Raw genomic sequence first — 47,012 nt, forward strand, 5'->3', positions numbered from 1 at the left:
CGAAACGCCCCATCTGCGCCCCCCATCATCGCAATGGAGATTAGCACATCAGCACGTTTTTACACAGTCTGGACCCAGAGCCGGACGTAGCTGCTCCCCTCCCTGAAAGGGAGGGGCTGGGGGTGGGTAGGCGCGCTTAGCGCGCCTCGCTATTCTGGCTGGATGCGTCGTATCCCGGCCCATATGACCACCAATGCCCGTGCGCTGCGCAACGGTCAGACGCTTGCGGAGCGGCGGCTGTGGCACCGCTTGTCGTGCTATCGGCCGCGATTTACACGGCAGTTGGTGGTTGGACCTTATATCATTGATATCGCATGCCGGACCGCGAAGCTGGCGATCGAGCTCGATGGCAGCCAGCATGTCGAGGCGGCCGGTCATGATGCCAACCGGACCGCCTTTCTGGAGGAGCATGGTTGGGTCGTGCTGCGCTTCTGGAATGGCGAGGTGCTTGAGAACCCCGAGGGCGTTGTCGAGGCGATCGTCAACAAGACCGCCGAGTGCCTCGGCGGAACCCACCCCCAACCCCTCCCTTCCAGGGAGGGGAGAAGGAAGGCTTGAACGTCCGCTCTCACTCCATAGCCGTCATTCGACCACATGGCGGTCACGCGCTCTGGCCTTCGCATCGGCCTTGCGCTAGTGCCCCGCGCGCAATGTCCGATCCCGCAACCATCCGTCGCCTCTATGGCCGCGCCAAGGGGCACAAGCTGCGTCAGGGCCAGGCGCAGCTGCTTGAAACGCTGCTGCCGCAGATCAGCGTCCCCGACGAAGGCCCCGTCACCGCCGAGGGGCTGTTCGGCCATGACCGGCCGCTGCATTTCGAGATCGGTTTCGGATCGGGCGAGCACCTTGCCTATCGCGCGGACCTGTTGCCCGACCACGGCTTCATTGGCTGCGAGCCCTTCGTCAACGGCGTGGTCGGCGCGCTACTCCATGTCCGCGACAGGCACCTGCCCAATGTCCGCCTCCACAATGGCGACGCACTGGACGTGCTCGAACGCCTGCCCGACCAGTCGCTGCGCTTCGTCTATCTGCTGCATCCCGATCCCTGGCCCAAGGCGCGCCATGCCAAGCGCCGCATGGTCAATCATGGGCCACTGGACCTGATCGCAAGGAAGCTGCAGATCGGCGGAGAGTTCCGGCTCGGCACCGACGACCCCACCTATTGCCGCTGGTCGATGATGATCATGAACCAGCGCCGCGACTTCCGCTGGCTCGCCGAGAGCCCCAAGGATTTCCTCACCCGCCCCGGCGGCTGGCCCGAAACGCGCTATGAGCGCAAGGCCCGGCAAAAGGGCCACGAGGTATGGTACTTCCGATATCAGCGCGTGACCGCCGAGTAGACAAAGGCGCCGCAGCGCTACGCTCTAGGCCGCTTCCCAAGGGAAACGGTCTGGTGGGCGGTGTGCCGGAACAGCAGCGACGTTAGCCGAATATGACGGCGTTGCCTGTTCCGAACACGCCGCCCACCACTTCCCGTCCCCGCTTGCCCGATCGCACGCGATTGCGCGATAATGCGCCATGCTCACGCTGCTCTACCGTCCGCTGGAATGGGATCGCGCAGCGCTTGTCGCGTTGGCGATCGCGCTGAGCGTCGCGCTCTACTGCCTTGCCTACAACCTGCTCGCGGGCGTGTCCGAATCCCTGCTCGATGGACTTGTCTGGGCGGGGGTGAACGTCGTTCCCTTCTACCTCGCATTCGAGCTGCTCAAGCGTGCGACGCGCGCGCATGAACGCATGCTCGCGCTTGCCGGTGCGATCGCGATATCGCTCGCGTTGCAGGGTGCAGCACACGGGCTTGATGCGCCCGGATTCGAACTCGTGCGTCGCCTGCCCGCCGCGCTCCTCGTCCTGACGCTGGCGCTGCTCGGGCCCGCGCTCGCGCTGCGGCTCGAACAGCACGCCCGGCCCGCCAGCGATCCCGACGCGCTGCCGCTGATGCCGCGCCAGATCGACTGGATCGCGGCGGCGGGCAACTATGTCGAGCTGCACGGCGCGGGGCGTATCATCCTCCACCGCGCCTCGCTCGCCTCGATCGAGCAGCGGCTGGCGCCGCACGGCTTCGTGCGTATCCATCGTGGCCGGCTGGTGGCCCGCCATGCGATCGCACGCTGCCGTCCCAACGATATCGTGCTGCGCGACGGTACGCTGCTCAGGACCGGCGCACGCTATCGCGCGACCTTGTCCGCCGGGCTTTAGAAGTTTCGTCCCTTCGTCCCATCACGCTGGCCCGCTTCCGGCCTGCGTCGCATCTGAGCCTTTCCCACTGTTGAGACAGGGAGATGAGGTCAATGCTCCGTGCAAGGTATCTGCAATCATTGATACTGACCGCGCTTACATGCGCTCTCACGCTGCCCGCCGCCGCCCGCGAAGCGGTGATGACGGGCGACCTGCCGCGCAAGCAGCCCGCACCGCTCGAGAACACGCCCGGGCTCGAAACCGAATATGGCGTCGTCACCATGCCCGATGGCGTGCGGCTGCGCAGCATCGTCACGCGGCCCGAGGGGACACAGGCGCCACTGCCAGCGCTGTTCCTCGCGCAATGGGTGTCGTGCGGCAGCATCGAATTCCGCCCCGATCGCCCCGATACGCTGCGTGACCTCGCACAGCGTTCGGGCCTTGCGTTGATCCGCGTCGAGCGCGCGGGGACCGGCGACAGCGAGGGACCAGCCTGTTCAGCGCTCGATTATGATACCGAGGTCGCACATTACCGCGCGGCGCTCGACCAGCTCGCGCGCCACCGCTGGATCGATCCCGGCCGCATCGTGATCTACGGCTCGAGCCTCGGCTCGACCACCGCTCCGCTGATCGCACAGGGCCGCCGTGTCGCCGGGATACTGGTGCAGGGCGGCGGTGCGCTCACCTATCTCGAACGCATGATCCAGTTCGACCGGATCAACCTCGAACGCAGCGGCAACGTGCTGCCCGAGCGGATACATCCGGAGATGGTGAAGCGCATCGCCTTCCAGCAGCATTATCTGATCGGTCGCAAGACACCCGCAGTCATCGCCGCCCAGCACCCCGAGTTCGCGGGCGTCTGGGAGAGCCTGTTGGGGACCGAGCCGGGTTCGCACTATGGCCGCCCCTTCGCCTGGCACTGGCAGGCGGCGCAGAAGAACTTTCTCGGCGCGTGGACACGCATCGAGGCGCCGGCGATGGTCGTCTATGGCGAGCATGACCAGTATGAGACACGGCACGGCCACCGGCTGATCGTCGACACGCTCAATTCGCTCAGGCCCGGCAGCGCGACCTGGCTCGAGATCGCGGGCGGCAGCCACGATCTCGAAATCTTCCCCGACGCGATTGCGGCCTATCGTGATGAGGGCGGCCGCCGCGCGCCCGAGCTGTTCACCGAGCCCGTGATCGCGTGGCTCAAGCGCGTGACGGCAGCGCGATAGCGGTCAGGGCAGCGCCGCGATGGCGCGCGAGCCGGGTTCGCAAAGCGCCCTGTCCGCCGTCGTGGCGGAGCGCGCAGGTGGGGCATAGGCCGGGACCTCGAACGGCTGTCCCAGCGCCTTCGCCGCGAACAGCCCCGGCGCATAGCCCGCGCAGCGCGCATAGAGGTCGAGCAGCCGCGGCGGCGTGTCATAGCCTTCGTAGGAGAGGCGGAAGGTGCCCCAGTGGATCGGGAGTCCGTAAGACGCGCCGAGCCCGGTGAAGACATTCACGGCCTGCTCGGGCCCGATATGGCTTCCCGTCCCCATCTGCCCGGGCTCGAAGCGGAAGGCGCCGATCGGCAGGATCGCGAGCCGCACCGGGCCCAGCTTTGCCGCCTCCGCGGGCCAGCGCATGTCACCCGGTCCCGTGTCGCCCGCGAAGAAGATATTGCCGCCCGATGTGGTGACCGTGAAGCTCGACCACAGCGCGCGGTTGCGGTCGGTGCCCCAGCGCGATCCCCAGTGATGGTTGCGCGTCACGACGACATCGATCCCGGGCTTGACGGGTACCCGCGTACCCCAGTCGACCGCCTTCGCCACCGCGCCGCCCTGGGCGATCACGCTGTCATTGCCGAGGCTGGTGACGATGAGCGGCTTGTCGCGCTCCCAGAGCCTCCGGAGCGTCGGCAGGTCCATGTGATCGTAATGATTGTGGCTGACCACGACGACATCGATCTTCGGCAAATCGTCGAAGCGGATGCCGGGCGCGGCCACGCGCCGCGGCCCCGCGATATTGAAGGGGCCCGCGACGTCGCTCCACACGGGGTCGGTCAGGATATTGAGCCCCTGCGTCTGCACGAGCACCGTCGCATGGCCGACCCAGGTCGCCACCATGCGATCACCCTCGACGCGTGCAGCGGGCTTCGATGGCGTGACCGCTACCTTGGCGGGCCATTCGGGCCGGCCGTCATTGCCGAGGATCCAGCCCGCGATAAATGCCCCACGGCTGCCGCCTCCCGAAACGCGGTCCGTGTCCTCCCCGTCGGGATTGAAGAAGCGGTGGCCGTCATAGTGGTCGCTCTCGGGGCCCCGGTAATAGATCCGGTCGGTAAACCGCGGAACCAGCACGATCGCCAGGCACAGCGCGACCAGGACGAAGAGCAGGGTGACGCTGATCCATTTGAGCGGTCTTGATACGATACGCGGCATCCCGCCCCCTGCTGGCCAGTTTTCCGGAGAGATAGGTAATCCCGCCGCGATCGCAACCGCTTGCGCGATGCGGTTTGACAGGCCGTGCGCCGATTGCTTCAGAGACCGGATGAGTGACATCTTCCGCGCCCTCGCCGACGAGAGCCGCCGCCAGCTGCTCGACAAACTGTGCGACCGCAACGGCCAGACCCTCACCCAGCTCTGCGACGGGCTCGCCATGTCACGCCAGGCGGTGTCCAAGCACCTGACGATCCTGCAGGACGCAAACCTCATCGCGGTGCGCCGCAGCGGCCGCGAAAAGCTGCATTTCCTCAACCCGGTGCCGCTGGCGCAGATCGTCCGCCGCTGGATCGGCAAGTTCGAGGATGTCCGGCTGCTCGAGCTCGCCGATCATCCCGCCGTGCGCCGCCGGCCCCCGGCCTCCGCCGAGGCCGTGACCCCATAAGCCGACGGCTCAGCTGACCGCCGGCGCCGGCTCGTCCGTGACCAGCGTGAAGCCGGGCACCGCGCGCGTCTCGCGGTACTGGCCATGATACATGTCCATATAGACCTCGACCGCAGCGGCCTCTCCGCAGCGAACGACGTAGATGTCGACGATGTTGCGGAATACGCCCATTCCCGCATTGCCCGCGCGTTCGAATTTGGGCGCATTGCCATCGCTGCAGCGCAGCCGTGCCAGATACGCGTGCTCGCCCGGCGGGCCATTGACACGCACCGGGTTCTCCTTCGAGCCGAGCGGATGCGCGTCGGCTTTCTCTACGGCCTTGGCGAGCTTCTTGCCGGACAGGCCGCCCATGCCCATCGCACGCATCATTGCGCCGTAATCGGGCTCGTCGCTCTGCGCCGCAACGGCCGGCTGAACCACCAGCACCAGCGCCCCGAACCCCGCTAGGAGAAATCTGCCTGCCCCCATTTAACCCCCTCCAACACCCCGTGTTTTCCGGATCCTATACCGCCTGACGAGCCGCGCAAGGCAGCTTTATCTCAGCCATGTGCGGCCTGCCCCTGGCCCTTCGGCGCATCGATCAGCAGCAGCGCGCACAGACCCGCCGCCACGCCCGACACACCTGCCGCCAGCGCCGCCCCATGAAACGCGCTCATCGACACCGCCGCGCCGCCATCGGTCAGCACCAGCCCGATCAGGGCGGTGGCGACGAGCCCGCCGACGCGCGCCGTGGCATTGTTCACTCCCGACGCCGCGCCCGCATGATCCGCATCGACCGCGGCCATCACCGTGGTGGTGAGCGGTGCGACGCTCACCGTCATGCCGATCCCGACCAGCGCCATCGCGGGGAGGATGTGGCGCCAGTAATCGATCTCCCCGACGGGCAGCAGCGCGAGCAGCGCAAAGCCCAGCCCGGCAATGACCGGCCCGGTCACGAGCGGCAATTTTGCACCGATTTTCTCGGCGATCCGCCCCATCGGCCGTGAGCCGAGCCCCATCGCGATCGGCAGCGGCAGGATCGCCGCGCCCGCGGCGGTCGCAGGCCAGCCGCGCGCGATGAGCAGATAGGGCACGAGCAGCATGACGCCGCTCAGCCCCGCATAAAGCAGGAAGGTCAGCAGCGTGACGCCGGTGAAGGTGCGCGTGCCGAAGAGCGCGAGCGGCATCATCGCGGTCTTGCCGCGCCTGGCCTCGACGACGAGGAACAGGATCGATGCCGCCATGCCCACGGCCAGCGCGGGCCATGCGCTCGCGTTGCCGCCCTGCGAGAGGCCGGTCAGTCCCCAGGTGAGCCCCGCCAGCCCTGTGGTCGCGAGCGCTGCCCCGGCCCAGTCGGGAGCGCCGGCGCGCGCGGTGTCGTCTCCGCCTTCATGGATATGCCGGAGCCCAAGCCAGAACGCCGCCGCGCCGAAGGGGAGGATCAGCAAGAAGATGGCGCGCCAGCCGACCGCGTCGACGAGCCAGCCGCCGATGACTGGCCCGAGCGCCCCCGTCGCTGCACCCGCGGCTGCCCATGTTCCGATCGCACGCCCGCGCGCCTCTCCCGCAAAGCTCGCGCCGAGGATCGCAAGACTTGCGGGCACGAGCAATGCGGCGCCGATGCCCTGCGCCGCGCGGGCGGCGACGAGCGTCGCGATGTCGGGCGCGACCATGCAGCCGATCGAGGCGAGCATGAACACCACCAGTCCCGCGAGGAACACGCGCCGCCGCCCAAGCCGGTCGGCCAGCGCCCCGCCCAGTAGCACCAGCGCTGCGAGCGGCAGCATGTAGCCGTTGACGATCCACTGGACCCCCGCCGAGCCGCCCCCGAGATCGGCCGCCATCGCGGGCAGCGCCACCGTCACCACAGATCCGTCGATAAAGGCCAGGCTCGATCCCAGCACCGTGGCCCAGAGCGTTCCTGCCCCGGCGGTTTCCGCCGCCCGTTCGGCACAAGGTCGCGCCTCGATCGCGGCGATGTCGCACGGTCCCTGCGCGGCGTTCGTGGCACCGCGGCGATGATGTTGCGGCGATGCGCGATCGGCCTGCATGCCCAAAGGCTAGATGCCCAAGTGCCGCGCGGCAAGCCGCGTCAGCGCTCCCACCATTCCCAATCGGCGGAGTGCCGAACTCACACGCCCTCGAGCAGCTTTTCCCTGCGGATCTTTTCCTGCCAGACGAGCGGCGCGAGGTGGTGGACGCTCTGCCCCTCGGCATCGACCGCGACGGTGACGGGCATGTCCTGCACCTCGAACTCGTAGATCGCCTCCATGCCGAGGTCCTCGAAGCCGACGACCTTCGATCCCTTGATCGCCTTGGCGACGAGATAGGCGGCGCCACCCACGGCCATCAGATAGGCGCTCTTGTGATCCTTGATCGCCTCGATCGCCATGGGGCCGCGCTCGGCCTTGCCGACCATCGCGAGCAGCCCCTGTTCGAGCATCATGCGCGTGAACTTGTCCATGCGCGTCGCGGTCGTCGGGCCGGCGGGGCCGACCACTTCCTCGCCCACCGGATCGACGGGGCCGACATAATAGATCACGCGGCCGCGGAACTCGACGGGGAGCTGTTCGCCCGCCTCGAGCATGTCCTTGATCCGCTTGTGCGCGGCGTCGCGGCCGGTGAGCATCTTGCCGTTGAGGAGCAGGCGGTCGCCATGTTTCCAGCTCTGCACCACTTCCGGCGTCAGCGTGTCGAGATCGACGCGGATCGCGGCCTTGTCGGGGGTCCAGTTGACGTCGGGCCATTCGGACAGGTTGGGCTGCTCCAGATAAGCAGGGCCGCTGCCGTCCAGCGTGAAATGCGCGTGGCGCGTCGCGGCGCAATTGGGGATCATCGCGACGGGCTTGCCCGCGGCATGGCAGGGCGCGTCGAGGATCTTGACGTCGAGGATGGTCGAAAGTCCGCCCAGCCCCTGCGCGCCGATGCCGAGCGCGTTGACCTTGTCGAAGATCTCGATGCGCATCGCCTCGATATCGTTCTGCGGTCCGCGCTGCTTCAATTGCCCCATGTCGATCGGGTCCATCAGTGCCTTCTTGGCCAGCAGCACGCAATGTTCCGCGGTGCCGCCGATGCCGATGCCGAGCATGCCGGGCGGGCACCAGCCCGCGCCCATTTGCGGGATCATCTCGAGCACCCAGTCGACGATCGAATCGCTGGGGTTCATCATCTTGAACTTGGACTTGTTCTCGCTGCCGCCGCCCTTGGCCGCGACATCGATGCTGACCTTCGATCCCGGCACCATTTCGACGTGCAGGACGCTGGGGGTATTGTCCCTGGTGTTGCGGCGGGTGAAGGCGGGATCGGCGAGGACCGAGGCGCGCAGCTTGTTCTCCGGGTGGAGATAGGCGCGGCGCACGCCTTCATCGACGATCGCCTGAAGCGACCGGTCGGTGTTGTCGAGCCGGCAGTCCATGCCCCATTTGACGAAGACGTTGATGATGCCGGTGTCCTGGCAGATCGGGCGGTGCCCCTCGGCGCACATCCGGCTGTTGGTCAGGATCTGCGCGATCGCATCCTTGGCCGCCGGGCTCTTCTCGGCCTTATAGGCCTCGCCCAGCGCGCGGATATAATCCATCGGGTGATAGTAGCTGATGAACTGGAGCGCGTCGGCCACGCTCTCGATAAGGTCGGCTTCCCGGATGATCGTCGTCACTATTTGGCGTCCCGCTTGGTCGGAGTCGCGCGCGGCCTTAAACCACTTTCGGCGCAAGCGGGAGGGGGTCAGCGGGCTATCGCGCGGCGGCGTTCAAGGCTTTCGGGCGGCCAGACGGCCTTAAGGTCGTAATATTCCTCGAATTGGGGAACATCCTCGGGAAGCCTGACCCATGGCTGTTTCGAGCGCGTATAGATGTGCACGTCGGGCGAAAGCGCAGACGGATCGTCGAGCGTCCCCACCCGCACGAAACGCAGCCAGCCGCGCCGGCCATAGTCGCTCCACAGCGCGGTCTGGCAGGCCGGACAACGATAGATATCATGCGGGCGTCCGCTGTCGGTCGGCACCTCGACCGGCTCAGGCGCACCCGACAGCAGCGTCATCCGGTCGCCCTCGATCAGCGCGTTAAGCACGAACGCGCTCCCCGTCTGCCGCTGGCAGTCGAGGCAGTGGCAGCAATGCACGATCAGCGGCGCACTCTCGATGCGGTAACGTACCGCGCCGCACGCGCAGCCGCCCTCGCTCATGCCACCGCTTTCAGATTGCGTGCGAATGCCGCTATCCCCGCCTCCATCAGCGGCTCGACCATCGCGGCAGCATGGTCGGGCAGGACATCGCAGGTCCAGATCATCACGCCGCCTCCATCGCCGTTGTCGCGTATCTGGAAGCTCGCATTGTGATGCGCGAAGGGTCCGTCGACGACCGCATAGGCGATGCGCCGCCGCCCCTCGTCTATGCCCACCAGACGCTCGCGCACGACCATGCCATTCGCGAAGGTCACCGTCCGCACATCCTCGTCGAGCACGCAATCGGTCAGCACCCCCGCAAAGGCGCGGTGCGCATTTTCGAAGTCGCACGCCGCCTGCCATGCGGCCCAGCCGTCGGGCACATGCACTTCCCTCGTGATCGAAGCCATTCTCGCCTCCTCTTGTTGCAATCGCGCACGCCTGCGCGCACCTCATGGATCTAGCCCAGGCGGGTTCACCCGCGCTTGGGGAAAAGGGCAGGCCGATGCCAGTCAACGCTTCCTCGCTGCATTCCGTCCCGCGCACGCGGACGCTTGCGGCCGGCCCAGGCTGGATCGTCGACGACGTGGTCTGCACCGCCGGCCCCGGCGACCGGGCGTTCGAGGAACGCCATGGCTGGACGAGCATCGCCGCGGTCGTCGATGGCCAGTTCCTCTACCGCGCCGCGCAGGGCAGCGCGCTGATGGCGCCGGGGGCACTGCTGCTCGGCAATCACGGCACCTGCTTCGAATGCGGTCATCAGCACTCTGCGGGCGATCGCTGCATCGCCTTTCGCTTCGCGCCCGAACTGGTCGAGGAGGTCGTCGCCGACATGGCGGATGTCCGGGCGACGCACTTCGCGCGAGCCGCCATCCCGCCGGTCGACCAGCTCGTCCCGCTGTTCCACGCGCTTCATGATCTCACAGGCGCGCCCGATCCGCTCCACGCAGAACAGGCCGCGCTGACCGTTCTCTCCACCGCAATCGCGCTCGACACAGACACGCGGGACCCCGCGCCCGATGCCCGCGATATCGCGGCCGCTGCCGAAGCGGCGCGCATCATCCGCACCGACTTCGTCGAGCCCCTGTCTATCGCGGCGCTTGCCGAGGCGACGGGGACGACGCGCCGCCGCCTTTCGCGCGCCTTTCGCCGTGCGATCGGCGTCACGCCGTATCACTATATACTCAACCGCCGGCTCGATGCCGCAGCGGCGCGCCTGCGCGATACCGATGCCAATGTGCTCGACATCGCGCTCGATACGGGTTTCGGCGATCTCTCCGAATTCACCCGCCGCTTCCGCGCGCGCTTCGGCCTGCCGCCCGCCGCGTGGCGCAAGCGGGTACGTCGCTAGGGCTCAATCGGCGAAGGGAAACATATGCCAATAGGGCCGCGCCTCGGCACGTACGCGCGCAATCGTCGGCCGCCCCTCCAGTCGCGCGAGATAGGTCGCGACCTTGGGGAAGCGTCCCGCCAGCGGATGCACCTTGTTCGCGTAGAACAGCGAGGGTGACGCCGCGCAATCGGCCAGCGTGAAATCCGCGCCCGCCGCCCATTGATCGCCGATCTCGCCCTCCAGCCAGCCATAGGCCTTGTCGAGCTTCTGCCGCGCCTGCTCGACAGTGAAATCGTCGTGCCCGCCGTCGGGACGGATGCGATCGAACACGATCGCCTGCATCGGCGTCATCACGAAATTGTCGAAGAAGCGGTCGAGAAAGCGAACATTGAGCGCCGCGTCGGGATCGGCGGGGATCAGCCCGCCGCCATTCTGCCGGTCGACATATTCGATGACGATGCTGGATTCGCGCACCACCCGGTCGCCGTCGGTCAGCACGGGCATGTGCTCCATCGGCCAGAGTTTCGCGAATTCCTCGCCTGTCGCCGGGTCATCGAACGCAACCACGCGCCAGCCAAAGTCCACCTCATGCTCGTAGAGCGCGATCAGCGCCTTCTGGCAGTAGGACGAAAGCGGGTGCCCGTAGAATGTCTTCGTCACGATTGGCCTCTCCCTTGTTGCGGCTTCGCGGGCGTCTCCCCCGGCGCGAGCCCGAAGAACACTTCGACCGAACGGATCATGCCGTCCGCGAAGGTGAAATACTCGGTGTTGCGGAAAGCATTGCCCGCCCTCGAGCGCCCTTCATAGAAAACGAAGCATCCGGCGCTCGCCGGCTGCACCTCGATCAGGTCGAGCCGTTCAAAGGTCCCCGCATTGGGCCAGCAACGCTCGAAATATGTCATGCGGTCGATGTGATCATCATAGGGGCTCGTGAAGGTGAAATCGGGATGCAGCAGCGCCTCGATCCTCGCGCGGTCCGCGGTCATGTAGCATTCGAAGCTCGCGCGGACCTTCGCCGCCATGTCTTCCGGCCGCATCACGCCTCTCCTCAACGCCTGCGCGCATAACGCATCATCATCGCGCCGGTATCGAACTGGCGGCTCCCGATCAGTTCGAGTTCCTGCCGCGCGTGCTTCAGCTCGAACATGCGGCGCCCCCCACCCCATAGCACGGGCAGGATCATGATCATGATCTCGTCGACGACCTCTGCCGCAATCAGCGCGCTCGACAGATTGGCGCCACCGAATGCGAAGATATCGCCGTCGACGTCCTGCTTCAGCTTCGCGATCGTCGACGGGATATCGCGCGCGATCATGCCGTTCCAGCCCGGATCGCCCATCGCCGTGCGCGAGAACATAGTCTTGGGCAGCGCGTTCATCGTGCCGGCATAGGATATGCCCGCCGCCGGGCTCCCGGGATCGGTCTCCGCCGCGCTCCAGAAGTCGCGGTTGAACTCGAAATTGACGCGCCCATAGACGAGGTGGCGCGCGCGTTCGAGCGCATGCCCCGACCAGTTCCTGTCCAGATCGTCGGACCATGCCGGCCCCTCGAAGCCGCTTTCGGGCTCGATATAGCCGTCAAGGCTGGTGAACACCGAAACGACAAGCTTTCCCATGAAACCTCTCCTCGTTCATAACCGCTTGCGATTCACAACCAGTTGCGGAGTAACCAGACTGATTTTATATTGCAAGCAGTTTTGGGCGCGGAGACGATTTTGAGCGATGATCTGCGGTCGGGGTGCCCGATCAATCTGACGCTGGAGGTGCTGGGCGACCGCTGGAGCCTGATCATCATCCGCGACCTGATGTTCGGCAATCGCCGCCATTTCCGCGAACTGCTGGGTCGTTCGGAGGAAGGCATCGCCTCCAACATCCTCGCCGATCGGCTGAAGAAGCTGGTCGACAAGGGGCTCGTTACGCGCGCGGACGATCCCAGCCACAAGCAAAAGGCGATCTACAGCCTCAGCGAAAAGGCGATCCAGCTCGTCCCCCTGATCGCGCATATGGGCGCTTGGGGCCGTCGCCATATGCCCGTGACCGAGGAACTCTCGATCCGCGCGCAACTGCTCGAGGAAGGCGGGCCAGCACTGTGGGACGCCTTCATGGACGAGCTCCGCGCGATCCATCTCGGCGCGCCAAGACCCGAACGCTCGGTCTTTGCCGAACTTCAGGCCGCCTATGAGGCAGCCTGCGCCCGCTAGCGCAACCGGAAGGCTGGCGGCCGCCAGTCCGTCATGCAGCCTGTGTCGAGCGCAGTCGTTGTCCCCGCCCGGAAAAAGGCGTGACGGATACGGAAGATGCACGCATTCTCCTCGGTGTGGCCGGCGCCTGCCACAACGAGGTGGACGGAATTGGGCAGCGTCTTGCGCAGTTCTTCCGCCCATGGCGGCGGTGCCACCGGATCGGTATCGCCGCTGACGAGCAGGGCGGGAACGTCGGATCGGAACGCCGCCGCATAATCGTCGGGCAGGTCCGTTTTCGGCCAGAGCACGCAGGCGCCCATTTGCGCGTCGATCCGGAAGGTGCGGAGAAAGCTGCCCCGTCCCGCAGGGGCCACTTCTTCAGGCCGGATGCGGTTGACGAACTCGTTGCAGGTGACGGAAAAGGCGACCCCCGATCTCACTGCGCCATAGAAGTTGCGGGCGGAGCGCACCGCCACATCGGCGAATGCGCTGAAGTCTCCCGCGGCGGCCTGCGCGATCAGATAGGGAATCTGGCGGGCCTGTGAGGATCGGTACAGGAAAACGCGCAACGCATCGACAAACGCTGCGTCCGTGAGACGGACCTCGCTCCGCACGCCCGTATCCGGGTGGCGCGCTCTGGTGCTGATTGGCCCCTGTCGCACCCGGCCGAGCACTGCCGCGAAATCGTCGCGCAGCCGCGGATAGGCGGCGGCGCACGCGGCATCGCGCGTGCATTGATCGAAAAGCCGATCGAGAGCCTGTTGCCCGTCCCGCGGCATGTAGAGCGGGGTGCGGTTGGCCATGGGGACCGGGCTCAACAGATAGGCGGCACGAACATGGTCGCCATGCCGGCGGATATACTGTTGTGCAGCATAGGTTCCGAAGGAGCCGGCGATGAGATTGATCCGCGTGTAGCCGAGCGCGCGACGAACCTCGTCCAGATCCGCAATCCACGCGGCCGTGTGATACTGGCTGAGGTCGAAGCGCGGGGCGAGTGCGTCGCGGCACGCGCGGACGGTCGGCAGATCGAACGGCCCCTTGAGATAGCCTTCGAGATTCTCGTCCGATCCGGGCGAAGCGCAGCCGAGGAAATGGCCTTCGCCCGTACCCCGCTGATCGATGAGGATGATGTCCATATCCTCCCGTTCGGGTGCGTCCGCAAACAGATCGGCCAGCTCGGAAGCGGTTTCGCCGGGCCCGCCTGCGAGATAGAAGATCGGGCCGAGCGCGGCATTTTGTCGCCGGGCGGGAAGAAGAATCACCTTGAGCGGGAGCATGCGACCGCGAAGCGTCCTGCGATTTTCAAAGACGCGATAAATCCCGCACCGAACCGGTTCGTCGATGCCCTCGATCCGGCATGGTTCGAGAGCGATGGCCGATTGCCTTTCCCGCGCAACGGCATCGGCAGCCGGGCCGGGGATGGGCAATCCCCATGCCAGCAGGGCACCAACCACTGCCATCGCGCGCACGGTCCAGCCCAACCTCAATTCTCCTTTGGCTAGATGCCCAGTGCCCCCTTCGGCACATGCGTGATCCGGCACGCAAGATCCGCCTCGCCCGACGCAACGACGAAGTGATCGCCCGCGTCCACAATTCCCGTGGTGAACACCACCCCGTCCAGATAGCGCTGATGCGCGATCGGATCGGTCAGCGCGGGTGCGGGTTCGAGCAGCGGGCCCTCCCCCTCCGCCACGATCCGGCTCGGGTCGTCGCGGTGGAGCAGCGTCCAGAAGGTGCGGTAGATGCCGACGCTCCCGCCCGGCCCGACGCGATGCCATAGCGTCAACCAGCCCCGCTCGGTCAGCACGGGCGGCGCCCCACCGCCGATCCGCTCGGTGCCCGCGCGCGACCGGATGCCCGGCCGGTCGACCGGTTTCCAGTGCAGGCAGTCGGGCGAGGTGGCAAGGTTGATCGAGGGCCCCGGCAGCCATTCGCTCCCCGGCGGCCACGCGAACCAGACATCGCCCAGCGGCCGCGTCTGCGCCCAGTATTGGCCGCCCACCAGCCCCTCGAAGATCAGCATATCCTTGTTCTGGTGGTCGAGCACCAGCCCCTCGCAGCGCCAGTCGCGTGCGTCGGCCGAACTGTAGAGCGTCGTTCCCAGCCGTTCGGGGCTGACGCTGCAGGTCGTCATCCACCAGCGATCGCCGACGCGGCTGATCCGCGGATCCTCGATGCCGTAGCATTGCGACGGGGCTGCGGGGGCGATCGCGCCGTCATAATGTACCGCCACCACCGAAAGTCCGTCGGGTGCGAGTTCGACGGGCAGCAACCAGGAAAGCGAGGTCAGCGCCAGCACGCGCCAACCGGTGCCGGGCAGGTCGAAAGTGCGCGGATCGGCGCCACGGGCATATTCGGCGGGCCATTGATCCAGCACATAGCCACCCTCGCGCCACCGGATCGCGTGCACATGCCCGCCGCTCACCGGTTCGCGCAAAGCCTCCGCAACGCGCACCATCATCAGCAGATTGCCGCCCGGCAGCCGCGTCAGCCCCGGGTTGAACGCGCCCAGCACATGGGTCTCGGCATCCAACGCCCCCGCAAGCGGCGAGCGCGACAGGTCGACATCATCAGGGGTGAATACCAGCCGGTCGACGGCAAAGCGGGTCATGCCGGAACGCTCCTCAGTCTCTCGTCGGTTGCCGGGGCGCGGTTCGCCCGTCGACCCCAACGCCTCCACCCTTCATTCTTTCCGCGGGCAGGCCACTGGGGAGCATGACGTGACCCTCCATGATCGCGAGCGGACCGCGCTGCCGCTCCCCTCATTCGTACCCGAATGAGCGCGCTTTCCGCGCGAATCCCCGAAACTCGTGTCAACACCCTAAAGCCGCCCGAAATTTTTTTCGCGCGCATCTTCGCCCCTTGCCTTTTCGGGAGCCAAGGAAACTCGGTGCGTCGCTCGACACGCTGCCACGAAGCGAGTCATTTTGGCGGCGAATTGAGTCTCGGAACCGTCATTTACCGTCTTGCATCACGCTGCCGATGAGGCACTATAGATGGTGTTGAGGCAGGGGGCCAAACGCAAGCACTGGTAGATCGTTAACGCGATGCGGTTCGCGTGGGGGTCGGCTCGTCCTTGTGGAAAGCGGGGAAAACCCCATATTGGCCAAGCCCTGCCCGCCGAAAAATGCTAGTCGGAGGCAACGCCCTCCGAGTCGAACGTATCGAGAACGGGGAACGCGTGTCATGGACTTCAGAGAGACTCAGGAAGCGAGCAACAGCGACGTGTCAGCCACCGTTACAGAAGCGCCCGCCAAGCCTGCCCCGAGCAAGGCCGAGGGGAACGCCAGGAAAGCCGAAGCCAAGCCCGAGCTGCTGGATTCGAAGAGCATCGCGCCGCAGCCCTATGCGCTCGACGTCGATCACGGCCGCGACGAGCTGCTGACCGATTTCGGCAAGGAAACGCTGAAGGACCGCTACCTGCTGCCCGGCGAGAGCTATCAGGACCTCTTCGTCCGCGTCGCCTCGGCCTATGCAGACGACGCGGCGCACGCGCAGCGCGTCTACGACTATATCTCGAAGCTGTGGTTCATGCCCGCCACGCCCGTTCTGTCGAACGGCGGCACGGGCCGCGGCCTGCCGATCTCGTGCTACCTGAACTCGGTGGACGACAGCCTCAACGGCATCGTCGACACCTGGAACGAGAATGTCTGGCTCGCCTCGCGCGGCGGCGGCATCGGTACCTATTGGGGTTCGGTGCGCGGCATCGGCGAACCCGTCGGCCTCAACGGCAAGACCTCGGGCATCATCCCTTTCGTCCGCGTGATGGACAGCCTGACGCTCGCGATTTCGCAGGGCAGCCTGCGCCGCGGTTCGGCCGCCTGCTATCTCGACATCTCGCACCCCGAGATCGAGGAGTTCCTCGAGATCCGCAAGCCTTCGGGCGACTTCAACCGCAAGGCGCTCAATCTCCACCACGGCGTCCTGCTCACCGACGCCTTCATGGAGGCGGTGCGCGACGGCGCCGAATGGGAGCTGAAGAGCCCCAAGGACGGCAGCGTCCGCGGCAAGGTCGATGCGCGCGCGCTCTTCCAGAAGCTCGTCGAGACGCGCCTTGCGACGGGCGAACCCTATATCGTCTTCTCGGACACCGTGAACCGCGCGATGCCCAAGCATCACCGCGATCTCGGCCTCAAGGTCTCGACCTCGAACCTCTGTTCGGAAATCACGCTCCCCACGGGCCGCGACCATCTGGGCAAGGACCGCACCGCGGTCTGCTGCCTCTCCTCGCTCAACCTCGAGACGTGGGACGAGTGGAACGGCGACAGGCAGTTCATCGAGGACGTGATGCGCTTCCTCGACAACGTGCTCACCGACTATATCGCCCGCGCCCCCGACGAGATGGCGCGCGCCAAGTACAGCGCCGAGCGCGAGCGTTCGGTCGGCCTCGGCGTGATGGGCTTCCACAGCTTCCTCCAGGCGCGCGGCCTGCCCTTCGAGGGCGCGATGGCCAAGAGCTGGAACCTCAGGATGTTCAAGCACATCTCGGCCGGGGTCTCCGAAGCGTCGATGATGCTCGCCAAGGAACGCGGCCCCTGCCCCGACGCGGCCGACATGGGCGTGATGGAGCGCTTCAGCTGCAAGATGGCGATCGCGCCCACCGCATCGATCTCGATCATCTGCGGCGGCACCAGCGCGTGCATCGAGCCGATCCCCGCCAACATCTACACGCACAAGACGCTGTCGGGCAGCTTCTCGATCCGCAATCCCTATCTGGAAAAGCTGCTGCTCGAGAAGTCGAAGAACAGCGAGGGCGTGTGGAGCTCGATCCTTGAACAGGGCGGCTCGGTCCAGCACCTCGACTTCCTCAGCCAGGAGGAAAAGGACACCTACAAGACGAGCTTCGAGATCGACCAGCGCTGGCTGCTCGAGCTCGCCGCGGACCGCACGCCCTATATCGACCAGGCGACCAGCCTCAATCTCTTCATCCCCGCGGACGTCGAGAAATGGGACCTGCTGATGCTCCACTTCCGCGCATGGGAGCTCGGCATCAAGTCGCTCTACTATCTCCGCTCCAAGTCGGTGCAGCGCGCGGGCTTCGCGGGCGGCGTCGAGGCGGACAACACCATCGACCTCAAGCAGATCGAGGTCGAGGCGAAGGACTATGACGAGTGTTTGGCTTGCCAGTGATCCTGCGCCTCTTCCCGCTTGCCGCGCTCGTGGCGCTCGCCGCCTGCGCGCGCCAGGCGGAGAGCGGGGTCGCGTCCGGGGCGCCGGGCTTCCTGTTCGGCCTCTGGCACGGCTTCATCTTCCCCGTGGCATGGGTGCTCTCGCTCTTCATGGACAATGTCGCGGTTTATGCGGTCCCCAATAACGGCGGCTGGTATGATTTCGGCTTCTTCATCGGCGTTGTCTTTCTCGGCGTCGGCGCGCGCAAGAGCCATGTCGTCTACCGCGACCGCGTGGTGGTGCGGCGATGAGCGGCCTGCCAGCAATTTCCCTCTCCCCGTGGGAGAGGGAAGGAGCCGCGAAGCGGCGGAAGGGTGAGGGTGACCGAATGCGCACCTACCACAACCAGCCTTCCGGCACCGTTTCCCGCGCCCGCGACCTGCGCCGCAACGCCACCGAGGCGGAGAAGAAGCTCTGGCGTGCACTGCGCGAAGCCTTCCCTTCCGCGCGGTTTCGTCGCCAGGTGCCGATCGGCCGCTATTTCGCCGACTTCTTCAGCTTCTCGGCGCGGCTCATCATCGAAGTCGATGGTGGCCAGCACGCAGAAGCGCTCAGCTACGACGCGCAACGCACCCGCTTCCTCGAAGCCCAAGGCTACCGTGTCCTTCGCTTCTGGAACAACGATGTTCTCGAAAACACCGAAGGCGTACTGACCCTTATCTCCCTCTCCTTGCAGGAGAGAGCATCGGGTTGGCCAAGCCCCCGGCATGGCCTGAACAGCGCGGGGCGCTGTTCACCCGATGCTGGAGCCGCGAAGCGGCGGAAGGGTGAGGACGACCTCGCTTCCACTCCATCACCCTCACCCTCCCGCGCGGCGCGCGGGCCCCTCCCTCTCCCGGCGGGAGAGGGGACGAACGGAGCCGACTGACATGCCCCTCCTCCAAGCCTCCAAGCAGTACAAGCCCTTCGAATATCCCTGGGCGTTCGAGTTCTGGAAGCGCCAGCAGCAGATCCACTGGATGCCCGAAGAGGTGCCGCTGGGCGAGGATTGCCGCGACTGGGCGCAGAAGCTCACCGATCATGAGCGCAACCTGCTCACCCAGATCTTCCGCTTCTTCACCCAGGCCGATGTCGAGGTGCAGGATTGCTACCACGACAAATACGGCCGCGTGTTCAAGCCCACCGAGATCAAGATGATGCTCACCGCCTTCTCCAACATGGAGACGGTGCACATCGCGGCGTACAGCCACCTGCTCGACACGATCGGGATGCCCGAGAGCGAATACGGCATGTTCCTCCAGTACAAGGAGATGAAGGACAAGCACGACTATCTCGCCACCTTCGGCGTCGACACCGACGAGGATATCGCGCGCACGCTCGCGATGTTCGGCGGCTTCACCGAGGGGCTTCAGCTCTTCGCGAGCTTCGCGATGCTGATGAACTTCCCGCGCTTCAACAAGATGAAGGGCATGGGCCAGATCGTCTCGTGGTCGGTCCGCGACGAGAGCCTCCACTGCGAGGGCATCACGCGCCTGTTCCACGCCTTCTGCAAGGAACGCGACTGCCTGACCGCCGCGGTCAAGAGCGACATCCGCGACGTCTGCCACACCACCGTGGGCCTCGAGGACGCGTTCATCGACCTCGCCTTCGAGCAGGGCCCCGTCCCCGGCATGACGCCCAAGGAGATCAAGAAGTACATCCGCTACATCGCCGACTGGCGCCTCGGCCAGCTCGGGCTGAAGCCGATGTTCATGATCGACGACCACCCCCTCCCCTGGCTCGCCCCCCTGCTCAACGGCGTCGAGCACGCCAACTTCTTCGAGACGCGCGCCACCGAATATTCCAAGGCCGCGACGCGCGGCAACTGGAACGAGGTCTGGGACAGCTTCGACCGCCGCAAGAAGGCCAAGGCCAACGACACCGGGCCCGAGGCGAGCGAGGGCGAGGACATGTTCTCCAAGGCCGGGGTGGCGGCGGAGTAGAAAAGGAATCTCCCCTCCCGCTTGCGGGAGGGGTCGGGGGAGGGCCAGCGCCAATGCCGACAATCCTCCGGATCGAAGGCTTTCGCTTCTACTTCTACAGTCACGAACCCAACGAACCACCGCATGTTCATGTCGATCGGGGCGAAGGCACCGCCAAGATCTGGCTGGAGGCCATTTCGCTGGCGCGCTGTTCCGGCTTGAAGCCCAGGGAAATCGGAAGGATATTGGAACTCGTCCGCGCGCATCGGGCAATGTTTCTGGAGGCATGGCATGGGCATTTTGGCAACGGCGGCTGACGAACGGGTGGCCGATGTCCGCTTCGACGAGGACCGGCTGATCGTCGACCTGATGGACGGCCGCACCATCGCGGTTCCGCTTGCCTGGTATCCCCGCCTCTTCAATGCCACGCCCGAACAGCGCGCGAATTGGGAAAAGGCTGGCGCCGGCTACGGTATCCACTGGCCCGACATCGACGAGGACCTGAGCACTGAGGGCCTCCTGCGCGGCGCCCCCGCGGCAAGGGCTGCCTGACCCACTCCCACCTGCGATAAGGCATTCTAACCCGACAAGTTATTGACATGTTGCGGCAGCGAAACAATGCTGCGCGGCAACTGGAACGAGGTATGAGACAGCTTCGACCGCCGCAAGAAGGCCAAAGCGAATGACACCGGGCCCGAGGCAAGCGAGGGCGAGGACATGTTTTCCAAGGCCGGGGTGGCGGCGGAGTAAGCGAAAGCAAGACTCCCCCTCCCGCAGCAAAGATTGGGCGAGACGTAACGATCTCTAACTCAACAAGAATTGACACGTTCCGTACATGGAACGATCATATGTCGATATAAAGCGAGGAGGGGCGGAGCGTGGCTTCACGTGGCGATATGCCGATCTATGATCGGCTGAGAATCAAATACGGGCTGGCAGCCAATCCAACTTCATTGATGGTTGATCGGTGGCGTGAAGAAACCAACCGCCAGATTGCCGTAGGGCTAGCACGAGAAGCTGCAGGCCGATCTGCAGCTCGCGCCATATTTCCCGGTTTTGAAACTCGTGTGTATGCTTCCGAAGCAGATACGATCGATACACTATTGACGGAAGCGCTTCGAAAGTAGCGACATGGATTGGTCAGCAATCAATGTACCAATTCCAATAGCGACGTTCTTACTTGGATTTTTGCTGTCAAGCTTCACCCTTACGAAATCAGATCGCAAGAAATTAGAGCAAGATTACTTTAAAAATTCTCAAGATTTACGAGCGAAGCACGAAACGCTGCATGATGACTATGTCTCCGCTATTCGCTCGTACACGACCCAAGACGGAGAGCCGACGTATGAGCAATTTTACGACATTGCTATCAAAGGCGATCGATATTTCGCTCATATGAACGTGATTGCGGATGCAATCATGTCCAAGAAGGTTGATGAGCAAATTCGAGATAGCACATTCCTACCAGGAATTCGCAAGGCTTCATTAACTTCCCTTCCGAAGCACTACGAGACACTACAAGCCATCTCTGAGAAAAAGAAATTTACTTACTCGGGAAAATTGGAGCGCGCCAACTTTTCATCGCTCTTTGCTGTAATTGAGAAATATGGAAGCTCAAATTAAAGCCGGAGTGGATATGCTGGAGATTGTCGCCCGCTGATTGACGTGGCCGTGGCCGTCGCGCCTCAGATCGTCAGCCGCACCACCCCGCCCGCATCCCGCCGCCATAGCGCCGTGCCAGTCCCTCGCTCGCCAGCATTCCCCCGATCGACTCCCCGCCGCGCGTGACCAGCCGCAGCTTGCGGCCGTAACGGTCGGTGTCGCGGGCGATGGGTTCGAGCGTGAAGGGGCCCTGGTTGAGCAGCGCATGGAGCCGCTGCGTGGCGCGCGCGCCAAGCGCGGCCTCGGCGGCGCAGCGCGGCGGGTGCGTTTCGGGGGTGTCGATATCGGCGATGCGGATGCGCTCGCCCCGGAACCAGAAAGTATCCCCGTCGACCACGCAGTTGGTGCCGCCGCCACTATGGCAAAGCCCGAAGCGCGCCGCGGCGGTATCCGCCGATCCCGCGGGCGCTGACGCGGACAGCGGCACGAACTCCGCGCGCCTGTCCCAGAACTGCACCCCCGCCAGCCCGAGCGCGATCCCGCCCAGCACCATCAGCCGCAACGCGCCCCAGCCGATCGCCCGCGGCCGCCGCCGCGCCGGCCGAAAGCTCACCGGTCCGCGCCGATACCCCTGCCAGCCCCGCCGCGCACGCTTCTGCGCCTTGCCGAACTCGCGGAAATCGAACACGTCTCCCATGCCGCGACCATGGCCGCACGGGGGCAAAGGAGCGGTTAACGCAGCGCGGCCTCGAGCCAAACGCCCTGGCAGCACGCCACAGGGGAATTTCCCCTCCCCCTTTTCGTCGATTGTTGCCGCCCGGCCCGCATGTTAGCCTTCAGGGCTCGGAGGCTGCTCCATGGCAAAGCGCAAGAAACCGGAAAGCGGCGCACCGGCGGCTGATGCCGCCGATGGGAAGAGGACGATCGCGGGCTGGCGTGGCGGCGCAATCGAGCTGACGCTGGGCGCCGATGACCTGGAGTTGCTGGACACCGTCCTTGCCGTCGTGCCGGTGCTGCGGATCGTGACCTCAATCGGGCAGGAAGCGCGGCGGCGCGGGCTACGCTATCCCGTTGTGGCCGCCGACGCACTGCAATCCTGCATCGGAGAAGACGTCCTGAAACTCGGCGGACATCGCATTGATGCCGGCGCGATTGCGCACATGATGCCCGAAAGCTGGTTCCCGATTGCGCATGAGGGAGAGCTGCTCGGCCGCGTGCATCTCGCGCTGCTCCGCTGCGAGTTCGAGGCCGAGCAGGCCGCACCGCGCCCCGCATTCCAGCTCGTCTGAACGGTGATCCGCCATGGCCTATGTAGCAACGGCATATAATTGGGTGACGGTCCGCAGCAGAGTCTGGACCAAAATCTGGCAAGGCCCCCTGCTTCAGGGTTTTGTCTTCCAGTTCCTCGAGTTTGGCATGCCCATCGGATCATCGACGGGCAACGCAATGGTCAGCTGGACGCTCGAAGGCTTCAGCGCGGCCCCGCCCTTCTATCAGCGCAGCTCCGGCACTTCCCCGGCACCTCCGCTAACGGGGGCCGGCTTCGGCGGATCCCCCGCCGCGGTGCTGTCGTTCCGGACATCGCCATGGGTGGAATTCAACGTCCTCACCAATCTCAACTGCTTTGCGCATATTTACGTCGTTTGAACCGCAACGCCCTTGCCCGACCCGCCCCAATATGCTTGATCCTCCCGACCTCAAGTCCGGAGTGGATATTCTGGCGATTGTCGCCCGCTGACCGTGGGCCTTGCGCCCCGGATCGCCGTCAGCCGCGCGTGGAAAAGGTTCGATCTCATGGCCCGGCCGCTCACCCCAGGCGCCCGTCCAGTCCGGACAGGGGCAATCCCATTCATGAATATCTCGAAATACGAACAGCGCGTGCTCCACGCTCTGGCGCAGGGCGGCCCGATCTACGCAATCACCCCCTCAAGCTCCTCGTTCCGCCGCGTCACCAACATCGAGATCACGAGCAGCACGTCCGACGGGTTCGACGGATCGAAGCCGTTGCGGAGCATCCAGTCGCGCGTCTCCTCCGCCTCGCTGATCAAGCGCCCGGCCTCATCGACGATGTTGTCGATCCGGAACTGGAAGTTGTCGGGCGGCTTGTCGGGCCTCTGTCCGCGCAGGCACTGGCTGATGCATTCATTCACGTCCATGCGCCACCTCTCAGCTCCTGGTCACGAAGACCACCACCACAACCGCAGCGAACGCCGCGAAACCCGAAAACAGCAGCTTGATCGAGGGCAGCAAATAACGCCGCTTCTCGATGCCGCTCTCGGCATTGTCGAAAAGCTTCCTTGCGTCGGCGAAGCCGCTGACCGGATCGCCGCCCTTGTCGAGCGGAATGGCATAGAGCGCATCCTGCGCCGCCTTGATCGCCTGTTTCTTGCCCTCGACCCCGAGCAGCTCGAGGAAAAGCAGGACGAGATAGGTGGTGAAAAAGGCGAGCAGTGCCCAGCGCGTCGCGAGCATCGCGATGCCGCCCGTGTTGAGGTTGCCCACCGACAGCAGCGTCAGCGAGGCGGGGAGCAGGATCATCACCAGATTGGTCTCGACGCGCAGCAGCTCCGCACGAAAGAACTCGTTGAGTTCGTTGATGCGAACGATCGCCTGATCCACCGTCTTGTCCGGCATGGCGCCCCTCCGGCCGATGCGCGCAGTCTATGCACGCCCGCCCTGCCTGTCCATGAGCAGGCCGATGCCGGAGCGGCAGGAAAATTACGGTGTCACTGCCTGTCAGCCGTCGCGGCGACGCACCGGTCCATCAAGTGCCCCACGTGCTGCACCTCGCCTCGTCCACCTTCGCGCACGGCGCGCCGTCATTCGGGCGGCATAATGCAACAGCCGCGCGTTTTTCCTGCGGAAAGGAGACCGACAATGCTTCGTATCCTGATGCTCGCGGGGGCCGCCTTCATAGCCGCGCCGGCGCCGGCGCAGGAGGCCAGCGCACCCGTTGCCGATCCGGTGACGGCTCCCCCCACCGTCAAGGGCTCGCCGGCGCAGCGCGAGCTTGCCGACAAGGCGGTGCCCACCATCGTCGCGAGCGATCTCGACCTCAAGACGATGCTCGACTTCGAGTGGGACACCTATGACATGGATGGCAACAACCTGCTCAACAAGGACGAATTTGCCCGGTTCATGAAGAAGCTGCGTGAGACGGCCAACATGACCGCGCCTTCGAGCGAAGATGCCGGTGCCTGGAACGCCGCGGCCTTTGTCGAGGCCGACACCGACGCCAACGCCGGCATCTCGCGCGGCGAGATGTTCGCCCTGCTCCGCGGGCCAAAGGCGGGTTAACCGCAAGAGATCCGCGAAATCCGCGCTACCCCGGAATCGGTGACGGTTCCGGGGGGCGTGAAATCCCCGTGAGGGGACATCCAGTAGCCCTCAGTCGTACCAGACCTTGGGAAAGAAGGTCCCGCGCCCCTCCGGGGTCATGTCGAGCATTCCCCAGAGCGGGTCGACCAGGTCTCCGGCGCGGTGGTGCTGGTCGGGTTCAGAGCCGGCATAGGCGAGTTCGGAGGCCCAGACGTGGCGGATCGTGTCGTCCGCCTCGCGCCTGAAGACGTTGAAGATCGTCTCGTCCCAATCCTCACCGTCGGGAACGCCGTGCGCCTTGCGCATCTCGGGGCTCAATCGGCTCGTGTCACCGAAATAGTCGGCATCGTAGCTGTTGCCCGCGGTCGAGAGGAGCTGGAGATGATCCCAGCCGCGCTCGCGCGCCCAGGCGGCGAGGCGGGCAATCGGCGACTTGGCGACCACCCAGAGCGATACGCGCTGTGCGATATGCGGCGCGGAGCCGTCGATCGCGTCGAACATGTGCGTGCAGCCGGGGCAGGGCTCCTCGCGCTCGGGGCCGTACATGAAGCTGTAGAGGATCAGCGTGTCATGCGCGCCGAACAGCTCGGACAGGCGGACCGTTTCGGGGTTGAGGTCGTCGCCGATCCGCTCGAACACATATTCGTGCGGGATCACGCCGCCCGGCGGCAGCGACCGGCGCTGCGCCGCGACCGCCTCGATCTGCGCGCGAAGCGCGATCTCGGCATCGAGCAGCGCGTTGCGCGCCGCGCGATACCCGGCGCTTTCATTGGGGAAGGAGAGGTTGGCCATGCGGAAATCCTTGTCATGTGCCTGATCGGGAACGCCCGAGCCCTATCGGGTTTCCCGCTGGGGAGGTGGCGTGCGCAAGGCAAAGCTGCCCCGCGTGCAGGCGGAGCTCGTCGAAAGAGCCGCGAAATTCGAAACCGGGTGCAAGCGCCACCCCGAATATTACGACCCGCTTTCGGAAATCTGAGAGCGGGGGCACCGGCGCTCTCCGCCGGCCCCCGGGCAGCAACGCGGAATTAGCCCTTTTCCTCCTCGAAGGTCACCGCCACGTCGGCATTTGCGGAGAGACGCACCTTGTCGCCCTCGATGTCGGCTATCAGGCCTCGGGAGACATAATGATGGTGGCCTGCATGCGCGCCCTGCCCGGCGTCGCGCTTGGTCAGCTTGATGCGGTCGCCATCGACGCGGTCGACGGTACCGACATGCACGCCGTCGGCGCCGATCACTTCCATATGCTCGCGGATCTGGCTGAGGTCGATCATGATGCTCTCCTGGCTGCTGGATGCGTCCCCGCACCAGCGCCAACGCCCCGCAACCCCTCGCGTTCCCGCGCCTAGCGCGCCTGCACGTACACAACGATCTCGGTGGAACCCAGATCGAAGCTGCCATCGAGCGTAAAATCGACGTCGCGGTCGGGGATCGTCATCGTCCACTCGTCGGTCCACCTCGGGGCGACATTCAGGCAATCGCCAATGGCCATCGCATATTGCGTCAGCCGCCGTTCGAACGTGTCCTCGGTCGAGTCCCAGCTGCACCAATATTCCGCGTGCTTGCCCGCCTCGAGACTGATCCCGCAAGAATATGCCCGGGGAAGCTTCAGCGTGGTGGCATGCGCAGCCTTCGAGTTCTTGACGGGGCCGCCATCGATCGACCGGAAATCCGAAGCCGCCAGCGTCTTCAGCTTGCGGATGGTGGGGCAAAGATCGTCCTGCGCGAAAGCCTCGCCCGTGGAGAGGAGCGCAAGAACGAGGCAGGCGCTGCGCAGCCGGTGCATCGCGGAACTCCGTCGGTTCGGATGCGCGGCCGATCGTGGTTCCGACCGCCGGCATCGCCGTATTCATTAATCCGCGCCGGTACGCCGGTCCATGCGGGGAAAACGCGCAAGCAATCGTCCACCGGATGCAGGCACGCGACTTACACGGCCAGTTGCACCGTCACCTCGTCGCCCACGGCGATCCCCTCGTTGCGGCGCACATCGGCCTTGAGCGGCAGGATGAAACCGCCCGATTCCCTGTGCGGGAACAGCGAGGTCTGCCAGCGCGTCGTACCGATCGTCGCGGTCACCCTGACCGATCCGAAGCCGCCCGTGCGACCGAGCACGGCATAGCGGATCTCGGCCGCGACCTGCCCGTCGATCGTCAGGAAATGCCACGCACCCTTCGCGGGCGGCTCAGCGCGCCACAGCCAGGCCCGGGCGCTGACCTCGAATACGGAATCGTCATCCATGAGCCGACTGTGCCGCGCACCGCGCGCGCCGTCTATCCACCATGACCGCGACTTCCCCGGCATCGCAACCCTTACCGAAAATGAACCACAGGTAGTTTTGTGTTCATGCAACCGCGTGCAGACTGAATTCGTTGGAGTTGCGAAGAAAAGTTCCGAAGGGAGAACATGATGCGCAAGCTGATCATGGCATTGACGCTCACCGCAGTCGCCGCGCCCGTCGCACCCGCGCTCGCCGATCCGCCGCCCTGGGCGCCCGCGCATGGCAAGCGCGCCAAGGATGCCGCGCGCTACGATCGCTATGGCTATTATGTCGAGCCGCGACCGCTGCGCTACGAAGATCGCATCTGGCGCGGCGATGACGGCCGCTATCATTGCCGCCGTGAAAACGGCACCACGGGCCTCATCATCGGCGGTGCTGTCGGCGCACTGGTCGGCCGCGAGCTCGATGGCGGACGCGACAGGACCGTCGGCACCATTGTCGGAGCCGCGGGCGGCGCGCTGCTCGGGCGCGAGATCGACCGCGGCGAGCTGCGCTGCCGCTAACCGGCCGGGTTTGCGCTGAAAGCCAGAATCCCGAAACGGACACGGGGCATGGCGGGTCCCCGACCCGGCCATGCCCCATGTCCCCACGGTCCCGGCGGGGTCGCGGTCGCCGGGATCGAATCTCATATCGCATGCGGAGTCGCGGCTCCGCGCCGCCCTCCATAGCGCAAGTCCGCGGCCGCGTATTGCAGAATCCGCGCATGCCTCGCCTAACCCACGATGAACGCGATGTTCTTAGCCGTTCAGGTGGCGCGTGCCACTGTATCACCCGAACGCGACAGACGTTCACAACCACTGGAGCAATGGCATGCGTAACCTGATCATTGCGGCCGGACTGATCGGCCTGACAACCCTTTCCGCCACACCCGCGTTCGCGCTCGATCGCGGCGACTATCGCGAATATCGTCGCGACGTGCGCGAGGCGTATCGCGACTATGACCGCGACATGCGCCGCGCCGACAGCCGCCGCGACGTCTATGAGGCACGCCGCGACCTGCAGCGCGACCTGCGCGAGGCGCGCCGTGACTATCGCGATGATCGCTGGGACAGCGGCGACCGGCGCTGGGACCGCGGCGACCCGCGCTGGGGTCGCGGCAATTGGCGCGGCGATCGCTGGTACAGCGACGACCGGCGCGGCTGGTGGCGCGACCGGTCGGGCTATTGGCACCGCGACCGCGAATATCGCTGGTAACCATGCCGCACGCTCGGGGGCGCAGTTGCCGCCCCCGGGCGCCCTACCGCTCTCACACCGCGCAGCGCCTTCTCCCGCAGCGCCAATCCCGGCTCCCCAGCTCGGGTACCCCTCCTTTCGAGCCGCGATGTTAGCCATTCGTTAACTATTATCATTTACCTTTTGGCGGTATTTCGTTTGTAGCGTGCCCGCGCGCGGGGGCACGGCATCGTGGAGGCGTGCATGCGTACCGTGTTCGCTCAGTTCCCGATCATCCTGACCGGCCTCGCCGCGCTGAGCGCGTGCGCCAAGCCCGAGCTGCCGCCGCCCGCACCTGCCGTCGTGATCACCGACGAGGACGCATCGACGGCGGAATGGCGCAATTTTGCAAGTCCTGAGGATGTCAGCCGGCTCGACCGGCTCCGCGAGGAATGGAAGAGCGGCCTCGCGGCGGTGCGTCCTGGCCGCGCCAAGCGTGCGATCGCCGCACTCGGCGCACTGCTCGATCCCGCCGTCGCGCTGCCTCGCCCCGCCCCGCCGCCGGGCAGTTATCGCTGCCGCGTCTGGCGGCTGCCCAATTCCGATCGCGCCAACCAGGGCTTCATCTCGTACAAGCCCTTTTCCTGTTATGTCGGCGCCGAGGATGCGTTGCTGACCTTCACCAAGCAAAGCGGCTCCGAACGCCCGGCGGGCCGGATCTGGCCCGATGGCGAGACGCAGCTCGTTTTTCTCGGCGCGATGGCGCGCGGCGATGAGCAGGCGCCGCTCGCCTATGGCGACGATGCGAGCCGCAACCTTGTCGGGCTCGTCGAACGCGTCGAGCCATTTCGCTGGCGCATGGCGATGCCGCACCCCGTGCGCGAATCGCGGCTCGATGTCATCGAACTCGTCCCGCTGGTGCCGCTGATGACGGGCGAAACGCCATTGTAACCGTCCTCCGCATAACATTTCGGCTGTGAAACTCTTGTTAACCCTCTCAGATTAAGCCTATGATGTCATATTCGGGGGTATTGGGCATCATGCGGATCGCGGCGCGGATGGCGGTTGAGAACGGACCCGGCGGAGATCGCCGCGCGGCGCGCAGTGCCGTTCAGGTAAGCACGACGATGCGCGCGCTGGGCTATCACGGCTTCGACGTGGTCATCCGCAACATCTCCGAACATGGCTTCATGGCGGACACCGCCACCGAATTCGCCGAAGGCTCCTATGTCCGGCTGAAGCTGCCCTGTGTCGGCACGGTGCTGGCACGCATCGCCTGGGTCAAGGGCGGTCAGGTCGGCGGCGAGTTTCTCAACACCGTCAATCCCGTCCGGCTCCGGCTGGTGATGGGCATGGCCTCCGCCGCCGCGCACTGACGCCGGCGCGCAAGCCTTACAAAAATTTAACGCATTCCCCTTACGCTGCGCGGCAATAGTGGAGAACTGACCGTGCATATTGCAGCGAAAGCCGCCCTGGAAACGCCTGGGCCCAATCAGCGCCGGGCTCCGCGTCAGGACGTGGAAGTGTCCGCCTCCTTGCGCGCATCGGGCAATCACGGCCTCGATATCGTGATCCGCAATATCTCCACGCTTGGCTTCATGGCCGAGGCAGCCGGCGAATTCGAGGCGGAGAGCCGCATTCGCGTCCGCCTGCCCTCGCTCGGCACGGTGCTGGCCCGCGTCATCTGGGTCAAGGACGGCAGGCTCGGCTGCGAATTCACCAACGAGATCGACCTGCCACGGCTGCGCGCGGTGCTCGCCGCAACGGGTGCGGCCCCGCCCAAGCGTGATCGCCGTCCGCGGCTGGTTTTCTGAGACGAGCCGTTCGCCCCGTTTGTGCCATTTTTCGGCGCAAATGCATTGCGTCATTCATCTTGCGTACAGTTACGCGCTCGATATAATTCGGGCCATGGGACGAAGCGCGACTCTGCTGGTAGCTGCGGCGTTGGTTCCGCTCGGGCTTTATGCGAGCCCCGCCATGGCTGCGCGCAGCGACGACGCGCCCCGCTCCGCAGAGGATTGCCCCGAAAAGAAGATGCAGGAAGCTGACGCCGAAAAGGCGATCAAGCCGGTGGTCGCCAAGCCCAAGAAGCGCCGCTACGTCCTGATGTGATCGCGCCGCGCGCGCTTCAGCAATTCTGATATTTCCAGTTGCGCGTCTTGCCCTCGGCGATCCATTCGACCGCCTGCGCAATGCGCCGGTCGCGCGTCTCGGCGCGCTTTGCGTCGATCACCCACTCGACATATTCGCGCCGCTGGCCCGGAGCGAACCCGTCGAAATGCGCTGCTGCGGCGGGATTGGCGTCGAGCGCCGCGCGTAACTCGGGTGGCGCATCGAGCGCAGGCTTGGGGTGCTTGACCGGCCGCTTGATCTTCTCGCCGCTGTCGACAAGTGCCATCGCCTTTTCGAGCAGCACCTTGAGCAGCGCGTCCTCGGGCACGTCGTCGAGGCTGGTCATCCGCCCGAATTGCCCCATCGCCTCGAATTTCGAGGTCATCTCCCCCGTCACCGCCTCACCGCGCCAGAACCCGAAGGTCGCGTGCTGCTTGAACGCGGCCATGCTGCACAACAATTCGCCCTTGTAGATCCAGGCGGGGCTTGACCATTTGATCGCCTCCTCGGCCGCGGGGCACCAACGGTTCACGCGTTCGCGCAGATGTTTGAGGATCGGCTGCGCAAATGCGGCGGCACGTTCGATATAGCTGTCGACGCGTGTATCGCCTGGCATTGCGGTTCTCCCCCCAGATTCCTGCACAATCTATCGCGGATCGTCGCCAATGCGAAGGCCGGCTGTCGTCTGGATGAACGTGCTGTCGCTGCACGTTCACGTAACATGGTCCAATATCAGTTCGTTAGGGTTCGGAGTCGGCGTCATGCAGACCCGCTTAGGAGTAAAGAGTATGAAAAAGCTGGTTCTTGCGCTTACCGCGTTCGCCGCCATCGCACCGATGGCAACCGCCCCCGCCGAAGCGCGACCCGATCGTCAGAGCGAACGCGAATATCGCCGCGATGTGCGCGATGCGCAGCGCAACTATCGCCGTGACGTCCGCGAGGCGCGCCGTGACTATCGCGATGACCGCCGTGAGGATCGCCGCGACTGGCGCGACGATCGGCGTGAGGATCGCCGCGACTGGCGCCGCTATCGCAGCTACGACTATAACCGCTACGAGCCCGGCCATCGCGGCTATTATGCCGATCGTTACTATCGCGACGGCCGCTATTATCAGACCCGCCGCCTCGGTTATGGCGACCGCGTCTATCGCGGCCGAGACAACCGCTATTACTGCCGTCGCGACGACGGCACGACCGGCCTGATCATCGGCGGTGCGGTCGGCGCGCTGCTCGGCAACGAGATCGCACCGGGCGGCTCCAAGACGATCGGCGCGATCCTCGGCGGCGGCGCGGGCGCGCTGCTCGGCCGCGAGGTCGACAAGGGTGTCTCCTGCCGCTGACGAACGCGGCGGTGCAGTGCTTCGGCCCGGTCGGGAAGTCCCCGGCCGGGCTTTTTTCACGGGCTTGCCACACCCCTGCACGATACGTTACTGACTGTAATGTCAATAACGTGGAGGCGTTCCGATGGCCTATGCGCATACCTTCCAGGCCAATCCGCATTGGCCGAAGCGCAATCCTCCATCGGCGCTCGACCATGTACCCGGCACCGACGGGCCTCCGATCATCGGCACGACACTTGAGGAACTGCGCGATCCGCGCGCCTTCACCGAACGACTGGTCGCGCGCTATGGCCGCGTCTATCGCACGCGCAGCTTCGGCGGGCGTTCGGTCCAGCTGATCGGCGCCGAAGCTAATGAGCTCGGCTTTTTCGATCGCGACAAGCTGTTCTCGTCCGAGCAGGGCTGGGGTCCGATGCTCAACCTCGTCTTCCCGCGCGGGCTGATGCTGATGGATTTCGAGAAGCATCGCGCGCACCGCAAGACGCTCTCGGTAGCGTTCAAGCCCGAACCGATGCGCCGCTACGCCGAATCGCTGAACGCCGGAATCCGCGAAGGCATCAAGCCCTGGTCCGGCCGCCAGATCCGTTTCTATCCCTCGATCAAGCAGCTGACGCTCGATCTCGCCGCCACCTCCTTTCTCGGCATCCCCTTTGGCCCCGAGGCGGCGAAGGTGAACCAGGCCTTTGTCGACGAGGTCCAGGCTACGATCGGCATCGTGCGTTTTCCCCTTCCCTTCACCGCAATGCGCAAGGGCGTGAAGGCGCGTGCATATCTCGTCGAATATTTCGGGCGCGAGGTACCCAAACGCCGCAATGGCGATGGCGATGACATCTTCAGCCAGATCTGCCGCGCCACGCACGAGGATGGCCGTCCGCTCAGCGACGACGAGATCATCGACCACATGAACTTCCTGATGATGGCGGCGCACGACACGACGACCTCATCGATCACGACGATGGTCTCGCTGCTCGGCCGCCATCCCGAATGGCAGGAGCGGCTGCGCGAGGAGATGCTGGGGCTTGGCCTCAACGGCGACACTTTGCCCTATGAGCGCGTCGACGAACTCGTGCTGACCGATTACGCCTTCAAGGAATCACTGCGGCTGATCCCGCCCGTCCCAGCGATTCCGCGCCGCGCGGTGCGCGACTTCTCGTTCGGCGGCTATGATTTTCCCGCAGGCACCTTCGTCGGGCTCCACCCCGACTATACGCATCACATGACCGAATACTGGCCCGAACCCGCGAAGTTCGATCCGATGCGCTTTGCCCCCGAGGCGGTGCGCGCGCGGCACAAATATGCCTGGGTGCCCTTTGGCGGCGGCGCGCACATGTGCCTGGGGCTTCACTTCGCTTACCTTCAGGCGAAGATCTTCTTCTACCACCTGCTCACCACGCACCGGATCGTGCCCGTCGGCAGTGGCGAGCCGAAATGGCAATATTTCCCGATCCCCAAGCCCAGGGGCGGGTTGCCCGTCCGCCTCGAGCGGCTCTGATCGGCATGATGCATTAAATGCGCCAAGGCGGCGCGGCCCGGGCGACTATTCCCTAGCTTTCGGCTTTCCGGGGCCGGTAGTGCCCGTGCAGGCGCTTGTACATTTGCCGTCGGACATAAAGAACCGTCGCGATGGCTGCGGCTATCAGGAGGGCAATCAAGCCGTAAGCGATCATATGGCGGGTATCCATCCCGACCAAGCGCATCACGCATCAGGAATGTTCCGCGCCCGCAACTTGCAGGGCTGTCTCGATTGGCGGGCCGTCCTTGTTGGTGCGATCGGACTAGACGTCGGGATGGATTTTCATCTCGTCTTTCCCTTTCGACGAAACACGCCCCGTCGGGTTAGGCCGCTTCGGCCCTTGCAAGCGCGTGCACGTCGGCCGCGGTCATCAGCCTGCCGCCGATGCCCCAGTCGCCCTGCTCCACTTCCTGGATACGTACCCAGGTCACGCCGCGCATCGCCTCGCCCTCGACCGAGACCATCGCCTCGGTGACCTTCTGGATAAGCTCGCGCTTCTGCTCGGGGGTGAACACGTCCTTGATGACATCGATATTGACGAGGGGCATTTCCTGTCTCCTGTTCCGGCACCTGGATGTGGCGCCATCGGATGTCGGCATAGCGCGTCCCCGGCCGTGATGCTTGAAGGCCATCTGCAGATTTCATGGAGATTCCGCGATGTGCTATGCTCCGGGGGATGGGATACCGGCTGGGCCAGTTCGATCTCGACGAGCAGAGGTTTGAGCTGCGCCAGGGCGGCGCGACCGTCGCGGTCGAGCCCCAGGTTCTTTCGCTGCTGTTGCTGCTCATCCGGGGCCGCGATCACCTCGTCACCAAGGACGAACTCATCGAGAAGGTCTGGAACGGCCGGATCGTCTCCGATGCCGCGATCGCCAGCCGCATCAAGTCGGCGCGGCAGGCGATCGCCGACGATGGCCGCCAACAGCGCATGATCCGCACGGTCCATGGCAGGGGCTTTCGCTTCGTGGGCGAGGTCGAGGAAATTCGCGCGAAACCCGAGCCGATGCTGCGCCGCCCGGAAAGCACCGGCCATGCCGTCGACCATGCGAAGCTCGACAAGCCCTCGATCGCTGTGCTGCCCTTCAGGCTTCTCGGCCCCGCGGGCCCGCATGCGCTCATTGCCGAGGCGCTGCCCCATGACCTCATCACCGAGCTCTGCCGGCTGCGCTGGCTGCACGTCATCGCCCGCGGCTCGTCATTTCGCGTTCGCCACTGCCAGTCGGACCTCCGCCGCGTCGGCGAACTGCTCGGCGTCCGCTATTGCCTCTCGGGCGCCGTCGAGACCGAGGGCGACAGGATCACCGTGTCGGTGGAATTGACAGATACGCGCGATTGCGGCGTCATCTGGGCCGAGCGCTACGCGTCCGCGGCCGGCGACGTGCACGACATCCGCTCGCGGATCGTGGCGAGCCTGATCACCGCGCTCGAGATCCGCATCCCGCTCCATGAAGCGAGCCATGCGCGTCTCACCAGCCCCGAGCATCTCGATGCCTGGTCCGCCTATCATCTCGGCCTGCAGCACATGTTTCGCTTCAACGCGACCGACAATGCCGCCGCGGCCGCGATGTTCGGGCATGCGATAGCGCGGGAGCCCGGTTTCGCGCGCGCGCATGCCGGCCTGTCCTTCACGCATTTCCAGAATGCCTTCCTCACATACAGTGCCGACACCGCCACGGAGGCGCTACGTGCGCGCAGGCACGCCGAGCTCGCGATCGGGTTCGATGCGCTCGATCCGTTCGTCAACTTCGCGATGGGCCGGTCCTTCTGGCTCGAGGGTGATCTGGAGGCGAGCCTTGGCTGGCTGCACCGCGCCACCGATCTCAGCCCCAATTACGCGCAGGGCATCTATGCCAATGCCTGGACCGAGACGCTGCTGTGCCGGGGCAGCGACGGTCAGCGACACGCCGATCGGGCGATGGCGCTGAGCCCGATCGATCCGCTGCATTACGCGATGCTCGCCACCCGCGCGCTGTCGCATCTCGTTCGCGGCGAGGACGCTGAAGCAGCGGACTGGGGCGACCGCGCCGCACGCGAGCCCGGAGCCCATGTGCTGATCGCGGTGATCGCCGCCGCCTGCCACGCGCTCCATGGCGACGCAGACCGCGCACAGGCCTGGGCCGATATTGTGCGCCGTCGCAATCCCGCGCTCACCCGCGCAGACTTCTTCCGCTCCTTCCCGTTCGAGGACGCCGCGACGCGCGAGCGCATTGCGAACGGCCTCGCCTGGCTGGGCCCCTAGCGCTGTCCGCTTGACGCAGTGCTTCCGGCGCTATAGTGTATTACACAATTAATACAGCCGAGGAGCGCTCGATGGTCTCGCGAATTCTGTGGCTTTCCGCAATGTCGCCGCTCGCGCTTCTTGCGGGCTGCGACAAGTCGGACGACGTCGGCAACGGCACCACGATCAGCATCCAGGGCAAGACCGATGAGGGTCAGAATGCCTCGGCCAGCGCTGATCCCGATGGCCGCGTCAAGATCGACCTCCCCGGCTTCAAGGCCGACGTCAATCTGCCAACGATCTCGCTCGATGCCGACAACATGGATATCAGCGGGGTAAAGCTCTATCCGGGTTCGAAGGTGACCACGGTCAATGTGCTCGGCGACGGCGCGAGCGGCAGCGATAACGACAAGGTCACGATCGTTTTCGACGCCCCCGCCGACGCCGCCACGCTCGGCAAATGGTTCAGCGAAAAGATGGCCGCGGAGAATTTCACCGTCACCGCGGGCGCGAACGGGCTGTCGGGCAAGACCGATGAGGGCGAACCCTTCACGCTCGACTTCGCGGCGGGCGCGGCGGGGCACACCACCGGCACCCTCACGATCACCAGCTGATCATTCTGCCGCGGCGAGCCTGCGGCGACGCATATCGCCGATCCCGCTCACCGCGAAGATCGCGAGCCCCGTCCAGATGAAGCCGAAGCAGATCAGGTGCGCCGTTGTCAGCGGCTCACCATAGGCGAACACCGCGAGCAGGAACTGGAGTGTCGGCGCCAGATATTGCAGCAGCCCGAGCGTCGCATAGGGCATGCGCCGCGCCGCCGCCGCGAACAGCAGCAGCGGCACCGCGGTCACCACCCCGCCCGCGACGAGCAGCAGGCTGATGCCCGTGCTGCTGCCAAAGGACAGGTCGCCGCTGCGCGACAGCCACCAGATATAACCGAGCGCCACCGGCGCAAGGATCAGCGTCTCGATCGACAAGCCCTCGAGCGATTCCACGGGTGCGATCTTGCGGAGCAACCCATAGGTCGCGAAGCTGAAGGCCAGCGACAGGCTGATCCACAGCCCGCTCCCCGCGCCGACCGCAAGCACCGCCACCCCGATCGCCGCCAGCGCCACCGCGATCATCTGCGCGCGGCCGAGCTTCTCCTTGAGCAGCACCACGCCCATCGCGACATTGACCAGCGGGTTGAGGAAATAGCCAAGGCTCGATTCGAGCACATGGTTGTTCACGATCGCCCAGACATAGATCAGCCAGTTCGCCGCGATCAGCAGCGCGGTCACCGCCAGTATGCGCAGCGCCTTCGGATTGGCGAATGCCGCGCGCAGCGCCGGGAAGCTGCCCTTGACCGCAATCAGCAGCGCCAGGAAGACCACCGACCAGACGATCCGCTGCGCCACCACCTCGCTCGGCAGCACGCTTGCGAGCAGCTTGAAATAGGCGGGCAGGAAGCCCCAGATCAGATAGGCGCCCAGCCCATAGGCAATGCCGGCGCGGCCCTGTGCGGATTGGCTGACCATGCGCCGCCCCTAGCGCGCAGTTGAGCGCGAGGCGAGCGGCGATCTCGTGGCCGGGGCAAAGAAATTGTTCTCGGCCTCGTCTCGCCGGGTCTTCGCGTCCCGGCCCGGCAATCGCGCCAAGCCAGGTTGAACGACGCATTGCACCGATCCGGTGACAGTTTCGAATGTTCCTCTCGATAATCGAGGAATCTCCAAATCGTGCTGCCCGCAAAAGCCGCTATCCACGTCCGCAGTCTGCCGCGGCGTTGGTCGCCCGTCGGCACCGTGCGCGTCCGATCGAGAGATTCCGGTTGAATTTCCACTGCATGCGGGAGGGTCATGCCAATGAGCACTTTCTCCAAGATCATACAGGATTTTGACGGCTCGGACGAACTGGCGCAGGCCGAGCGCGAAGCACTGGAGGCATTGGTCAGTCTTGCCGACACCAAGCGCGAAGTCTTCGACAAGGAGATCAACCTGCTCATCCTCGATGCGGGAACCGGCACCAACAAAACGGTGCCGATCTCCTCGGTGATACGATCGGGCGGTCTTGCCAGGGCCTATACGTCGAGCAGCGCCAAGGACATTGCCGATGTCGTGAAGACCGCGCTCGGCGGCTTCATCGAAGGCGGCACCGACAAGATCATCAACGGCATATTCTCGATCATCACGCGGACGCTGGAAATTTTCCTCGGCAGCACCGAGGGGGAGGAAATGACGAAGGTGGACTATTTCGTCTACGCGACGGATTTCTCGATCTATCGCGTGGATCTGATGGCCTGGTCCCGGACGGTCACCGCGGTCTCGCTCAAGAAGAAGATCGAGCAGGCGACCGCCTTTTCCTACGTGATATCAAATGTCGACATCACCAAGATCCCGTGGCCCACGTTCGTCGGCATCTATTCGTTCCAGCTCGACCACATCCAAGACATGACGCCCGAGGAGCGTGAAGCGGCCAAGCAGAAGATGTACGACACCTGGCAATTCCTGAAGGGGCCCGATGTCGACGCCGGGATGCTTGAAGCGGCGCCGAGTGTCGCGCAGCTCGAAGCGGAGTATCGCATGCCGCTGATTACCGCGCGCTGAGCCGTGACGATGTCCGTCATGAAAGGCCGCCATGCCTGGCTCCTCCCACTTGCCCTGCTCGCCGCGTGCGTCGCGCAACCGCCTGCACGCGAGGCGGCACCCGTCCCGCCACGCGCTACGGGGGCCGAGGAGCTCACCGTCGTGCTCTACCGGGGGCTGCGCGTCCTTCCCGGCACCACCAACCAGGTCGACTGGAGCGACAACAGCTTCCGCGTTACCGGGCAGCCGCCCACGCTGTCACTTTTCGACGCAATACACCCGCCGCCAATGCCCGGTATTCCGTGCTGGCTCTCCATCACCGTCACCGCACAGCCCCCCGTCGGTCAGGGAACCGTCGCGTCGCTGGTCATACCCAATCCTCCGCCGGGCAATGCCAATCCGGGTCCCTGGGCCGTCGTGTTCGACAATGTTCCGCCGGGGCACTGGTCAATCGCCCGCGCCACGATCGGGGGCGCGACCAATAATCAGGCCAGCCCCCGGGCTGCCGCGGTCTTCCACGCCATGGCGGGCGCCGGGACTGCCCAGGTCCTTGATGGCACGGCTGTGGGCTGCCACTGAAGGCGGCGCGTACGGACTGACCGGACGACAGGACGGGTTGCTGTGCGCCTTCTTTCGGGAGCGGATCATTGGCGTTCGAGGTCCATTGCAACCGTTGCACGCTGACGCCGTCGCAATGCGATGACCTGATCGCCGATTGGCGCGCCTGCGCCGAAGGCCGTCCCGGGGATGTGCGCCGGCGCGCGCTTGCCGCGCTGGAACGGGTCACTCCCGCCGGGCTCGGCATGCTCGGCTTTACCGGGCGCGGCCGTCCCCGTGAATGGCTGCAATCCCCCGCAATGCCGGCCGGCCTCGCGCTGTCGCTCATCCTTTTGGATCGCATGGCACCGCTGACGCCGCTGACGCCCGCGACATGGCATCAGCTGTACCACCATGGCGAACGTCTGGGTCTGCCGCCGCGACTGGCGCGCATGATCGCGCATGGTCCGCGGCTCGCCCGCTGGCTCGCCGCCTTTGCGCGAACCCCGCCGCCGCCCCGCGAGCCCGTCGATGCGCATATCGGCGGATGGGTGCCAGCGCGAACCGCGCTCAGGCTGCTGCCGCATCTGGAGCCCGAGGGCGCCGATCCCGCGCATGACGCGATCCGGGCGTTGCTGTTCCAGCTGCAAGGCGATGACTGGCTGGTGATCAGCGTCGACGCCTGAGGCACCTGCCGCGCCCGGCGTTACCAGTCCTCGGCATCCGCGATATCGGGTGCCAGTATCGTCTGGATCAGGCCGTCATCGGGCGCGTCGCCCAGCACCTCGATGATCTCGTCGCGCTGGCTGGTGTCATAGCGATCGAGCCCGGCTTCGGCGGCTTCCCCCTCTCCCCACAGGCCAAAGAGCAATTCCTCCTTGGGCCGGGCACGCGTCGCGGGAATGTCACCTTTGCGGGGCATCTCGATGTCTCCTCGGAGCCGTTCTGTCGTGCGGCGCGCCGCCGGCGCGTCTTCGCGATACGGGCGGGGGACTCGCTCCGCGCCGATAAAACAGAAGACGGCGAAACCGGGGAGGCAGTCAATGGTTTTCATGTCCGGGTGCGCTCTGGATGCGCCCGGCCACAGCGGAGGAGACGACCGATGAGCATTTTCGGCAAGATCAAGGACGCGATCTTCGGCAAGAAGAAGGAACCCGATCCGACCCCCTCCACCCCGGCCATGCCGCAGATGAACACGCCCTCGGATCCGGGCTTCACCCCCGCCGCCGCGCCCGCCGGGCCCGTCGTCATCACCGAGGTCGACGTCGTCGCCGTGCTGACCGACCGCGCTGCCGCCGCAGGCCAGCCGCTCAACTGGCGCAGCTCGATCGTCGACCTGATGAAGCTGCTCGATCTCGATCCCAGCCTCGAGAACCGCAAGGAACTCGCCGCAGAGCTCGGCTACACGGGCGACACCAGCGACAGCGCGACGATGAACATCTGGCTGCACAAGCAGGTGATGCGCGAACTTGCCGAGAATGGCGGCATCGTTCCCGCCGAGCTGAAAGACTGACTTTCGCACTCGACCACTGCCACCCCTTCTGTGTCATCCCCGCGAAAGCGGGGATCCAGACGATATCGGTCGTCCCGCGCGGGCGACTCCGGATTCCCGCTGCCGCGGGAATGACACCGACGGGGCGTTCCAAAATCCTTGGCAGGTCCACCTCCACGGCCTAGGAGGCGGACCTTATCGTTCGGGATGAAGGGATCGAAATGGCGGAGCCGCTCAAGGTAGCGCTGGCGGGACTTGGAACCGTGGGCAGCGGCGTCATTCGCCTGATCGATGCCAACCGCGCGCTGATCGAGCGTCGCGCGGGCCGTCCGATCGAGATCGTCGCGGTCTCGGCGCGCGATCGCGGCAAGGATCGCGGCGTCGACATTTCGCGCTTCCAGTGGGTCGACGACATGACCGCGCTCGGCACCGAGAGCGGCGCCGATGTCGTGGTCGAGCTGATCGGCGGGTCGGATGGCCCCGCGCTGACCCTCGCGCGCAACACGCTCAAATCGGGCAAGGCGTTCGTCACTGCCAACAAGGCGATGATCGCGCACCACGGCGTCGATCTCGCGCGGCTCGCCGACGAGAAGGACATCCCGCTCAAGTTCGAGGCCGCGGTCGCGGGCGGCATTCCCGTCATCAAGGGGCTGCGCGAGGGCGCGGCCGCCAACGAGATCACGCGCGTCTATGGCATCCTCAACGGCACCTGCAATTACATCCTGACAACGATGGAGAAGGACGGGCGCGACTTTGCCGAAGTGCTCGCCGAGGCGCAGGCGCTGGGCTATGCCGAAGCCGATCCGGGCTTCGACATCGACGGCGTCGATGCCGCGCACAAGCTGTCGATCCTCGCCAGCCTCGCCTTTGGCAGCGCGCTCGATTTCGCGGGCGTCGCGGCCACGGGCATTCGCCATGTCATCGCCGCCGACATCTTCGAAGCCGAACAGCTCGGCTTCCGTGTCCGCCTCGTCGGCGTGGCCGAAGCCAATGGCGGCGGCCTGTTCCAGCGCGTCCATCCCTGCCTCGTTCCCCTCAGCCATCCGCTCGCGCATGTCTCGGGGTCATTGAACGCCGTGGTAGCAGAGGGCAATTTCGTCGGCCGCCTGTTCTTCCAGGGTGCGGGTGCGGGCGATGGCCCCACCGCCTCCGCCGTCGTCGCCGACCTGATCGACGTCGCGCGCAACGAATATGGCCCCGCCTTCGCCATGCCCGTCGCCTCGCTCGCGCATCCCGGCCGCGCCGATGCGGGCGAACGCATCGGGCGCTGCTATATCCGCCTCGTCGTCGAGGACCGGACGGGCGTGCTCGCCGAGATCGCGACCGCGATGCGCGACGCGGGCGTCTCGATCGAGAGCTTCATCCAGCGCGGCGTCACCGAGGACGGCGATGCGGTGATAGCGCTCGTCACGCACGAATGCCCCGAGCGCAGCGTGGCCGACGCGCTCCAGCGACTGTCGGGTTCGGCCAGCCTGATCGGCGCGCCGATGCTGATGCACATCCTCGATTTCTGACGCGCGACAGCAAGGCGGCGTTGCGGTCACAATCAGCGTCGGGGCGCGGATTCGGCTGCGCGCCCTTCTCGACATTGCAACACCCCTCGCCTATCGCGCGCTTGCCGACAAAATTCAGGGGAAGATGAACCGATGGTGGAAGCAAGCCGCATTCTCGATCGCGTGCTCGTGCTCGAAATGGTGCGCGTCACCGAAGCCGCCGCGATCGCCGCCTCGAAGCTGATCGGGCGCGGCGACGAAAAGGCCGCCGATGGCGCAGCGGTCGAGGCGATGCGCGCCGCGCTCAACGAGCTCTACATGGACGGCACCGTCGTCATCGGCGAGGGTGAGCGCGACGAGGCGCCGATGCTCTATATCGGCGAAAAGGTCGGCATGGCGCAGGGCAAGGGTCCCAGGATTGACATCGCGCTCGATCCGCTCGAAGGCACCACAATCACCGCCAAGGCGGGGCCCAATGCGCTCGCGGTCCTCGCCATCGCGGAGGAAGGCTGCCTGCTCAACGCCCCCGACGTCTATATGGACAAGCTCGCTGTCGGCCCCGGCTATCCCGAGGGCATCATCAGCTTCGACAAGTCGGTGACCGAGAATGTCGAGGCGGTGGCGAAGGCCAAGGGCGTCAAACCTGGCGAAATCATCGTGTGCGTGCTCGATCGTCCCCGCCACGAAAAGCTGATCGCCGAGCTGCGCGCGATCGGTTGCGGCATCATGCTGATCCCCGATGGCGACGTCGCGGGCGTGATCGCGACGACCAATCCCGACACGACGATCGACATGTACATGGGTTCAGGCGGCGCGCCCGAGGGTGTGCTCGCGGCTGCCGCGCTGCGCTGCGTCGGCGGCCAGTTCAAGGGCCGTCTGCTCTTCCGCAACGATGACGAGCGCGCCCGCGCCTACAAATGGGGCATCGAGGATCTCGACCGCGTCTACGACCTCAACGACCTTGCAAAGGGCGACTGCATCTTCGCCGCGACGGGCGTCACCGACGGTTCGCTGCTGAAGGGCGTCAAGCGCCTGCCGGGTGGCCTGATGACCACCGAAAGCGTCGTGATGCGCGCAAGTTCGGGCACCGTCCGCTGGGTCAAGGGCGACCACCGCAAGCCGAGGTAAGGCCGAAGCGCGCCGCGTTTCCCTGCCGTCATGCCAGCGAAGGCTGGCATCTCCCACAGAATGAGGCGAGATCTGTTTGACAGACCAGCATCGGGTTGAACATGCCTCGCATGTTCAAGGATCGTCCGGGGGACGATCCGATCCGATGCTCCTGCGCTGGCATGACGGCAGGGAAAACGTGTGGTTCGCGAGCCAGCGGTCTATCGGCAGGCAAAGGGCTCCATCACCGGCCGGATCGGCGTCACGCCGTCCGCCGCGAGCCGTGCGCTCAGCTGCGGAAAGCGGCGCGTGTCGAACATCGGATAGATCATGAACTGCATCAGCGTCGGCAGTCCCTCGGGCGTATCGAGCGGGCGCAGCAGCGCGTCGGCGCGCGCCTGATCGCCCAGCAGCGTTGCGGCGAGCCAGCGGGGGTTGATGCTTGGATCGGACAACGCCTCGATCCGTCGCCGCAGCGCCTCGGCCTCACCGCGCCGCCCTTCGGCGCACGCCTGCCGCATCTCGGCGACAAGGCGGTTGTCCTCGGGCAGCTTGCCCGCGCGCACACGCGCCAGCACCGTGCGCGCCTCGTCGGTCTGCCCCGCCCATAGCAGTGCGCGGTGTGCCTGATACTGGATCAGCGCGTTGTCGGGACGCAGTTTCAGCTGCTCGCGCGCGCGCTCGGCCGCCTTGTCGAACTGGAGCGCCATCACTGATGCGGTGATCGCGCGCGACAGCGGATTGCCGTTCTCGATCGAGAGCGCATGGATGCGCTCGGCGGCCCTCCCGGTCGCCGCGCGGTCACCCGCATAGGCCGACACGTCGGTCATTTCCTGCCAGCCGTCGATGTCGCGCGGGCGCAGTTCGAGATAGGCGGTCAGCAGCCGCAGCGCCTCGCGGAAGCGCAGCTGCATCGACGCGCGCGCCGCGCGATATTTGAGCGTGTCGGCGGGATCCTTGCTATTGGCGATCGCGGCGTTGACGCGTGTCATATAGCCCGCCAGCCTTTCGGCAGCAGTCCCCTCCTGCACGCCCGCCTGCGAATCCACGCGCGTCGCGCGCCCGAACCAGTTCTGCGCGGCCTTCCAGTGCGCCGCCGCGAAATTGGGGTCGAGCATGCGGGCGTGCTCATAGGCCGCGTTCGCCCGGCGCGCATATTCGAGATCGCCGAGGTCAAGGTGGCGCTGGTCATAGGCAAGTCCCTTCAGATATTCCTGATAGGCGTCGACCGAGCGTGTCCCCGCGTCCACCATCGCGCGCAGCTTGGCGGGATCCATCACCGTCTTGAGCGCCGAGGCGATCGCGAAGGCGGTATCCTCCTGGATCGAGATCACGTCGCGCTCGGCACGGTCGAAATTCTGCGACCAGAGATGATAGCCGTCCGACGCGCGGATCAGCTGCGCGGTCACGCGCACGCGCCCGCCGCTGCGCCGCACCGATCCTTCCAGGACGTGCGCGACGCCCAGTGCGACCGCTGCCTCCTTCACGGTCGCGCCCGAACGCTTGAGCCCGGCCGCCGAGCTACGCGAAGCGACGCGCAGGTCGGGGATGCGCGCAAGACTGTTGAGGATCTCCTCGGTCAGTCCTTCGGCGAACCAGCCCTGATCGCGTCCGGGCGAAAGGTCGTCAAAAGGCAGCACCGCGATCGACTTGACCTTCGCGCCCACGACGATCTCGTCGGACGGAGGTGCGCCGGCCCAGGGCCGCAGCGCGAGCAATACCGCGACCGCCAGCAGCACCAGCGCGCCAAGCGCAAGCCAGCGCCATGGCCAGCGGGCCCTGCCCCCGGCCAACACGCCTGCACCGATCGGCGCGGGCGCTTCGACCGTCCCGGATCGCGATTTTGGCTGGAGCGGCGGCGCCGGCGCGTCGTCGCTCTGCGCGACCGGCGGCAGGAAGCGATAGCCGCGGCCATAGACGGTCTCGATGACGTGCGGCGTGCGCGCGTCGTCGCCGATCGCGTGGCGCAGCTCCTTGATCGCGGTGGACAGCGCCGATTCCGAAACCGTGACGTCGGGCCAGACGCGATCGAACAGCTCGTCCTTGGTGACGAGCGTGCCGGGATTCTCCATCAGCACGCGCAGCATCCCGAACGCCTTGCCGCCCAGCCGCACCGGCCTGCCATCGCGCCAGAGGCGCTCGTCGCGCGTGTCGAGCCTGATCGGGCCCGCGAGCAGATAGCGCTGATGGGTCATCGCACCGGCCATGATCCTTGTGCCGCGGGATCGCCCAAACCGGCTCCGCGGACCCGCCTCAAAACCGCCTCATCATATGAGCGCCCGATCGCCCCGCCCATAGCGCCGACCCAAGTTACGGGACATGCGTAATTTTTCCGGGAACGCCCGACGTTTGCCTTCCAGCCTAACCTCGTGCTTCCAGAAGCGACATCGGACTGGAAGAACGTGCGCCCGGAAACTGTTGCACCGCCATTCTGCCCTTCTGGCAATAGGAGCCAACACCCGATAGACGGTCTCCAAAGGAGTTGAAATGAACGGTTTCCAATTGAGAGATTTCGGTGCGTTCGCAATGGGTTTGGCTGTGGCCGTGGTGCTTAGTGCGCCGGCCGACGCACGCCGGCGCGGTAGCTTCGGCAGCCGTGGAGCGCGTACCTATGATGCCCCAAGGGCAACGACTGTCGCGCCCAGGCAGACGACCCCCGTCCAGCGCTCCATGACGGAAAAGCCGAACGGCAGCCATGCCGCAGGTCGGCAGCCGCAGGCCGGGAAGATGGTCCCGGCGAAATCCGGCGGTCTTGCGAGGGGCCTGATCGGCGGCCTGATCGCTGGTGGCCTGATCGGCGCGCTGCTGGGTGGTGGCCTTGGCTCGTTGGCGGGCGCGGGCTTCCTCATGGCCCTGTTCCAGGCGGCCCTGATCGGCGGCCTCATCTGGTTCCTTTTTCGGATGTTCCGCCGCAAGCCCGCGCTTGCCGCTACTCATGGTGGCGCGATGAAGACGTCCTTCATGGGGATGGAACCGCGCCCGGCCCCGATGGCAACGGGATCACACGGCTTTTCGGGCGCTCCCCCCGCCATGCCAAATCATGACATCGAGATCCACAATGGCGACAAGCAGGTTTTCGAAAGGCTGCTGATCGAGGTGCAGGAAGCATTCGGGCAAGAGGATTATGGGCGCCTGCGGGAGCGGACGACGCCTGAGATCATGTCATATTTCGCGGAGGAGCTCAGCCAGAACGCCACGAATGGTCGCCGCAACAATGTGTCGGGCACGCAGCTGATCGATGCCGAGGTCGCTGAGGCGTGGCGCGAAGGTTCGACCGACTATGCCACCATCGCCATGCGGTATGAGAGCATCGACGTGATGCTTGATCGCAACAGCGGCGCCGTAATTGAGGGTGATCCCACCCGCCCGACGCGGGCGACCGAGCTGTGGACCTTTGCGCGTGAAGCAAATGGTTCGTGGCGTCTGTCGGCAGTGCAGGAATCCTAAGCTGTCAGGGAGATGGCGGGCGCTTTGATGTAGCACTCGCCAACTGCCGTTAGGCGCCGCAATCCCGGTCGTTCAGTGCTTCCGTGCCGAAGCCTGAAAGCAGTCGCGGACGTTCCAGCGGAGCCACGATGCCCGCATGCTGGGAAGGTCGCACCTTGTCCCGCGTGCGACCTGCCCGATCGACTACAGGACGCTGCGCCACAGCGTTAGCAGCGCCCCGTTGAGCGGCCCTCCGGTGAACTGAATCTCGTGGCCGGCACCTTCGATCGCTATCCGAGAGGCGCCAATCCGTTCAGCAAGCGCATCGCACATGGCATCGAATCCTGCGCTATGCCCGCCGGATACCACGAGTTTCGCAAAGACGGCCGATTCCAGCTCGGCGAGCGGTAGCTCAGAGTCCCAGATCGGCCGTCCGTGGCGGAACACCGGCACGAGCGGCACTGCAGCTGCGATCAGTTCGGGGGAAAGAACCTCCGGATCACTCCCCACCAGTTGCAGGAAACGGATGACCCAGTCCTCGTCCGGAAGATCCTGATCCCAGAGGCGGCGGACTTCTGCCACCAATGTTCTCGCAGCTTGATCATGCTGGCCCAGCGTGAATGTGGGTGGCTCCAACAGCGTCAGAGACAGAGTCGCATCGGGACGGCGGGCAGCGGCGAAAAGGGCGCCGAGTCCACCGTAGGAATGTCCCACTAGGTGGGCGCCATTGCCCATGAGGTCGGCAATGTCGGCGGCATCAACCAGAAAATCCTCGCCTCGCGCCGGCGGGCTTCGCCCATAGCCCCGCCGATCAGGTACCAGCAGACGAAAGCCTTCGTCGGCGAGCGGTCGCTGAGCCTCCCACTCGTCGGCTCCCGTCGCCAGGGAGCCGTGCACTAGTACAACGGGCACGCCCGACCCCCAGGAGTCTACGAACAGGTCGCTCACGGTTGGAGCCTCCGCTGGCGAGCCGGTGGCTGAACTCGGCTCGCTTCATAGCACCCGTTTAAGATGGAACGGCTCACCGTTGTCCGCAATGGGTCCAGACTGTGTAAAAACGTGCTGATGTGCTAATCTCCATTGCGATGATGGGGGGCGCAGATGGGGCGT

59 protein-coding genes and 1 pseudogene are annotated in these 47,012 nt (G+C 65.5%); 36 read left to right on the forward strand and 24 right to left on the reverse strand.

Going from position 1 to position 47,012, the window contains the following annotated elements:
* The first annotated feature begins 183 nt into the window (after positions 1–183).
* The 4 genes from AC3WJD_RS14060 (at position 184) to AC3WJD_RS14075 (ending at position 3,395) form a co-directional block, all read left to right on the forward strand.
* Positions 184–558, forward strand: a complete 375-nt coding sequence (locus AC3WJD_RS14060; RefSeq protein WP_492747311.1) for an endonuclease domain-containing protein — start codon at positions 184–186, stop codon at positions 556–558.
* Between the two features lie 92 nt (positions 559–650).
* Entirely contained in the window at positions 651–1,340 is a 690-nt protein-coding gene (gene trmB / locus AC3WJD_RS14065) for a tRNA (guanine(46)-N(7))-methyltransferase TrmB (protein ID WP_492747312.1), read from the forward strand.
* Between the two features lie 178 nt (positions 1,341–1,518).
* Positions 1,519–2,196: a LytTR family DNA-binding domain-containing protein gene (locus AC3WJD_RS14070; protein WP_492747313.1), complete on the forward strand. Its 678-nt coding sequence runs from the start codon at positions 1,519–1,521 to the stop codon at positions 2,194–2,196.
* A 92-nt stretch (positions 2,197–2,288) separates the two neighbouring features.
* Positions 2,289–3,395 carry an alpha/beta fold hydrolase gene (locus tag AC3WJD_RS14075; protein WP_492747314.1) on the forward strand — a complete coding sequence of 369 codons (1,107 nt, stop codon included), beginning with the start codon at positions 2,289–2,291 and terminating at the stop codon, positions 3,393–3,395.
* A 3-nt stretch (positions 3,396–3,398) separates the two neighbouring features.
* Here the strand turns inward: AC3WJD_RS14075 and AC3WJD_RS14080 are convergent, their stop codons facing one another.
* Entirely contained in the window at positions 3,399–4,583 is a 1,185-nt protein-coding gene (locus AC3WJD_RS14080; RefSeq protein WP_492747316.1) for an MBL fold metallo-hydrolase, read from the reverse strand.
* 109 nt (positions 4,584–4,692) lie between these two features.
* On the opposite strand from AC3WJD_RS14080, the gene AC3WJD_RS14085 reads away from it, so the two are divergent.
* A complete protein-coding gene (locus AC3WJD_RS14085; protein ID WP_492747317.1) occupies positions 4,693–5,028 on the forward strand; it encodes an ArsR/SmtB family transcription factor in 336 nt (111 codons plus the stop codon).
* Between the two features lie 9 nt (positions 5,029–5,037).
* On the opposite strand, the gene AC3WJD_RS14090 is transcribed toward AC3WJD_RS14085, so the two are convergent.
* From AC3WJD_RS14090 to AC3WJD_RS14110, 5 genes are all read right to left on the reverse strand, one after another.
* Positions 5,038–5,496, reverse strand: coding sequence for a hypothetical protein (locus tag AC3WJD_RS14090; RefSeq protein ID WP_492747318.1), 459 nt, complete (start codon positions 5,494–5,496; stop codon positions 5,038–5,040).
* Positions 5,497–5,567: 71 nt separating this feature from the next.
* Positions 5,568–7,058: an MFS transporter gene (locus tag AC3WJD_RS14095; RefSeq protein WP_492747319.1), complete on the reverse strand. Its 1,491-nt coding sequence runs from the start codon at positions 7,056–7,058 to the stop codon at positions 5,568–5,570.
* 80 nt (positions 7,059–7,138) lie between these two features.
* Complete coding sequence (locus tag AC3WJD_RS14100; RefSeq protein ID WP_492747320.1) at positions 7,139–8,662, reverse strand: fumarate hydratase; 1,524 nt, start codon at positions 8,660–8,662, stop codon at positions 7,139–7,141.
* 68 nt (positions 8,663–8,730) lie between these two features.
* Positions 8,731–9,189 carry a GFA family protein gene (locus AC3WJD_RS14105; protein ID WP_492747321.1) on the reverse strand — a complete coding sequence of 153 codons (459 nt, stop codon included), beginning with the start codon at positions 9,187–9,189 and terminating at the stop codon, positions 8,731–8,733.
* Positions 9,186–9,578 (reverse strand): SRPBCC family protein, encoded by a 393-nt coding sequence (locus AC3WJD_RS14110; protein ID WP_492747322.1) that lies wholly within the window; start codon positions 9,576–9,578, stop codon positions 9,186–9,188. Before AC3WJD_RS14110 ends, AC3WJD_RS14105 begins: the two co-directional genes overlap by 4 nt.
* A gap of 95 nt (positions 9,579–9,673) precedes the next feature.
* Here AC3WJD_RS14110 and AC3WJD_RS14115 point away from each other — a divergent pair, with 95 nt between their 5' ends.
* The gene (locus AC3WJD_RS14115; protein WP_492747323.1) at positions 9,674–10,519 is read left to right on the forward strand and encodes a helix-turn-helix domain-containing protein; all 846 of its coding nucleotides are present in this window, start codon (positions 9,674–9,676) and stop codon (positions 10,517–10,519) included.
* A gap of 3 nt (positions 10,520–10,522) precedes the next feature.
* Here AC3WJD_RS14115 and AC3WJD_RS14120 read toward each other — a convergent pair whose 3' ends face one another.
* The 3 genes from AC3WJD_RS14120 to AC3WJD_RS14130 are packed head-to-tail and all read right to left on the reverse strand — an operon-like array spanning position 10,523 to position 12,116.
* The gene (locus AC3WJD_RS14120; protein WP_492747324.1) at positions 10,523–11,161 is read right to left on the reverse strand and encodes a glutathione S-transferase family protein; all 639 of its coding nucleotides are present in this window, start codon (positions 11,159–11,161) and stop codon (positions 10,523–10,525) included.
* Entirely contained in the window at positions 11,158–11,538 is a 381-nt protein-coding gene (locus AC3WJD_RS14125; protein ID WP_492747325.1) for a nuclear transport factor 2 family protein, read from the reverse strand. The genes AC3WJD_RS14120 and AC3WJD_RS14125 overlap by 4 nt, the downstream gene beginning before the upstream one ends.
* An 11-nt stretch (positions 11,539–11,549) precedes the next feature.
* Positions 11,550–12,116, reverse strand: a complete 567-nt coding sequence (locus AC3WJD_RS14130) for a dihydrofolate reductase family protein (RefSeq protein ID WP_492747326.1) — start codon at positions 12,114–12,116, stop codon at positions 11,550–11,552.
* Positions 12,117–12,215: 99 nt separating this feature from the next.
* Here AC3WJD_RS14130 and AC3WJD_RS14135 point away from each other — a divergent pair, with 99 nt between their 5' ends.
* On the forward strand, positions 12,216–12,701 hold the full coding sequence (locus tag AC3WJD_RS14135) for a winged helix-turn-helix transcriptional regulator (protein WP_492747327.1): 486 nt from the start codon (positions 12,216–12,218) through the stop codon (positions 12,699–12,701).
* Here AC3WJD_RS14135 and AC3WJD_RS14140 read toward each other — a convergent pair.
* Both AC3WJD_RS14140 and AC3WJD_RS14145 read right to left on the reverse strand, forming a co-directional pair.
* Positions 12,698–13,960, reverse strand: a complete 1,263-nt coding sequence (locus AC3WJD_RS14140; RefSeq protein WP_492747328.1) for an alpha/beta fold hydrolase — start codon at positions 13,958–13,960, stop codon at positions 12,698–12,700. The genes AC3WJD_RS14135 and AC3WJD_RS14140 overlap by 4 nt on opposite strands.
* A gap of 221 nt (positions 13,961–14,181) precedes the next feature.
* Complete coding sequence (locus AC3WJD_RS14145) at positions 14,182–15,294, reverse strand: glycoside hydrolase family 130 protein (RefSeq protein WP_492747329.1); 1,113 nt, start codon at positions 15,292–15,294, stop codon at positions 14,182–14,184.
* 575 nt (positions 15,295–15,869) lie between these two features.
* Between AC3WJD_RS14145 and AC3WJD_RS14150 the strand changes: the two genes are divergently transcribed.
* The 8 genes from AC3WJD_RS14150 to AC3WJD_RS14185 all read left to right on the forward strand — a co-directional run bounded on the left by AC3WJD_RS14150 (position 15,870) and on the right by AC3WJD_RS14185 (position 21,376).
* The gene (locus tag AC3WJD_RS14150) at positions 15,870–17,813 is read left to right on the forward strand and encodes a ribonucleoside-diphosphate reductase subunit alpha (RefSeq protein WP_492747330.1); all 1,944 of its coding nucleotides are present in this window, start codon (positions 15,870–15,872) and stop codon (positions 17,811–17,813) included.
* Complete coding sequence (locus tag AC3WJD_RS14155) at positions 17,795–18,103, forward strand: hypothetical protein (protein WP_492747331.1); 309 nt, start codon at positions 17,795–17,797, stop codon at positions 18,101–18,103. Before AC3WJD_RS14150 ends, AC3WJD_RS14155 begins: the two co-directional genes overlap by 19 nt.
* Before the next feature lie 77 nt (positions 18,104–18,180).
* Positions 18,181–18,720 (forward strand): endonuclease domain-containing protein, encoded by a 540-nt coding sequence (locus AC3WJD_RS14160; protein ID WP_492747332.1) that lies wholly within the window; start codon positions 18,181–18,183, stop codon positions 18,718–18,720.
* A gap of 1 nt (position 18,721) precedes the next feature.
* A complete protein-coding gene (locus AC3WJD_RS14165; RefSeq protein WP_492747333.1) occupies positions 18,722–19,774 on the forward strand; it encodes a ribonucleotide-diphosphate reductase subunit beta in 1,053 nt (350 codons plus the stop codon).
* 53 nt (positions 19,775–19,827) lie between these two features.
* Positions 19,828–20,070 (forward strand): DUF4160 domain-containing protein, encoded by a 243-nt coding sequence (locus tag AC3WJD_RS14170; RefSeq protein ID WP_492747334.1) that lies wholly within the window; start codon positions 19,828–19,830, stop codon positions 20,068–20,070.
* Positions 20,045–20,305 (forward strand): DUF2442 domain-containing protein, encoded by a 261-nt coding sequence (locus AC3WJD_RS14175; RefSeq protein ID WP_492747335.1) that lies wholly within the window; start codon positions 20,045–20,047, stop codon positions 20,303–20,305. Before AC3WJD_RS14170 ends, AC3WJD_RS14175 begins: the two co-directional genes overlap by 26 nt.
* Positions 20,306–20,631: 326 nt before the next feature.
* On the forward strand, positions 20,632–20,880 hold the full coding sequence (locus tag AC3WJD_RS14180; protein ID WP_492747336.1) for a hypothetical protein: 249 nt from the start codon (positions 20,632–20,634) through the stop codon (positions 20,878–20,880).
* Between the two features lie 4 nt (positions 20,881–20,884).
* A complete protein-coding gene (locus AC3WJD_RS14185; protein ID WP_492747337.1) occupies positions 20,885–21,376 on the forward strand; it encodes a hypothetical protein in 492 nt (163 codons plus the stop codon).
* A gap of 70 nt (positions 21,377–21,446) precedes the next feature.
* Here the strand turns inward: AC3WJD_RS14185 and AC3WJD_RS14190 are convergent, their stop codons facing one another.
* The gene (locus AC3WJD_RS14190) at positions 21,447–22,052 is read right to left on the reverse strand and encodes a thermonuclease family protein (protein WP_492747338.1); all 606 of its coding nucleotides are present in this window, start codon (positions 22,050–22,052) and stop codon (positions 21,447–21,449) included.
* A 160-nt stretch (positions 22,053–22,212) separates the two neighbouring features.
* On the opposite strand from AC3WJD_RS14190, the gene AC3WJD_RS14195 reads away from it, so the two are divergent.
* From AC3WJD_RS14195 to AC3WJD_RS14205, 3 genes and pseudogenes are all read left to right on the forward strand, one after another.
* Positions 22,213–22,644, forward strand: coding sequence for a hypothetical protein (locus tag AC3WJD_RS14195; RefSeq protein WP_492747339.1), 432 nt, complete (start codon positions 22,213–22,215; stop codon positions 22,642–22,644).
* A 13-nt stretch (positions 22,645–22,657) separates the two neighbouring features.
* Entirely contained in the window at positions 22,658–23,002 is a 345-nt protein-coding gene (locus AC3WJD_RS14200; protein WP_492747340.1) for a hypothetical protein, read from the forward strand.
* A 204-nt stretch (positions 23,003–23,206) separates the two neighbouring features.
* Positions 23,207–23,272: pseudogene (locus AC3WJD_RS14205) on the forward strand (YjhX family toxin); the annotation flags it as partial.
* Here AC3WJD_RS14205 and AC3WJD_RS14210 read toward each other — a convergent pair.
* Positions 23,266–23,511: a hypothetical protein gene (locus tag AC3WJD_RS14210; protein WP_492747368.1), complete on the reverse strand. Its 246-nt coding sequence runs from the start codon at positions 23,509–23,511 to the stop codon at positions 23,266–23,268. The pseudogene AC3WJD_RS14205 and the gene AC3WJD_RS14210 sit on opposite strands and share 7 nt — an antisense overlap.
* Positions 23,512–23,521: 10 nt before the next feature.
* Positions 23,522–23,989 carry a hypothetical protein gene (locus AC3WJD_RS14215; protein WP_492747369.1) on the reverse strand — a complete coding sequence of 156 codons (468 nt, stop codon included), beginning with the start codon at positions 23,987–23,989 and terminating at the stop codon, positions 23,522–23,524.
* Positions 23,990–24,232: 243 nt separating this feature from the next.
* Between AC3WJD_RS14215 and AC3WJD_RS14220 the strand changes: the two genes are divergently transcribed.
* Positions 24,233–24,652 (forward strand): EF-hand domain-containing protein, encoded by a 420-nt coding sequence (locus AC3WJD_RS14220; protein ID WP_492747370.1) that lies wholly within the window; start codon positions 24,233–24,235, stop codon positions 24,650–24,652.
* 90 nt (positions 24,653–24,742) lie between these two features.
* Here the strand turns inward: AC3WJD_RS14220 and AC3WJD_RS14225 are convergent, their stop codons facing one another.
* From AC3WJD_RS14225 to AC3WJD_RS14240, 4 genes are all read right to left on the reverse strand, one after another.
* Positions 24,743–25,465, reverse strand: coding sequence for a DUF899 family protein (locus tag AC3WJD_RS14225; protein WP_492747341.1), 723 nt, complete (start codon positions 25,463–25,465; stop codon positions 24,743–24,745).
* 233 nt (positions 25,466–25,698) lie between these two features.
* A complete protein-coding gene (locus AC3WJD_RS14230) occupies positions 25,699–25,944 on the reverse strand; it encodes a DUF2171 domain-containing protein (RefSeq protein WP_492747342.1) in 246 nt (81 codons plus the stop codon).
* A gap of 71 nt (positions 25,945–26,015) precedes the next feature.
* The gene (locus tag AC3WJD_RS14235) at positions 26,016–26,456 is read right to left on the reverse strand and encodes a hypothetical protein (RefSeq protein WP_492747343.1); all 441 of its coding nucleotides are present in this window, start codon (positions 26,454–26,456) and stop codon (positions 26,016–26,018) included.
* Positions 26,457–26,596: 140 nt separating this feature from the next.
* Positions 26,597–26,908 (reverse strand): DUF1905 domain-containing protein, encoded by a 312-nt coding sequence (locus AC3WJD_RS14240; RefSeq protein WP_492747344.1) that lies wholly within the window; start codon positions 26,906–26,908, stop codon positions 26,597–26,599.
* A gap of 168 nt (positions 26,909–27,076) precedes the next feature.
* On the opposite strand from AC3WJD_RS14240, the gene AC3WJD_RS14245 reads away from it, so the two are divergent.
* The 6 genes from AC3WJD_RS14245 to AC3WJD_RS14270 all read left to right on the forward strand — a co-directional run bounded on the left by AC3WJD_RS14245 (position 27,077) and on the right by AC3WJD_RS14270 (position 30,212).
* Positions 27,077–27,451 (forward strand): glycine zipper 2TM domain-containing protein, encoded by a 375-nt coding sequence (locus AC3WJD_RS14245; protein WP_492747367.1) that lies wholly within the window; start codon positions 27,077–27,079, stop codon positions 27,449–27,451.
* A 307-nt stretch (positions 27,452–27,758) separates the two neighbouring features.
* Positions 27,759–28,142 carry a hypothetical protein gene (locus AC3WJD_RS14250; RefSeq protein ID WP_492747345.1) on the forward strand — a complete coding sequence of 128 codons (384 nt, stop codon included), beginning with the start codon at positions 27,759–27,761 and terminating at the stop codon, positions 28,140–28,142.
* A gap of 222 nt (positions 28,143–28,364) precedes the next feature.
* A complete protein-coding gene (locus tag AC3WJD_RS14255) occupies positions 28,365–29,051 on the forward strand; it encodes a DUF4893 domain-containing protein (protein WP_492747346.1) in 687 nt (228 codons plus the stop codon).
* Positions 29,052–29,110: 59 nt separating this feature from the next.
* Complete coding sequence (locus AC3WJD_RS14260) at positions 29,111–29,476, forward strand: PilZ domain-containing protein (protein ID WP_492747347.1); 366 nt, start codon at positions 29,111–29,113, stop codon at positions 29,474–29,476.
* 72 nt (positions 29,477–29,548) lie between these two features.
* A complete protein-coding gene (locus tag AC3WJD_RS14265; RefSeq protein ID WP_492747348.1) occupies positions 29,549–29,914 on the forward strand; it encodes a PilZ domain-containing protein in 366 nt (121 codons plus the stop codon).
* Between the two features lie 163 nt (positions 29,915–30,077).
* Positions 30,078–30,212, forward strand: coding sequence for a hypothetical protein (locus AC3WJD_RS14270; protein ID WP_492747349.1), 135 nt, complete (start codon positions 30,078–30,080; stop codon positions 30,210–30,212).
* A gap of 16 nt (positions 30,213–30,228) precedes the next feature.
* Here the strand turns inward: AC3WJD_RS14270 and AC3WJD_RS14275 are convergent, their stop codons facing one another.
* Positions 30,229–30,828: a YdeI/OmpD-associated family protein gene (locus tag AC3WJD_RS14275; protein ID WP_492747350.1), complete on the reverse strand. Its 600-nt coding sequence runs from the start codon at positions 30,826–30,828 to the stop codon at positions 30,229–30,231.
* A gap of 172 nt (positions 30,829–31,000) precedes the next feature.
* Between AC3WJD_RS14275 and AC3WJD_RS14280 the strand changes: the two genes are divergently transcribed.
* Together AC3WJD_RS14280 and AC3WJD_RS14285 are read left to right on the forward strand one after the other, a co-directional pair.
* Positions 31,001–31,552, forward strand: coding sequence for a glycine zipper 2TM domain-containing protein (locus AC3WJD_RS14280; RefSeq protein ID WP_492747351.1), 552 nt, complete (start codon positions 31,001–31,003; stop codon positions 31,550–31,552).
* Positions 31,553–31,676: 124 nt separating this feature from the next.
* Complete coding sequence (locus AC3WJD_RS14285; protein WP_492747352.1) at positions 31,677–33,044, forward strand: cytochrome P450; 1,368 nt, start codon at positions 31,677–31,679, stop codon at positions 33,042–33,044.
* Between the two features lie 344 nt (positions 33,045–33,388).
* Here AC3WJD_RS14285 and AC3WJD_RS14290 read toward each other — a convergent pair whose 3' ends face one another.
* Positions 33,389–33,613: a tautomerase family protein gene (locus AC3WJD_RS14290; RefSeq protein ID WP_492747353.1), complete on the reverse strand. Its 225-nt coding sequence runs from the start codon at positions 33,611–33,613 to the stop codon at positions 33,389–33,391.
* Positions 33,614–33,741: 128 nt separating this feature from the next.
* On the opposite strand from AC3WJD_RS14290, the gene AC3WJD_RS14295 reads away from it, so the two are divergent.
* Both AC3WJD_RS14295 and AC3WJD_RS14300 read left to right on the forward strand, forming a co-directional pair.
* Entirely contained in the window at positions 33,742–35,304 is a 1,563-nt protein-coding gene (locus AC3WJD_RS14295) for a winged helix-turn-helix domain-containing protein (RefSeq protein ID WP_492747354.1), read from the forward strand.
* A gap of 71 nt (positions 35,305–35,375) precedes the next feature.
* The gene (locus AC3WJD_RS14300) at positions 35,376–35,897 is read left to right on the forward strand and encodes a hypothetical protein (protein ID WP_492747355.1); all 522 of its coding nucleotides are present in this window, start codon (positions 35,376–35,378) and stop codon (positions 35,895–35,897) included.
* Here the strand turns inward: AC3WJD_RS14300 and rarD are convergent, their stop codons facing one another.
* The gene (gene rarD, locus AC3WJD_RS14305; RefSeq protein WP_492747356.1) at positions 35,898–36,803 is read right to left on the reverse strand and encodes an EamA family transporter RarD; all 906 of its coding nucleotides are present in this window, start codon (positions 36,801–36,803) and stop codon (positions 35,898–35,900) included. It abuts the gene before it with no gap.
* 324 nt (positions 36,804–37,127) lie between these two features.
* Here rarD and AC3WJD_RS14310 point away from each other — a divergent pair, with 324 nt between their 5' ends.
* The 3 genes from AC3WJD_RS14310 (at position 37,128) to AC3WJD_RS14320 (ending at position 39,070) form a co-directional block, all read left to right on the forward strand.
* Positions 37,128–37,868: a hypothetical protein gene (locus tag AC3WJD_RS14310; protein ID WP_492747357.1), complete on the forward strand. Its 741-nt coding sequence runs from the start codon at positions 37,128–37,130 to the stop codon at positions 37,866–37,868.
* 18 nt (positions 37,869–37,886) lie between these two features.
* Positions 37,887–38,426, forward strand: a complete 540-nt coding sequence (locus tag AC3WJD_RS14315) for a hypothetical protein (protein WP_492747358.1) — start codon at positions 37,887–37,889, stop codon at positions 38,424–38,426.
* Positions 38,427–38,494: 68 nt separating this feature from the next.
* Entirely contained in the window at positions 38,495–39,070 is a 576-nt protein-coding gene (locus AC3WJD_RS14320; RefSeq protein ID WP_492747359.1) for a hypothetical protein, read from the forward strand.
* 20 nt (positions 39,071–39,090) lie between these two features.
* On the opposite strand, the gene AC3WJD_RS14325 is transcribed toward AC3WJD_RS14320, so the two are convergent.
* Positions 39,091–39,306 carry a hypothetical protein gene (locus tag AC3WJD_RS14325; protein ID WP_492747360.1) on the reverse strand — a complete coding sequence of 72 codons (216 nt, stop codon included), beginning with the start codon at positions 39,304–39,306 and terminating at the stop codon, positions 39,091–39,093.
* 180 nt (positions 39,307–39,486) lie between these two features.
* On the opposite strand from AC3WJD_RS14325, the gene AC3WJD_RS14330 reads away from it, so the two are divergent.
* The 3 genes from AC3WJD_RS14330 (at position 39,487) to glpX (ending at position 42,497) form a co-directional block, all read left to right on the forward strand.
* Positions 39,487–39,897, forward strand: coding sequence for a DUF3597 domain-containing protein (locus AC3WJD_RS14330; protein ID WP_492747361.1), 411 nt, complete (start codon positions 39,487–39,489; stop codon positions 39,895–39,897).
* Between the two features lie 200 nt (positions 39,898–40,097).
* A complete protein-coding gene (locus tag AC3WJD_RS14335; protein WP_492747362.1) occupies positions 40,098–41,390 on the forward strand; it encodes a homoserine dehydrogenase in 1,293 nt (430 codons plus the stop codon).
* Between the two features lie 132 nt (positions 41,391–41,522).
* The gene (gene glpX, locus AC3WJD_RS14340) at positions 41,523–42,497 is read left to right on the forward strand and encodes a class II fructose-bisphosphatase (protein ID WP_492747363.1); all 975 of its coding nucleotides are present in this window, start codon (positions 41,523–41,525) and stop codon (positions 42,495–42,497) included.
* A gap of 200 nt (positions 42,498–42,697) precedes the next feature.
* On the opposite strand, the gene AC3WJD_RS14345 is transcribed toward glpX, so the two are convergent.
* Positions 42,698–44,671, reverse strand: a complete 1,974-nt coding sequence (locus AC3WJD_RS14345) for a winged helix-turn-helix domain-containing protein (protein ID WP_492747364.1) — start codon at positions 44,669–44,671, stop codon at positions 42,698–42,700.
* Positions 44,672–45,146: 475 nt separating this feature from the next.
* Between AC3WJD_RS14345 and AC3WJD_RS14350 the strand changes: the two genes are divergently transcribed.
* Entirely contained in the window at positions 45,147–45,923 is a 777-nt protein-coding gene (locus AC3WJD_RS14350) for a Tim44 domain-containing protein (RefSeq protein WP_492747365.1), read from the forward strand.
* A 183-nt stretch (positions 45,924–46,106) separates the two neighbouring features.
* Here the strand turns inward: AC3WJD_RS14350 and AC3WJD_RS14355 are convergent, their stop codons facing one another.
* The gene (locus AC3WJD_RS14355; protein ID WP_492747366.1) at positions 46,107–46,850 is read right to left on the reverse strand and encodes an alpha/beta fold hydrolase; all 744 of its coding nucleotides are present in this window, start codon (positions 46,848–46,850) and stop codon (positions 46,107–46,109) included.
* Positions 46,851–47,012 lie beyond the last annotated feature (162 nt).

The organism is Sphingobium sp. FW306-1B-F04DB (genome assembly GCF_058781925.1).

Bases quoted from the DNA above. Each gene is read 5' to 3' on its own strand.
- AC3WJD_RS14325 (WP_492747360.1), bottom strand. From the start codon at position 39,306: ATGCCCCGCAAAGGTGACATTCCCGCGACGCGTGCCCGGCCCAAGGAG.
- AC3WJD_RS14280 (WP_492747351.1), top strand. From the start codon at position 31,001: ATGAAAAAGCTGGTTCTTGCGCTTACCGCGTTCGCCGCCATCGCACCG.
- AC3WJD_RS14170 (WP_492747334.1), top strand. From the start codon at position 19,828: ATGCCGACAATCCTCCGGATCGAAGGCTTTCGCTTCTACTTCTACAGT.
- AC3WJD_RS14085 (WP_492747317.1), top strand. From the start codon at position 4,693: ATGAGTGACATCTTCCGCGCCCTCGCCGACGAGAGCCGCCGCCAGCTG.
- AC3WJD_RS14185 (WP_492747337.1), top strand. From the start codon at position 20,885: ATGGATTGGTCAGCAATCAATGTACCAATTCCAATAGCGACGTTCTTA.
- AC3WJD_RS14225 (WP_492747341.1), bottom strand. From the start codon at position 25,465: ATGGCCAACCTCTCCTTCCCCAATGAAAGCGCCGGGTATCGCGCGGCG.
- AC3WJD_RS14230 (WP_492747342.1), bottom strand. From the start codon at position 25,944: ATGATCGACCTCAGCCAGATCCGCGAGCATATGGAAGTGATCGGCGCC.
- AC3WJD_RS14245 (WP_492747367.1), top strand. From the start codon at position 27,077: ATGCGCAAGCTGATCATGGCATTGACGCTCACCGCAGTCGCCGCGCCC.
- AC3WJD_RS14260 (WP_492747347.1), top strand. From the start codon at position 29,111: ATGATGTCATATTCGGGGGTATTGGGCATCATGCGGATCGCGGCGCGG.
- AC3WJD_RS14105 (WP_492747321.1), bottom strand. From the start codon at position 9,189: ATGAGCGAGGGCGGCTGCGCGTGCGGCGCGGTACGTTACCGCATCGAG.
- AC3WJD_RS14235 (WP_492747343.1), bottom strand. From the start codon at position 26,456: ATGCACCGGCTGCGCAGCGCCTGCCTCGTTCTTGCGCTCCTCTCCACG.
- trmB (WP_492747312.1), top strand. From the start codon at position 651: ATGTCCGATCCCGCAACCATCCGTCGCCTCTATGGCCGCGCCAAGGGG.
- AC3WJD_RS14350 (WP_492747365.1), top strand. From the start codon at position 45,147: ATGACGGAAAAGCCGAACGGCAGCCATGCCGCAGGTCGGCAGCCGCAG.
- AC3WJD_RS14115 (WP_492747323.1), top strand. From the start codon at position 9,674: ATGCCAGTCAACGCTTCCTCGCTGCATTCCGTCCCGCGCACGCGGACG.
- AC3WJD_RS14275 (WP_492747350.1), bottom strand. From the start codon at position 30,828: ATGCCAGGCGATACACGCGTCGACAGCTATATCGAACGTGCCGCCGCA.
- AC3WJD_RS14345 (WP_492747364.1), bottom strand. From the start codon at position 44,671: ATGACCCATCAGCGCTATCTGCTCGCGGGCCCGATCAGGCTCGACACG.
- AC3WJD_RS14095 (WP_492747319.1), bottom strand. From the start codon at position 7,058: ATGCAGGCCGATCGCGCATCGCCGCAACATCATCGCCGCGGTGCCACG.
- AC3WJD_RS14240 (WP_492747344.1), bottom strand. From the start codon at position 26,908: ATGGATGACGATTCCGTATTCGAGGTCAGCGCCCGGGCCTGGCTGTGG.
- AC3WJD_RS14145 (WP_492747329.1), bottom strand. From the start codon at position 15,294: ATGACCCGCTTTGCCGTCGACCGGCTGGTATTCACCCCTGATGATGTC.
- AC3WJD_RS14125 (WP_492747325.1), bottom strand. From the start codon at position 11,538: ATGCGGCCGGAAGACATGGCGGCGAAGGTCCGCGCGAGCTTCGAATGC.
- AC3WJD_RS14175 (WP_492747335.1), top strand. From the start codon at position 20,045: ATGGGCATTTTGGCAACGGCGGCTGACGAACGGGTGGCCGATGTCCGC.
- AC3WJD_RS14210 (WP_492747368.1), bottom strand. From the start codon at position 23,511: ATGGACGTGAATGAATGCATCAGCCAGTGCCTGCGCGGACAGAGGCCC.
- AC3WJD_RS14130 (WP_492747326.1), bottom strand. From the start codon at position 12,116: ATGGGAAAGCTTGTCGTTTCGGTGTTCACCAGCCTTGACGGCTATATC.
- AC3WJD_RS14110 (WP_492747322.1), bottom strand. From the start codon at position 9,578: ATGGCTTCGATCACGAGGGAAGTGCATGTGCCCGACGGCTGGGCCGCA.
- AC3WJD_RS14270 (WP_492747349.1), top strand. From the start codon at position 30,078: ATGGCTGCGCGCAGCGACGACGCGCCCCGCTCCGCAGAGGATTGCCCC.
- AC3WJD_RS14190 (WP_492747338.1), bottom strand. From the start codon at position 22,052: ATGGGAGACGTGTTCGATTTCCGCGAGTTCGGCAAGGCGCAGAAGCGT.
- AC3WJD_RS14075 (WP_492747314.1), top strand. From the start codon at position 2,289: ATGCTCCGTGCAAGGTATCTGCAATCATTGATACTGACCGCGCTTACA.
- AC3WJD_RS14285 (WP_492747352.1), top strand. From the start codon at position 31,677: ATGGCCTATGCGCATACCTTCCAGGCCAATCCGCATTGGCCGAAGCGC.
- glpX (WP_492747363.1), top strand. From the start codon at position 41,523: ATGGTGGAAGCAAGCCGCATTCTCGATCGCGTGCTCGTGCTCGAAATG.
- AC3WJD_RS14330 (WP_492747361.1), top strand. From the start codon at position 39,487: ATGAGCATTTTCGGCAAGATCAAGGACGCGATCTTCGGCAAGAAGAAG.
- AC3WJD_RS14090 (WP_492747318.1), bottom strand. From the start codon at position 5,496: ATGGGGGCAGGCAGATTTCTCCTAGCGGGGTTCGGGGCGCTGGTGCTG.
- AC3WJD_RS14220 (WP_492747370.1), top strand. From the start codon at position 24,233: ATGCTTCGTATCCTGATGCTCGCGGGGGCCGCCTTCATAGCCGCGCCG.
- AC3WJD_RS14215 (WP_492747369.1), bottom strand. From the start codon at position 23,989: ATGCCGGACAAGACGGTGGATCAGGCGATCGTTCGCATCAACGAACTC.
- AC3WJD_RS14255 (WP_492747346.1), top strand. From the start codon at position 28,365: ATGCGTACCGTGTTCGCTCAGTTCCCGATCATCCTGACCGGCCTCGCC.
- AC3WJD_RS14290 (WP_492747353.1), bottom strand. From the start codon at position 33,613: ATGCCCCTCGTCAATATCGATGTCATCAAGGACGTGTTCACCCCCGAG.
- AC3WJD_RS14165 (WP_492747333.1), top strand. From the start codon at position 18,722: ATGCCCCTCCTCCAAGCCTCCAAGCAGTACAAGCCCTTCGAATATCCC.
- AC3WJD_RS14300 (WP_492747355.1), top strand. From the start codon at position 35,376: ATGGTCTCGCGAATTCTGTGGCTTTCCGCAATGTCGCCGCTCGCGCTT.
- AC3WJD_RS14295 (WP_492747354.1), top strand. From the start codon at position 33,742: ATGGGATACCGGCTGGGCCAGTTCGATCTCGACGAGCAGAGGTTTGAG.
- AC3WJD_RS14200 (WP_492747340.1), top strand. From the start codon at position 22,658: ATGGCCTATGTAGCAACGGCATATAATTGGGTGACGGTCCGCAGCAGA.
- AC3WJD_RS14195 (WP_492747339.1), top strand. From the start codon at position 22,213: ATGGCAAAGCGCAAGAAACCGGAAAGCGGCGCACCGGCGGCTGATGCC.
- AC3WJD_RS14140 (WP_492747328.1), bottom strand. From the start codon at position 13,960: ATGCTCCCGCTCAAGGTGATTCTTCTTCCCGCCCGGCGACAAAATGCC.
- AC3WJD_RS14335 (WP_492747362.1), top strand. From the start codon at position 40,098: ATGGCGGAGCCGCTCAAGGTAGCGCTGGCGGGACTTGGAACCGTGGGC.
- rarD (WP_492747356.1), bottom strand. From the start codon at position 36,803: ATGGTCAGCCAATCCGCACAGGGCCGCGCCGGCATTGCCTATGGGCTG.
- AC3WJD_RS14150 (WP_492747330.1), top strand. From the start codon at position 15,870: ATGGACTTCAGAGAGACTCAGGAAGCGAGCAACAGCGACGTGTCAGCC.
- AC3WJD_RS14310 (WP_492747357.1), top strand. From the start codon at position 37,128: ATGAGCACTTTCTCCAAGATCATACAGGATTTTGACGGCTCGGACGAA.
- AC3WJD_RS14060 (WP_492747311.1), top strand. From the start codon at position 184: ATGACCACCAATGCCCGTGCGCTGCGCAACGGTCAGACGCTTGCGGAG.
- AC3WJD_RS14160 (WP_492747332.1), top strand. From the start codon at position 18,181: ATGCGCACCTACCACAACCAGCCTTCCGGCACCGTTTCCCGCGCCCGC.
- AC3WJD_RS14070 (WP_492747313.1), top strand. From the start codon at position 1,519: ATGCTCACGCTGCTCTACCGTCCGCTGGAATGGGATCGCGCAGCGCTT.
- AC3WJD_RS14080 (WP_492747316.1), bottom strand. From the start codon at position 4,583: ATGCCGCGTATCGTATCAAGACCGCTCAAATGGATCAGCGTCACCCTG.
- AC3WJD_RS14315 (WP_492747358.1), top strand. From the start codon at position 37,887: ATGAAAGGCCGCCATGCCTGGCTCCTCCCACTTGCCCTGCTCGCCGCG.
- AC3WJD_RS14250 (WP_492747345.1), top strand. From the start codon at position 27,759: ATGCGTAACCTGATCATTGCGGCCGGACTGATCGGCCTGACAACCCTT.